Consider the following 57,671-nt stretch of genomic DNA (forward strand, 5'->3'; position numbering starts at 1 on the left):
GTGCCGGCGAAGCTGACCGAACTGCTGGCGGGTGAACCGCATCGCGCCGCGGCGGCGGGGGCGGTCATGCAGACGATGTCCAAGCTGGATATCAAGGTGCTGCAGGACGCCTACGACAAGGCGTGACCCGCCGGGTCCGCTGGCTTCGGCCCATCCGTGGTGTCCGCGCGAGTGGCCACTCGCGTACAACCCACCCACAGGTCGCTGACCTCGTATCGGGGTCGCTCCGTCGAACAGGCACGGAGCGACACCGATTCGGCGCCATCCCGGCTCGGATCGGTAGCCCTGTGATCGCCAGCAACCACGAACCCGCCGTCCACACTGCACCAACTGGACGCTTGATAGCAACCGCGCGATCCGGTGAGCTGCATCGCTCACCGGATCCCGGGTTTCCCGGCGGCCAACGCGCCCCGGTGATCGACACGAGCACCTGACACCCTGGCCGAGTGGCATGACCAGTACGTTTCCGGTGCGTCGCACACAATGGCCCACCACACCGGCCTCCCCATCACCCACACAGGTCGAACGATCAATCGCACCGGCATCGCCCGCGTGCTCAGCGTCACTCCCCTGGCGGCGCGGGATTGCGGATAGCATCGCCTTGCCTTCGGTGGCGGTAGCTGGGCGGTGGAATTCCGTTGTCGGACAACGGTCCCCGATCCGGTATCCCGGCACACGCCGCCGCTGCGCGCTGTCCACAGCGTGGTGGGCGCACCCGTTCTTCCACCGGCACGACGGCGTGCCGCCCCGGGATACTCACCAGCAAGGACCCCAATAGATGAAACATCTATCTGCGGACTACTTTCGGGCGCCCCACGACTTCACCGCCGGCTTGCGGGCCGAGGGGCCGGTGCACCAGGTCACGTTGCCGACGGGAGCGCGAGCATGGCTGGTGGTGGGATACGACGAGGCGCTGGAGGTGCTGCGCCACCCCGATATCCGCAAGAATCCGCCGGGCACGCCGCCGAAACGGGACGACGCCGCGGTGAGCCCGCGGGTCAAGCGGCACCTGCTGAACACCGACCCGCCCGAACACTCCCGGTTGCGCAGACTGGTGACGCCCGCGTTCGCGCCGTCCAAACTCGCCGCGCTCGCGCCGCGCGTCGAAGCCGTCACCGACGAGCTGCTGGAGCGGATCGGGCGGGCGGATCGGGTGGACCTGCTGGAGGAGTTCGCGTTCCCGCTGCCGATCATCGTGATCTGCGAGATGCTCGGGGTCCCGGCACGCGACCGGCCCCGATTCCGGGAGTGGTCGACCGTGATCGTCGACGTCACCAAGGCCGACGCCTCCGAAAAGCGCAGCGCCACCGACGCTTTCGCCGACTACCTCGACGGCCTGATCGATGCCCGTCGTGAAGATCCGCGCGCGGACATGATCTCCGACCTGGTCGCGGCCAGCGACGACGGCGGCAGGCTCACCCGCGACGAGCTGGTCGCCATGGTGTTCCTGATCCTGGTCGCCGGGCACGAGACCACCGTGAACCTCCTCGGCAACGCGATCTACACGCTGCTCGACGACCCCCGCCGCTACCGCGCCCTGCGCGCCGATCCCGGACTGGTCGCGCCGTTCGTCGAGGAGATCCTGCGCTACGACGGCCCGGTCAACTTCACCACCGTCCGCTTCACCGCCACCGAGGTCACGATCGGCGGCGCGACGGTGCCGGAGGGCGAACTGGTGCTGGTCGCGGTGGGCTCGGCCAACCGCGACGAACGAAAGTTCCCGGACGGCAAAAGCTTCGATCCCGGCCGGGGGAACTCCGGACACATCGCGTTCGGCCACGGCATCCACTACTGCCTCGGCGCCGGGCTGGCCCGGCTCGAAACACGCATAGCCCTGGACGGATTGGCGCGGCGCTACCCCGACCTGCGCCTCGCCGCCGGGGACCTGCGGTGGCGTGAGAGTCTGCTCATCCGCGGACTGCACAGCCTGCCGGTGCACCCGCACGGCGCGCCGTCGGCCGCGGTGGCGTGATCCGTCAGTCGGCGACGAACGCCGGCGTCCACGGTCGCGTGCGGACGATGCCCCGGCGCGCCGAGAGGATATCGGCGCCGTAGCGCAGCAGCCAACGCGGCAAGTGGAACTGCACGGCCATGAACGTGTCGAGGATCCGGTAGCTGAACGCCGGATACTGCGACAGGTCGGCGAGGGTCGCGTCGAGCGCGGCGACCGCCTTGTCGATCTCGGCGCGACTCACGGTGAGCGGCGGAAAGATCCGCAGCGCAGGGTGTTTCGCCGCCGAGTTCATCGAGATGCCGGTCAGCACGCCGCGCCGCACCATCTGCAGGAGGATGCCCTGTTCGACGAGTGGGTTGAGCACCTTCATCCCGACCATCAGCCCGCGCCCCTCGACCTCCAGGACGAGGCTCGGATACCTCGCGGCCACCGAGGCGAGTCGGTCGAGGAGGTAGTCCCCGAGCCTGGCGGCATTGCCCGCGAGATCGTCGGCGACGATCTTCTCCATCGCCGCCGCGGCCGCCGCGCACACGAAGGGTGACCAGCCCGCCTCGGTGTCGAAGGGTAGTGCGCCGCCCGAGGTTTCGAGCGCCGCGGCGAACACCTCGTCGCGCACGACGGTCGCCGAGATCGGCACATGACCCCCGGACATCGCCTTGGACACCACGAGGATGTCGGGCGCCACGTTCTCGCGATCGACACCGAAAAGCGTTCCGGTGCGGCCGAATCCGGTCTGCACCTCGTCCGCGATCAGCAGCGCGCCGTGCCACCGGCACAGGCGGGCGACCTCCGTGAGGTAACCGTCGGGCGGCACGGTCACGTAACCGCCACCGACCACCGGTTCCAGGCACACCGCCGCGACACCGTCGTCCAAGGCCGCCGCCATGGCGCGCAGATCACCGTAGGGCACGAAACGCGTGTCGGGATCGGCGTCGAAAAACGGTGCCGTCAGATGGTTTTGGCCCAGTAGTGCCATCGCCCCGAGCGTCTTGCCGTGGTAGCCGGTGGTGGCGGCGACCATCCGGACGCGGCCGGGGCGGGCCAGCCGTGCGAGCCGCCGCGCCACTTCCACCGCTTCGGAACCGCTGCCGCTGAGGATCACGTGCTCGAGATCGCCCGGCGTGATCCGCGCCAGCGTTCGTTTCAACTCCTCCGCGGCGGCCGTGCGCAGTGGGGGCGGGACCATCGCGAGCTCCGCGAGTTGGCGTTGCGCGGCCCGCTGCACGTCCGGATCGAGGTGGCCGAGCCCGAAAACCCCGTATCCGGCGGAGAAGTCGAGGTACTCGCGGCCGCGCTCGTCGACGATGGTGTGCTCGCGGGCGCTCACCTCGATGGGCAGCCGGCCCGCGCGCATCATCAGGGACAGCGAGTGGTTGTAGTGACGCCGGTAGATGTCGAGCACCGCGCGCCGGGATCGGGCGGTCATGCGATTCGCTCCTCCGCGACCGTGCCCACCGCGTCCACGGCGGCGCGGATGCCGTCGAGCGCCCGCTCGAGTTCCGCGCCCGTGCAGATCAGCGGCGGACGGAGGCCGAGGACGCCACGGTCGAGTGCACCCTCCCAGGCCAGCACGCCGTGGGCGCGAGCCTGGGACGCAGCGCCTCTCGCCGACGCCGGGTCGTGGAAGGTGATCGCGGCGAGCTGACCCACGGAGGCGACGGATTTCACCACGTCGGCATGCCGGAGATGAATGTCGTTCAGTGACTGCCGAATTCGTCGCGCGTTGATGCGACTGCGGCCCGGCAGGTCCTCCCGCTCCATCACGTCGAGCACCGACACCGCCGCCACACAGGCCAGCGGATTGCCGCCGGTGGTCGAACCGTGCAACCAGGGCCCGCGCCGTCCGTAGACGCGACGGTTGATCGCCGCCCTGGTCACGTAGGCCCCCACCGGCAGCACCCCGCCGCCCAACGCGCCACCGAGCACGAGGACGTCGGGCACCACGTTCTCGGCGTCCACCGCGAACCGCGCACCGGTGCGCCCGAGTCCCGTGATGGTCTCGTTGACGATCAACAGCGCGCCGGACTCGTCGCAGATCTCCCGCACCGCGCTCAGGTACCCGGCGGGCGGGACCGTCAGCCCCTCCCCGGTGGCGATCGGCTCGAGGACCGCAGCGGCGGGCCGTGCCCTTTCCACCGCCCGGCGCAATTCCGTTGTGTCACCGAATCGGACGAACGCCACGTCGATCGGCGCGCCCGCAACCTCGGCCCTCTCCGGAGATCCGAGGCGCGACACACTCATCGCGCCACCGCTGCCGCCGTGGTCGGAGCCGAGGGTCGCGACGAAACCCCTTCGCCCCGAACGCCGGTGGTAGCCGAGCGCGAGCTTGAGCGCGCCCTCCATCGCCTCGGCGGCCGAGTTGGCCGGATAGGTGACCGCCAGGTCGCCCGGCGTGCTTTCGGCGAGGTGGCGCACCAGATCCGCCAGCGGACGGTTCAGGAACATGCGCGTCGACTGCGGCAGTACGCTCAGCTGCGCCGACACCGCCTCTCGCACAACGGGATACTGATAGCCGAAAGCGGCCGACGCGCAGTCGATCAGCTCGCGGCCGTCGGCGGTGCGCAGGGTCGCGCCGGACGCGCCGACGATCACGGGTTCTGTCACGGGCATGGTCGAGTTCCCCTTCCCTCTCGACGGCGACCGTCAGGTCCACCGTCCGGTGCCGAAGGTTTCCGCGGTGCCGAGCACCTGTTCGCGCAGCGCGTGGCGGCGCACCTTCCACGTGGAGGTGCGCGGCACGTCCTCCCACGGCAGCACCACCGGCGGCCCGAGCGGCGGCAGGTCCCGCGTCGCCCGCGCCCACAGCTCCTCGTCCAAGGCGCCGCCGGCCAGGCACAGCACGGGCGCCGGCAACCGGCCCGGCACGCCGAGCACGACCACCTCGGTGGCGTGCTCGAGGCGGTCGAGCAGCAGGCTCTCCACGTCGATGCCGCTCATGCCGGGGATCATGTCGACCTCCCGGTCCAGCAACCGGAAGCGGCCGAGCAGGTCGCGATAGCCGAGATCGCCCGTGTTCCACCACTTCCCGTCGACCTTCTCGCGATGGCGTTCCGTCTCGCCGAGGTAGTCGACGCAGCGGCCCTTGCCGCGGGCCATCAGCAGCCCGGGCTGTCCGATCCGTTGCCGCGCACCGGTCACCGGGTCGACGACCTTGGCGCGGCTGATGCCGGGAACGGTCCAGCCGATATCGCTGGTGACCGCCGACTTCCCCGAGGCCCACCGCACCCGGGTGCGGTTGTAGAAGCCGCCGGTGATCGGTCCGGTCTCGCTCTGCCCCCACCCCTGCAACCACAGCGGGAAGCGGCGGCGCGTCGCACCCAGGAACGCGCGCACGGTCGACGGGTGGATGAGATCGAAGGTGTTGAAATACAACCGGATCCGCTCGAACAGTTCCGGATGCGTGCGCGTCAGGGGCTGCCAGTGCAGGAAGATGTTCGGGCACGCCTCGAGAATGGTGACGCGATGGTTGCGCAGCACGCTGACGGCGTTGTCCGGCTCATGATTCGAGAGGATCACCAATTTCGCTGGAGCCAATGATAATTGCGCCGTGAAGGTGCCCGCCGCCCTGGCATGCGCGAAGGAGACCGCCGAGGCGTAGACATCGCGGTGGCCGCTGGTGAGGACAGGGAAGGGAATCGTGTCCAAGCGCGTCGCGTGATACAGGGTGGTGGTCGTGTGCACCACGAGTTTGGGCAGTCCGGTGGTGCCCGAGGTGTGGCAGAGGAACGCGGGCTCGTCGTCGGCACGCAGCCGGACGGGCGCCTCCGGCCCGCCGCGCAGCTCCTCGAAGTGGATTACGTCGCCGATCGACTCGGGGTAGGAATCCTCGCCCACCACAACGATCCGGCCCGCCGCCTCCGGCAGTTTCTCACCGCCCTCGGTGAGTGCGCGAATCACGTTGGGCGACAAGATGGTCACCGCCGGTTTGGTCGAGGTGATCAAGTGCCGCAAGGTATCCGCGGGCGCCGCCGACGAAAGCGCCGCGGGTACCGCGCCGATGCGGGCGGCCGCGGCGACCAGGAACTGGATGTCGAAGTGGTTGTCCTTCACGATCGCCACCCGGTCGCCGGGACGAGCGCCCGCCGCGTGGAGCCAACCGGCGGCGTCCCGGACCAGGCCCGCCGCGGCGGCGCCGTCGATCACGGTGCCTTCCCACGGTGCGATGTCGAACGGCCGGTCCAGGTGGAAGGTCGTCTGCTGCGAACGTCCCGCGTGCCAATCCAGCAGTGCCGCCACGTTCTTCGGTTTCCGACTGCCCACTTGACCCCTCCTCGATACCGCGCGGTGCGGCGGGCCACGGCACGACCCGCTGCGAGTGGACCGCCGATGGTCCGGTGTGGAATGGTTCGATCGACAAGGAACGCGTTGTCGCCGAATAAGCCTATCGCCGAGTTGATTTCGGACTCTTATATCGTGACGCAGGCATTGGGTATTCGGCAATACCAGGCGCGTGGTTTCTTTACCTCTCTCGCGACGGCACAGGATAGCGGTTTGGCAGACAGTATCGGCGTCGGTGCTCGTCGCGAATCCGGCGCTTATTCAGGAATATTCGAGTATTCGACCGTCCGGCTGTGACACAATGCCGGACGGCCGGGTCATTCGTCGGCGATCACCTCGGCAGGTGAACTGTTCGCGACGGAACGGCGGGCGATCCACAGGGCGCACGCCACCGCCGCCAAGGTCACCGGCAGGCTGACGCCGATCATGCCGAGCGGCAGGTCGATCCGGGGCGCGAGTCCGCTCATCAGGGACTGCACGCCGAGCATCGCGACGGTCACCAGCAGGCCGGCCGGCACGGCGATCACCCAGGCCAGTCCGGCGATGACGGCCGCCTCCGCCCCCAGCAACCGTTCGCCGGGCCGGGGATCGCCGGACAGGGCGGTCAGCACCAGTCCCCGCCGGCGCTCGAAGATATTGGACGCCAACGTGGTCACCCCGACCACGGCCGCCACACCGAACATCACCCACGCGAGGACGCCGAACGAGCTCATCAAGCGTCCGAGGGTGGAGCTCACACTGGCGCGATAGGCGTCGCGGTCCAGCACGGCGGCGCGCGGATACCGCTGCGCGAGCAGGCTTTCCAGACCGGCGGCGACCTGCGCCTCGGCGCCGTCGGCCACCAGCACGGCGAAGGAGTAGGCGCCCTTGCCTGTGATGTCGCGATAGAGGTCGGCGCTCACGTAGACCAGGCCGCCGTCGGAGGTCGAATCGTCCACGATGGCGACGACCCGGCCGGTGCGGGTGCCGTCGGCGATTGGGAGTTCGACGGTGTCACCGACCCCGACCGACCGCGTGCGGGCGAAGTTCGACGAGGCGACGACATCCGAACCGCTCAGGTGATCGAGTACGTCGGCGGGCCCCTCCAGAATCCGCGCGTCCGAAGCCTGCCCGATATCGCCGGACAGCGACGACACCTGATAGCGATCCTCGCCCAGCACCATCAGCGACATCGAGAAGGCGTACACCCCTTCGACGCCCGGCAACGCCCTGATCTCGTCGGCCAGCGCGGGGGGCAGGGTTTCGTCGGCCAGGTTCTGGCCGATCGGCGCCGCCTGCACGAACACGTCGGCCTGGGTCCAGCGCACCATGGACGCCTCCAGATCGCCGCGGATACTCCCCGACGCGCCGGACACGGCAATGGAGGTGACGAGCGCGATCGCGAAAGTGATGGCCAGGGCGGCGTTGCGCCGCCAATACACTTCGAGCTGCCGCCCGACGAACAGGGTGGTCGCACCGGACCCGAGTCGCCGGATCGCGGTGCCCGCGACCACCGGCAGCACGACGCTGAGCACCACGATCGCGACGACCAGCAACGGCACACCGGCGGCCGAGGTGACCGACGACCACACGGGGGACGCGACACTGCCCGCGCTCGCCACGACCAGCGCGCCCACCGCGAAGCACACCGCACCGGCGGCGAGCGGCCAGCCGACCCCCGTCGCGTGCACGGCCGTCTGATCGCGGCCCGTGACCGCGTCGATGGCGGTGACCTGGCGCAGCCCGAGAATGCCCGACAGCCAGGCGAATCCGAACATCACCACGGCCGTCGCGAAACCACCGGCCAGCGGGATCGCGATGCCGGTGCGCGAATCCAGCGCCTGCTGGGTGAAATTCGCGATCTGCGCGCCGATCGAGTCCAGGCCGCGGCCGGTGGCCAGACCCAGCGCGGCGCCGAGGGCGTAGCTGCACAACAGCATCGGGATCATCACCAGGCCGGAGCCGAGAACCAGGTCCGAGGTGCGCACGCCGATCAGGCGCAGGCGCGCCAGCACCGGACGGGCGTCGGCGAGCGCGAGGCGCCAGGTCAGGAACGTCACCACGGCGCCGGTCAGCAGGCCGACGAGGAGGAACATCCACACCAGCAGCAGCGGGGTGCGGAAGACGCGGGAGTACGGCGCGAAGATCTCGTCCGGCGGCCCGACCAGCGCCGCGCCACCCGCGATCTCTCGCGCGCGGTCCGCGACCTCGGCGTCGCCGCGCAGCAGGAGGATGTCGACGGCGCTGCCTCGGTCGAAAGCGGCGGACAGGTCACCGATGCCCATGATCACGGCCGGTCCGCCGCCCGTAGCTTCGTCGCCGAGCACATCGGCCACCCGCCAGGGGCGTGCACCCGTCGGTGTCACGATCTCGACGCTGTCCCCGGCGGCGATGCCGTGCTCGTCCGCCCACCTCCTCGGCACGTAGACCTGGCCGGGCAGTAGGGGCGCGAAAGCCTCGGAGCGAGCGTCGGATTCGAGCATCGAGGGCAGGCCCGTGTCGACGCCGAGGACGCGCGCGGGGGCGTAGTCGGTGTCGCCGCGAATATTCGTGCTGGCCATGAGGATTCGCGCCGACTGCGCGCCGGTGGCCAGGGTGATGTCGGTGGCCAGCTCGGCCGACAGGCCGACCGGCGCCTTCGCGGACACCGCGACCACCTCGGGATCGATCGCCTCGAGCGGCGCCAAGCGCACCGATTGCAGCACCGGCACCGAGATCGTGAGCACCGCGACCGCGAGCAGAACACCGCCGACGCCCCCACACACGGTGGCGATCAACCGGATCGGCCGCCGCCACCAGCCGCGGGCCAGCGCTCGCGCGACCAGTGCCACCGCCGAGGCGCGGTTCACCGCGCGCCTCCGCTCCGATCGAGCACTCCGTCGGACATGTGCCACACCGCATCCGCGTCCGCCGCGACGTCCGGATCGTGGGTCACCAGCACGCCGGCGGCACCGGATTCGCTGACGAGTTTGCGGAACAGTTCGCGCACGGTGGCACCGTTCTGGCGGTCCAGCGCGCCGGTGGGTTCGTCGGCGAACACCACGGTGGGCCCGGCGATACAGGCGCGCACCACGGCGGCGCGCTGGGCTTCGCCGCCCGAGACGAGCGTCGGCCAGGATCGCGCCCGGTCCGCCAGGCCGACCCGGTCGAGTGCGTCGCGGGCGGCGGCGAGGGCGGCCTTGCGCTTGGTTCCGGCGAACATGAGGGGCGCGGCGACGTTCTCCTCGATCGTCAGCCAGGGCACCAGATTGTCGCGCTGGAGCACGAATCCGAGGTGGCGGGCGCGCAATTCGGCCAGCTCGCGTGTCGAGAGGTCCGCGAGGTCGCGGCCGAGGATGGACACCGAACCTGTGGTGGGGCGGTCGATCCCGGAAAGCAGGTGGCACAGTGTGGATTTGCCGCTGCCGCTCTTGCCGACGATCGCGACCAGCTCCCCCGCCCGCACCTGCGCGTCACAGGGCCGCACCGCCGCGACGGTCGCCTCGCCGATCCGGAACTCACGAGAAACGCCCCGAGCGACGACTACCGCGTCCTCCGTCATCGGCACCCCTCGAATCCGCGGCCGCCGCACGGGCGACCCGGCCGGACTCCCCGATGAGCCGACACGACACTCCGACAACCCGGACCTCGATCGCACCGAGCTCAGGGCGCCCTCACTGTATCCCCGCCCCGAACCCCCGGCCCCGGCTTTGCCGAAACTCGAGCGCTCCCGGAAATACCGAACGCCACCCCCACCGGATCGCGGTTGGGGGCGGCGTCGACCAGCGCGCGCGGCTGTTCACCAGCGCGCCGAACTCACCGCCAGCGCTCGGGCGTCACCGGCGCCTCCCACGCCTTCGCGTACCTGCGCGTATCCGCAGCATTCGACTGCTTATGCCGGTAGACGATGTACGGCCTGGTCAGGTACCCCACCGGTGCGCTGAACATGTGGACCAGCCGGGTGTAGGGCCACACGCCGACCAGCACCAGCACGACCAGTCCGTGCAGTTGGAAGGTCCAGGGTGTGCCGACCATCAGTTCCGGGTGGGGGCTCAGCGAGAACAGGCTGCGGAACCACGGGGAGACGGTGTCGCGGTAGTTGTAGGTGCCCCAGAGCAGGTTGCTGCCCCAGGTGTTGAGCAGGCCGGTGACCAGCGCGGCGGTCAGCAGGATGTACATCGCCTTGTCGTTGGCGGTGGTCGCCTTGCGCACCGCGGGCACCGTGAGGCGGCGGTAGAGCAGGATGCCGACGCCGGCCAGCACCATCGCGCCCGCCACCGAACCGGCCCCGACGGCGATCAGGTGATAGGTGTGCTGGGTGATGCCGACGGCCGCCGTCCACGACTGCGGAATCAGCACGCCGAGCACGTGCCCGAAGAACACGCCGAGCATGCCGAAGTGGAACAGCGGGCTGCCCAGGCGCAGCAACCGGCTCTCGTAGATCTGCGAGGAGCGGGTGGTCCAGCCGAACTGGTCGTTGCGGTAGCGCCAGATGTGGCCGAGCACGAACGAGGTGAACGCGACGTACGGCAGGATCAGCCACAACTCGACGGGGACGGGGATCGATCCGTTCATCGGCGGCCTTCCGAATCGGCGAACATGGTCGGGTCCATGGAGAACGGCTCGAGGCCCACTTCCTCCTCCGGCGGGCCGGCCGCGGCCAGTTCGGCGATGCGTCGCCGGTCGGCGGTGGTGAGCGGCGGCAGCGTCGCCACCACACCGGCGAGCGCGGCGGCGTACGGGGATCCGCTGTCGGACAAGGAGAGTCGCAACAGTTCGATCACCGGGAGGTGTTCGCCGAGGAGGCGTTCCCCGCCGACCGGGTCCACGGTGGCCGCGAATTCGAGCAGGACGGGCAGGTGGTCGGGCAGTTCCTCGTCGCCCAGCTCGACGCCCGCGTGGCGGTAGGCGTGCTTGAAACGCAGCAGTGCCATACCGCGTTTGCGGGTGTCGCCGTAGGCGTAGAAGGTGAGGTGCAGGCTGGCGCGGCGGCGCAGGTCGAAGGTCTGGACGTAGTCGGCGGCCAGGTCGATCGGCGGTGTGCCGCGCTGGTGGGCCAGCAGCGCCTCGAACCCGGGGCGAACTTCGTCGGGCAATTCCGCTGCGGCGGCAGATAATTCGTCCAGCATGCCGAGCAGCTCGCGGCCGGGGTAGTCGAGGACCAGCGCGGTGAGCCGCCAGATCAGGCGACGGTCGCGCTCGGACATCCGCACCGCGGGCTCCGGCCTGCGGCGCAACTTCAGCAGGCTCATCGTGGCGCCCCGCTGGCGGTGGGGGCCGGGGCGGTGCCGTTGCCGGCGGCGCCGTTGCCGCCGGTGCCGGCCCCTCCCGCGGCAGCGCCGTTGCTGCCGTTCGCCTGCGCGCCTTCGGCTTTCGCGGCGCCGTTGCCGTTCGAGGGCAGCAACCCGTCGGTGCTGCGTCCGTCCCAGTTGAGCAGGTTGATGCGGTTCGACTTCTCCTCCGGCGCGGCGCCGTTGGAGTCGGTGAGGTGGAACTTCTCCACCATCTGGTCGAACGCCGTCATCCCCGGCCCGCCGTCGGTGTCGAGACTGCACCCGGTCGCCAGCGAATCCAGTTCGTGCGCTTGCGAAGTCGCGCCCTGCGGGATGACGTAGCGGTGCTCGTACTTGGCGATGGCCAGCAGCCGGTACATCGCCTCGATCTCCTCCGGCTCGAGCCCCACCGACGGCGCGATCGCCGGATCGGGCTCCTGGCCGAGGTTCACCGAGCGCATGAACGAGCGCATGCCGGCGAGCCGTTGCAGCGAGGCCCGCACCGGGCCGACGTCACCGGCGGTGAACAGCTCCGCCAGGTATTCGACGGGGATGCGCAGCGCGTCGATCGCGCCGAACAGGGTGCCGTGGTTCTCGCCGTCGTGCCCCGTCTCGCTCAGCACGTCCACCACCGGCGACAGCGGCGGCACATACCAGACCATCGGCATGGTGCGGTATTCCGGATGCAGCGGCAGCGCCAGCTGGTAATCCACGATCAGCTTGTAGACCGGCGAATCCTGCGCCGCCTGAATCCATTCCGGCGAGATGCCGGCGCGCTCCGCCTCGGCGACCACGCGCGGATCGTGCGGGTTGAGGAACACGCCCAGCTGCGAGGGATACAGATCTTTCGTGTCGGTGACCTGCGCGGCCTCGAGCACCTTGTCGGCGTCGTAGAGCATCACGCCGATGTAGCGCAGCCGCCCGACGCAGGTCTCCGAGCACACGGTCGGGATGCCGACCTCCACGCGCGGGTAGCAGAAGGTGCACTTCTCCGCCTTGCCCGTCTTGTGGTTGAAGTAGATCTTCTTGTACGGGCAGCCGGTGATGCACTGGCGCCAGCCGCGGCACTTGTCCTGGTCGACGAGCACGATGCCGTCCTCGGCGCGCTTGTAGATCGCGCCCGAGGGGCACGACGCCGCGCACGACGGGTTGAGGCAGTGCTCGCAGATGCGCGGCAGGTAGAACATGAAGGTCTCCTCGAACTCGAGTTTGACCTTCTCCGACAACTTGTTCAGCAGCGGGTCCTTGCCGACCTGTTCCGGGCCGGAGCCCAGGTCGTCGTCCCAGTTCGCGCCCCAGGTGACCTTCGTATCCTCGCCGGTGATCACCGATTTCGGACGCGCCACCGGGGTGGTGTCCATGGCCGGGGAGGACAGCAGGTTGTCGTAGTCGTAGCTCCACGGGTCGTAGTAGTCCGACACGGTGGGCAGATCCGGGTTGGCGAAGATGTTGAGCAGCCGCTTCATCCGCGAACCGGACTTCAGCGTGAGCTTGCCGCGCCGGTTGAGCGTCCAGCCGCCCTTCCACTTCTCCTGATCCTGGTACTGGCGTGGATAGCCTTGTCCCGGACGGGTTTCCACGTTGTTGAACCAGACGTACTCGGTGCCACCGCGATTGGTCCACGCCTGCTTGCAGGTGACCGAGCAGGTGTGGCAGCCGATGCACTTGTCCAGGTTCATCACCATGGCCAGCTGTGCCATGACGCGCATGTCAGTCCCGCCTTCCCGGGTCGGTGACGGGCGCCGGGCTGTGGGCGCGCACGTCAGTACTCCACTTCTTGCGAGCGACGGCGAATGGTGGTGACCTCGTCGCGCTGGTTTCCGGTGGGGCCGTGGTAGTTCAGGGCGAAGGACTGCTGGGCGTAGCCGCCGATGAGATGCGAGGGCTTGATCATGATGCGGGTCAGCGCGTTGTGGATGCCGCCGCGTTTGCCGCGCGCGTCGTCCACCTCAGGGGTGCCCTCGATGCGCGGCACGTCCACCGCGCGGTCCTGCGCGTGATACATGAACACGGCGCCCTCGGGCATCCGGTGCGACACGATCGCGCGGGCCACCACGATGCCGTTGCGATTGATCGCCTCGATCCAATCGTTGTCGCGCACACCGATCTTCGCGGCATCCTTGTCCGACATCCAGATCGACTGCCCGCCCCGCGAGAGCGTGAGCATGTGCAGGTTGTCCTGATAGGCGGAGTGGATGGACCACTTGGAGTGCGGCGTCAGGTACCGCACGGTGACTCCCCTCTCGGTCACCGTGCCGACGCCGGGTTCGTGGAACAACGCCGTCATGTCCAGCGGCGGACGGAAGATCGGCAGCTGCTCGCCGAGTTCGATCATCCAGTCGTGGTCCAGGTAGAAGTGCTGGCGGCCGGTGAGCGTATGCCAGGGCTTGAGCCGTTCGGTGTTGATGGTGAACGGCGAGTACCGGCGCCCGCCCGTCTCGCTGCCCGACCATTCGGGCGAGGTGATCACCGGCACCGGGCGGGATTGGGTGTCGGCGAATGTGATTCGCTTGCCCTCGTGCTCGGCGGCCAGGTCGGCCAGTTCGGTGCCGGTGCGGCGTTCCAGCGCCTCGAAGCCCTCCACGGCGAGCCTGCCGTTGGTGGTGCCCGACAGCGCGAGCACGGCCTCGGCGGCGAAGGTGTCCTTGGCCAGCGACGGACGCCCTTGCGCCACACCGGAAACCACGGTGCCGTTCACACCGGCCAGGTACCGCACCTCCGCCTCGGGGTAGGTGGTGATGCCCTTGGTGGTGAGTCCGAGCGATTCCACCAGCGGTCCCAGCGCGGCCATCTTCTCGGCCAGCTTCGGATAGTCGCGTTCGATCACCACCAGCTTCGGCATGGTCTTGCCCGGAATCGGTTCGCACTCACCGGCTTTCCAGTCCAGCACCCGGCCGCCCGCCTGGGCGAGCGCGTCGGGGCTGTCGTGCTGCAAGGGCACCGCGACGATGTCCTTGCGCTTGCCGAGATGCTTCTCCGCCATCCAGGAGAAGCCGCGCGCGATGCGGTGGAACGCGTCGAAATCGGTCTTGGCCTCCCACGGCGGGGAGATGGCGGGCGAGAACGCGTGCACGAAGGGGTGCATATCGGTGGAGGACAGGTCGTGCTTCTCGTACCAGGTGGCGGCGGGCAGCACGATATCGGAGAACAGCGTGGTGCTGGTCATCCGGAAATCCAGGGAGAGCAGCAGATCCAGCTTTCCGGTGGCGGCCTGCTCGCGCCACACCAGTTCCTGCGGGCGCACGCCGGTGGCCTCGCCGGTCTGGAGGTTGGAGTCGGCGCCGAGCAGGTGCCGGTGGAAGTACTCGTTGCCCTTGCCGGAGGAGCCGAGCAGGTTGGCGCGCCACACCGTCAGGCAGCGCGGGAAGTTCTCCGGTGCGTCGGGGTCCTCGCAGGCGAAGCGCAGATCGTTCGACTTCAGGCCCGCGACAACGTGATCCGCCGGGCTCACCCCCGCGGCTTCGGCCTCGTCGACCAGGTCGAGGGGATTGCGGTCGAAGGTCGGGTAGCTGGGCATCCAGCCGAGCCTGCTGGCCAGCGCGATATTGTCGGCGGCGGTGCGGCCCGCGAACTTGCCCTGCGCCAGCGGCGAGGCGAACGATTCGGCGGTGAACGGGTCGTAGCGCCACTGGTCGTTGGTGAGATACCAGAACACCGTGCCCTGCATCTGGCGCGGCGGGCGCTGCCAGTCCAGGCCGAAAGCCAATGTGGCCCAACCGGTGACCGGTCGGCACTTCTCCTGCCCCACGTAATGCGCCCAGCCGCCGCCGTTCACGCCCTGGCAGCCGGTGAGCAGCGTGAGGGTGAAGAAGGCGCGGTAGATCTGGTCGGAGTGGAACCAGTGGTTGGTGCCCGCGCCCATCAGGATCATCGAGCGTCCGCCGGAACGGTCGGCGTTGTCGGCGAATTCGCGCGCGATGCGTTCGGCCTGCGCGGCCGGGACGCCGGTGATGCCCTCCTGCCACGCGGGCGTGTAGGGGGTGGTGGCGTCGTCGTAGCCGGTGGGCCACTCGCCGGGCAGGCCCGCGCGGCCCACGCCGTACTGGGCGAGCAGCAGATCGAAGACGGTGGTGACGCGGTGGCCCGCGACGGTCACGGTCGGGACGCCGCGCAGCAGCACTCCCGCCGAGTCGGAGTCGAAGCGCGGCAGGCGAAGTGCGATGCTCTGCGCGCCGTCGCGCCCGTGCAGGGTGAGCAGCGGGTCCACGCCCTCGAGGTCGAGGTTCCACTTGCCCGCGTCGTCGGCGCCGAAGCGGTGGCCCAGAGAACCGTTGGGCACCACCGGGTTTCCGTCGGCGTCCAGCAGCACCGGCTTGTGGGCGGACCCTTCGGCGGTGTCGCCGAGGTCGGCGGCGGTGAGGAACTTGCCCGCCAGCGCGCCGTCGTGGTGGTAGTCGCCCTCGGCGTCCCAGCCCTTCGGGTCGTCCACGCACACCAGGTACGGCAGGTCGGTGTAGCGCTTGACGTAGTCGAGGAAGCGGGGCGTGTCACGCTCGACGAAGAACTCCTTGAGCACCACGTGACCCATCGACATGGCCAGGGCCGCATCGGTTCCGGGCCGCGCGGGCACCCACTCGTCGGCGAACTTGGTGTTGTCGGCGTAGTCCGGCGACACCACCACGACCTTCTGGCCCCGGTAGCGCGCCTCGGTCATGTAGTGCGCGTCGGGCGTGCGCGTGACGGGCACGTTGGAGCCCCACATGATGAGGTAGCCCGCGTCGAACCAGTCGGCCGACTCCGGCACGTCGGTCTGGTCGCCGAACACCTGCGGCGAGGCCACCGGCAGATCGGCGTACCAGTCGTAGAACGAGAGCATCGACCCGCCGAGCAGCGAGATGAACCGCGCGCCGACCGCGTGGCTGACCATCGACATGGCCGGGATCGGCGAGAAGCCCGCGACCCGGTCGGGGCCGTAGCGCTTGATGGTGTGCACGTGCGCGGCGGCCGCGATCTCGGCGGCCTCCCACCACTCGGCGCGCACGAAACCGCCCTTGCCCCTGGCGGATTTGTAGCGACGGGCCTTCTCCGGGTCCTCGACCACGTCGGCCCAGGCCAGCACCGGATCCTTCAGGCGCTCCTTGGCCTCGCGGTAGAGCTCGAGCAGGGTGCCGCGCACGTACGGGTAGCGCACCCGCGCCGGCGAATAGGTGTACCAGGAGAACGACGCGCCGCGCGGGCAGCCGCGCGGCTCGTACTCCGGCTTGTCCGCGCCGACGGAGGGGTAGTCGGTCTGCTGCGACTCCCAGGTGATCACGCCGTCCTTGACGTAGATCTTCCACGAGCAGGAGCCGGTGCAGTTCACGCCGTGTGTGGAGCGCACCACCTTGTCGTGCGCCCAGCGGTCGCGGTAGAACTCGTCCGCGCCGCGGCCGCCGACCTTGTGCAGCACCCGCTGGTCCTCGGAGACCTCGCCGCGCCGGAAATACTTGCCGAGCCGGAGCAGGACATCGCCGGCATCGGGAGAACCGCCTGCCGGATCATGAGTGCGCGAGGTGACCACGACGCCCCCTTCGAGCTGTGGAATCGGGCTGATGTTTCGACTGTAGGGAGGTCGTTTCGCGCGGCAAAACGATTCTTTCACAGCGCTCGAAAGGCCACGGTGAGTTGTGAGGTCGAGGCAATATGCCGGTCACGGTACGGCGCGCGCGAATATCCGGCGACGACACGGCGACCAGGGGCGATGGGCGCTGAACTCGGGTTTTGCGGGGTGGAGGGGTCGTCAGGGGGACTTGCCGGTGATGCTTTGGAAACAGCTGGTTCTCGCGCGGTTTACAATCGTTAACACGTTTTCGGGAGAGGGAAAGCCTCGAATTGTGGTTTCGCACACGGAGATTTGCGCACCCGCTGTCCGCCTCCTTGTCCGCCTCTCCGCGTTCAAGGCGGCTGCGTCAGGGGCGGGGATCGTTGGGTGGCCGTCTGCCGTCGTTTGATGGGGCTGAGTTAGCCGGTACCCGGCGAGTTACCCATGTGCGAGCGAGATCAGTTGTCACCTCGAGCAGATTGATGAATGGCCATGTAATGGGCCACGAAGGCGGCCACGGATCCACCCGATCACGCGGATGCGGCGAGACGGTTGTGGACAGCCAGTGGGCGGAAATGCGCGGCGGCCGTGCCGAACGTCAGTGCGGCACGGGTGTGGGCGGTGGCAGCGATGCCGCAGGTGCCCGGAGGCTTCAGCGGAGGTGTGTTGCCGATTCGGTGAGCCTGGCAAATCCGTGGCATGCAGCGATGGACAGGGCCGGGAGGACCGCATCATCCGTGGACGCCTCGGCAAGCGGTGGTATTCAGCGAGAGATCCGGCCGACAACCAGTCTCGACCGCAACGACGTGTTTGCAGGCGTTCGGCGAGTTACCCAAGGCAACAACTGGTTTCGCCAGCACATGGGTAACTCGCCGGGTACCGGCTGACTCCGCCCAGCAGAATTCCGGAGACGGCAGCGAACCGACGTCCGCGCCTGACGCAGCCGCCGCCTTATACGCGGAGAGGCGGGTGGGCTGCCGCGCGGTAGCGGTCGGCAATAAGGCGCACCACCGCCGGGTGGACGCCGATCGGCTCGGCTACCCCGTCGGCGCCCGCCTCGTGCAAGCGCTGCTGGAACAACCCGTGCGCGAGCAGATACGAGGCGATGAACACGCGGCGCGCACCGGACTCACGCAATTCCGCGACAACCTCGGGCACACGTGGCGCACCCGTCGCCACGTAACCGATGCGCACCGGCGCGCCGAGGCGCTCGGCCAGCATCGCGGCCGCGCGCCGGACATCTTGGCGCGCACGGGAGTCCGATGAGCCGGCGGCGGCGAACACCACGGCGTCACCGCGACGCCACCCGGCCGCGCGCAGGCGCATGGCCATGATCGCGGCCAGCGCCGGATCGGGGCCCATCGCCGGGGTGACGGTCGCGGCCGGATGAGCGCTCTCGGTCACCTCGCGCGGCACATCCTGGTAGACGTGGTAGCCCGAGGCGAGGAACGCCGGAACCACCACGGCGGGAACGGTTTCCGCGCTGGCGTCCAGATCCCGCAACACCTCGGCGGGCGACGGGCCGAGCACGTCGACGAACGCCGTGCGCACCGCCGGGACGCGGGCGCCGCGCCCCGAAATCGCGGCGCCCGCGGGCGCGCCGAGCTCACGGGCGACCGCCTCGGCGAGCGCGGCGATCATCTCGACGCCTTTGGTGCTGCGCGTGCCGTGCGCGACCAGCACCAGCGCGGGGGCGTTCACCACGACCCCATCGGCTGGGGCGCGTAGCGCGGCGAACGGACCGGGTTGCCGATGCCGGGCGCGGCCGGGCGGGTGTGCGCGGGCGGCTGCGCGTGCGGGGACGTCAGGTCGCGCGGCACCGGATCGCAGTCGGCGGCGTCCAGCGCCAGCCGGTAGCCGCGCTTGACCACGGTCTGGATCGCCTTCGGCGTGCCCAGGCCCGCGCGCAGGCGGGCGATGGCGGTTTCCACGGCGTGCGTGTCGTCACCGCCGCCGGGCAGGGCGGCGAGCAGGTCCTCGCGGGACACCACGCGGCCGGGCTGGCGGGCCAGCGAGCGCATCAGCGCCATCGGCGCGGGCGCGAGCTGGCGCACCTCACCGTCGACCACCACGCACGCGCCGCGCACACTGATGATGTGCCCGGCGGCGTGAATCCGGCTGGCGCGCCGGGGCAGTTCCTCGGCGACGTGGCGAGCCAGCGCACCGAGCCGCGCGCGGCCCGGCATCGAGGTCGGCACGCCGAGCTCTTCGAGCGGGGCGGCGGTGATGGGGCCCACGCAGGCCGCCAGCACCCGGCCGCGCAGGGCGTGCAGCACACCCTCGAGCAGACCGGTTTCCTTGGCGCGCATCAACATCGAGGCCACGGCGGGCGCGCTGGTGAACGTCACGCAGTCCAGTCCGGCGGTGACGATCAGCTCGATCAGCTGATCCATCGGGCCCTGATCCTCGGGCGGGATCCAGCGATACACCGGCACCGGCACGACATCCGCACCGGCACAACGCAATACCTCACAGAAGTCGGGCACCGGCTCCCACTCGGTGGTGGCGCCGTGCAACTGCACCGCGATCCGTACGCCCTCCACGCCCTCGGCGAGCAGGTGGTCGAGCACTTCGGCCGAGGACTCCGACGCGGGCGACCACTCCTCGCGCAGTTCGGCGGCGCGGATGGCGCCCTTGGCTTTCGGGCCGCGGGCCAGCATCCGGGTGGCGCCCAGGGTGGCGCGCAGATCCTCGGCCAGGCCCCAGCCCTCGGCGGCCTCCATCCAGCCGCGGAAGCCGATACCGGTGGTGGCCACCGTGATCTGCGGCGGCTGGGCCACCAGGGTGCGGGTGACCCGCTCCAGTTCGGTGTCGTCGGCCAGCGGAATGATCCGGATGGCCGGAGCCGACACGATGGACGCGCCCCGCCTGGTGAGCAGCGTGGCGAACTCCTCGGCTCGCCGGGCCGCCGTGACACCGACGGTGAAGCCGGCCAGGGACGCGCCGGCGTCGATTGTCGTCATATGTTCATCCGTCCGAGGCGTCGAGCGCGGCGGGCTCGTTGGAAATCGAAACGATGCCGTCGTCCACACGCACCGCGTACACCGGCAGCGCCGCCGATGCGTCGTCCAGGCAGCGTCCGTCGAGCAACGAGAACGCCTGCTTCAGCAGCGGCGAGGCCACGATGGGCACGCCGCCGCGGTCGCCGACGATCCCGCGCGACATGACCGCCGCCCGGCCGAACGGATCGATGTTCCCGACCGCGTAGAGGGCGCCGTCGCCCAGCAGGAAGAGCGCGGCCTGCTGGCCACCTCTCAGCAACACCGCGACCCCGCGGCCGGGGATCAGGTAGTCGAGTCGGCACGCCTGCGTCCAACCGGTGGCCGTAGCCGGGGAAATGCTGGGTGTATCGATCACGGTCATCGGGTTCCTCCTCCGAACGCCTTACCCATTGGTACCGGCGTCCTGTTTCCACACGGTTAAGCGGCTATTTCCCGTGCGTCGCGGTGTTGTCTCCCACCCGCGCCGCCCCGACGGCGATCTGTGGCACGCCCAACAGCACGGGCACCTTCCGCTCGCCGCTGTCGTCGAACGCGATGGTCGGGTCGGCCTCGGCGGGCGCGTTGACGAACGACACGAAGCGCGACAGCTTGTTCTCGTCCTCGAGCACCGCCGCCCACTCGTCCTTGTAGCCCTCGACGTGCTTGGCCATGGCCGACTCCAGCTCCTCGGCGAGGCCGAGGCTGTCCTCGCAGATGACCTGCCGCAGGTACTCGATGCCGCCCTCCAGCGCCTCCTGCCACGGCGCGGTGCGCTGCAACCGGTCGGCGGTACGGATGTAGAACATCAGGTACCGGTCGATGTATTTGATCAGCGTCTCGTCGTCGAGTTCGCCGGCCAGCAGCACCGCGTGCTTCGGGGTGAGACCGCCGTTGCCGCCGACGTAGAGGTTCCAGCCGTTCTCGGTGGCGATGACGCCGACGTCCTTGCCGCGCGCCTCCGCGCACTCGCGGGCGCAGCCCGACACCGCCAGCTTCAGCTTGTGCGGGGAACGCAGTCCGCGGTAACGCTTTTCGAGCAGCACGGCCATGCCGACCGAGTCCTGCTGGCCGTAGCGGCACCAGGTGGACCCGACGCAGCTCTTGACCGTGCGCAGCGATTTGCCGTAGGCGTGGCCGGACTCCATGCCCGCGTCCACCAGGCGCTTCCAGATCAGCGGCAGCTGCTCGACGCGCGCGCCGAACAGGTCGATGCGCTGGCCGCCGGTGACCTTGACGTAGAGGTCGAACTCCTTGGCCACCTCGCCGATGGTGATCAGCTGCTCGGCGGTGACCTCGCCGCCGGGCATCCGCGGCACCACCGAGTAGGTGCCGTTCTTCTGCATGTTGGCCAGGAAGTGGTCGTTGGTGTCCTGCAGCGCGGCCTGCTCGCCGTCGAGGATGTGATCGCTGGAGGTGGACGCCAGGATCGAGGCGACGGTCGGCTTGCAGATATCGCAGCCCGAGCCCTTGCCGTGCTTGGCGATCAGGCCCGAGAAGGTGCGGATGCCGGTGACCTGCACGATCTGGAACAGCTCGGCGCGCGACTGGCTGAAGTGCTCGCACAGCGACTTGGAGACCTCGACGCCGGACTGCTCGAGCAGCTTCTTCAGCATCGGCACGCAGCCGCCGCAGGAGGTGCCCGCGTTGGTGCAGCTCTTGATGGCGGGCACATCGCACGCGCCGTCGGCGATCGCGCCGCAGATGGAGCCCTTGCTGACGTTGTTGCAGGAGCAGATCTGCGCCTCGTCGGGCAGGGCGTCGGCGCCCAGCTCCGCGCCGGCCGGGGAGATGAGCGAAGCCGGGTCGGCGGGCAGCGGACGGCCGACCAGCGGGCGCAGCGCCGAGTAGGCCGACGCGTCGCCCACCAGGATGCCGCCGAGCAGGATCTTCGCGTCGTCGGAGACGACCAGCTTGGCGTAGGTGCCCTTGGCCGCGTCGTGCAGCACCACCGACAGCGCGCCCTCGGTGGTGGCGTGCGCGTCACCGAAGCTGGCCACGTCCACGCCGAGCAGCTTGAGCTTGGTGGACATGTCCGCGCCGGGGAACTCGCCCTGCCCGCCGAGCAGGCGGTCGGCGACCACCTCGGCGGTGGAGTAGCCGGGGGCCACCAGGCCGTAGCAGACACCCTCGACCGCGGCGCATTCGCCGACGGCCCAGATGTTCGGGTCCGAGGTCTGCAACCCCAGGTCGGTGATGATGCCGCCGCGCGGGCCCACCTCGAGGCCGGCGTCGCGGGCGATCTGATCGCGGGGGCGCACGCCCGCGGAGAACACCACCATCGCGGCGTCGATCACGGTCTCGTCGGAGAGGGTGACCCGCAGGCCGCCCTCGGTCTCCTCGATCGAGGAGGTGCCGACGCCGGTGTGCACGTTCAGGCCGAGATCGGTGACCAGGCGTTCCAGGATCGCGCCGCCGCCCTCGTCGACCTGGGCGGGCATCAGCCGGTTGTTGTACTCGACCACGTGCGGGGTCATGCCGAGCAGGCGCAGCGCGTTGGCCGCCTCCAGGCCGAGCAGACCGCCGCCGACCACCACGCCGCGCGCGCCGGGACCGGCCGCCTCGGCGGTGGCGCGGATGCCGTCGAGATCCTCGATGGTGCGGTAGACGTAGCAGCCCGGCAGGTCGTGGCCGGGGACCGGCGGCACGAACGCGTAGGAGCCGGTGGCCAGGATCAGCGCGTCGTAGGCGAGGGTGTCACCGGCGGAGGTGAGCACCTTGCGCGCCTCGCGGTCGATGCTCTCGGCCCGGTGGCCCAGCCGCAGCTCCACCAGCTCGTCACCGGCGTACTCGTTGCCGGGCAGCGCCAGCGCGCTGGGGTCCCAGGCGCCCACGTAGGACGACAGGCCGACGCGGTCGTAGGCGGGCAGCTGCTCCTCGCTGAGGACCACGATCTGCCAGGTGGCGTCCTCGTCGCGGGACCGCAGGGCCTCGACGAAGCGGTGTCCGACCATGCCGTGGCCGACGACCACCGCGGTCTTGCGCCGAGTGGGATCGACGGTGGGGTTCATAGTGACCTCCCTGGGATGGTTCGGCGTCAGGCGCGAGCCGACGGGCTGGACGACGCGGCGGCCTCGGCTTCGAGGACGAGCGCCTCGGCTTCGACGACCACGTCGGAGTCGGTGGCGGCGGGGCGGCGCAGGAACACCAGGTAGGTGACCGCGGCGCACACCACGTAGAAGGCGGTGAAGACCCAGAACGCGGTGGTCGCGGAGCTGGTCGAGGCGTAGGACGAGCGCAGCACCAGGTTGATGCCGACCCCGCCCAGCGCGCCGATGGCGCCGACGAAACCGATGAGCGCGCCGGCGGTGTTCTGCGACCAGGCCGACTGTTCGGCCGGACGCACGGGCAGCGACTTGGACCTGGCCTCGAACACCGACGGGATGATCTTGGTGACCGAGCCGTTGCCGATGCCGGAGATGACGAACAGGGCGATGAAGCCGGCCACCATGGCCACCATCACCACACCGGTCGGGCGACCCGCGCCGTCACCGAGGGCGCTCGCCAGCCCGACCAGCACAGCCGCACCGATCATGACGGCGAAGGTGAACAGCGTGACCTTCGCACCGCCCAACCGGTCGGCCCAGCGGCCGCCGTAGGGGCGGGCCAGCGAACCGAGCAGCGGGCCGATGAACGCGATGGACGCGGCGTGCACGGCGGCCTGGGCGGCGGTGTCACCACCGGCGACGAAGTTGAGCTGCAGCACCTGGCCGAACGCGAAGCTGTAGCCGATGAACGACCCGAAGGTGCCGATGTAGAGGAAGGCGATGGCCCAGGACTGCGGCACCCGCAGCGCGTCGACCATGGACGAGAGGTTGGCCTTCTGGCTCGGCAGGTTGTCCATGTAGAGCGCGGCGCCGAAGCCGGCGACGGCGATCAGGGCCAGGTAGATCAGGCAGATCACCGATGCGTACTCGGCACCCAGGGTGGCCAGCACCAGCAGGCCGAGCAGCTGGATGACGGGGACGCCGATATTGCCGCCGCCCGCGTTCAGGCCCAGCGCCCAGCCCTTGAGCCGCTGGGGGTAGAAGGCGTTGATATTGGTCATCGAGGAGGCGAAGTTGCCGCCGCCGAAGCCCGCGAAGGCCGCGATGACCAGGAACGTGGTGTACGAGGTGCCCGGCTGGTTGATGAAGTACAGCGTCAGCAGCGTCGGGATCAGCAGCGCCAGGACGCTGAAGATGGTCCAGTTGCGGCCGCCGAATCGCGCGGTGGCGACCGTGTACGGGATGCGCAGCACCGCACCGACCAGCGTAGGCACCGCGACCAGGAAGAACTTGCCCGCGGGATCGATGCCGAACTGGTCGGCGGGCATGAACAGCACCATCACCGACCAGATGGACCACACGGAGAATCCGATGTGCTCGGCGACCACCGACCAGATCAGGTTGCGCTTGGCGACGTCCTTGCCGCCCGCCTCCCAGGCGGCGACATCTTCGGCGTCCCACTGCTCAATGTTGCGATTACGCGTCAGCGTGCTCAACAAGGGCCTCCCAAATTCCGGTTGGCCCAACGGTAGGAAACAGGTATTGCCGTAATGCTGCGGTAGATGACCGTCAAATCAACGGTTACTCACCTCGCTCCGGTCAGCGAGGTGAGCCCCTTCGAATGTTTCGGGCATGTGACACAACGGTTTCCGCGAGTGACAAACAGCCGACCCCGCCGGAAAACCGCGTGAGATGTGACGTGCACAGCATGCGCCCGGGGCGGCGACACCGCAACAGCTACGTCCCGATCGCCGCGGCTAGCGGGCGTGGGCGACGTCCACCGCGCGGTCGAACTCGTCGTCCATTCCGGTGTCCGGGGTGTAGGTGGCCAGGCTGACGGCGATCGAGACGACCACGTTGACGAGGAAGCCGGGGACGATCTCGTAGAGGGCGACGCCGTAGATGTCGGGGCCGTAGGCGGACCAGAGGATGACGGTCAGCGCACCGGCGACCATACCGGCGAGCGCGCCCCAGTTGGTGAGCTTGCGCCAGTAGAGGCACAGCAGCACGGCCGGGCCGAAGGACGCGCCGAAACCGGCCCACGCGAACGCGACGAGTTCGAGGATGGTGCCGCTCGGCGAGATCGCGAGCAGCCCGGCGATGACCGCGACCACCAGCACGCACACCCTGCCCAGCGTCAGCAGCGTGCGCTGGGAACTCTCCCGGCCGAAGACGTGGTACAGATCCTCGACGAATGCCGAGGAACAGACGATCAGCTGGCTCGACACCGTGCTCATGATCGCCGCCAGCACCGCCGCGAACACGAAACCGACGATCAGCGGATGCAGCAGCAGCTGCGAGAGCGCCAGCACCACATGCTCGGGATTGTCCAGGGATTCGCCGCTGGTCGAGAAGTACGCGATCCCGACCAGGCCGCAGGCGACCGCGCCGGCCAGCGACACGATCATCCACGTCATGCCGATGCGCCGGGCCGGTCCCGCCGACTCGGCGCTGCGCATCGCCATGAAGCGCACGATGATGTGCGGTTGCCCGAAGTACCCGAGGCCCCACGCGGCCGCAGAGAGGATGCCCACCACGGTGGCCGCCGTCAACGAGCCGCCGCCCAGCCAGGACAACCGGGCGGGGTCCACCTCCCGGATCGCGTCGACCGTCGCGCCGGGCCCGCCCACCGCGACCATCGCCACGACGGGCACCACGAGCAGCGCCAGCAGCATCATGGTGCCCTGCACCACGTCGGTCAGCGACGCGCCGAGGAAGCCGCCGATGAGCGTGTAGGCCAAGGTCACGGCGGCGACGATCAGCATGCCGCTCAGATACGAGGTGCCGAACGCGAGCCGGAAGAACTCACCGCCCGCGACCAGCATCGAGGACACGTAGAAGGTGAAGAAGACCAGGACGATGGTCCCCGCGGCCACGCGCAGCAGCCGGGTGTCGTCGTGCAGCCGGTTCTCGAAGAAGCTGGGGATGGTGATGGAGTTGCGCGCGACCTCGGTGTAGGCGCGCAGCCGCGGCGCGACGAACCGCCAGTTGAGGTAGGCGCCGATGGTGAGGCCGATGGCGATCCACGCCTCGATCAGGCCCGCGGCGTAGATGGCGCCCGGCAGGCCCATCATGAGCCAGCCCGACATATCGGAGGCGCCCGCGCTGAGGGCGGCGGTCCACGGCGGCAGCTGCCTGCCCGCCAGCATGTAGCCCTCGTGGTCGACCGTCTTGCGGTAGGCGTAGACACCGATGGCGACCATCGCCCCGAAGTACACGACCAGCGCGATGATCTGCAGGGTCCGGTCGGACACGCTGCCCCCTTTACCCCGGTGGCCGCGCGGGCTCCGGCGAGATCGGCGGGAGGTTTGTCCGGTTACGGTATCCCAGCCCGGGGTTCTTCCACGGCGCATCGCCGGTTAGCGACTCGGACGTGTCCTGGGGAACCTACGCCGCGACGACCGGCTCCCGTTTGCCCCAGGTGTCCTCCAGCAGGCGCGGTTTGCAGGCTTGCCAGGCGCCGAGGAGCAGGACCAGCACCGCGACGCTCAGCATGGCGAAGGGGGCGAGCCAGCCGCCGGTGGCGGTATGCAGCATGCCGAACAGCAGCGGGCCCAGGCAGGCCACGGCGTAGCCGACGCCCTGGGTGAAGCCGGACAGCGCGGCCGAACCGCGCGGGGTGCGGGTGCGCAGGTTGATCAGGGTGAGCGCCATCGGGAAAGTGCTCGGGCCCAAGCCCAGCAGCACCACCCACAGCACGGGCGCGGCCATCGGCGCGATCAGCAGGCCCGCGAAGGCGGCGAAGAAGAAGACCGCGCAGCCCAGCACGATGGGGAACGGGTTGCGGTACCGCGCGACCAGGGTGGGCGCGGTGAACGCGGCGACGAGTCCGACCAGGGCGAACAGGCCGACCATGGTGCCGCCGAAGGCGTCGCTCGCGCCGGCGTCGCCCAGGATGCGCGGCAGCCAGGCGAACATGGCGTAGGTGGTCAGCGAGGTCATGCCGAACATGCCCGCCATGCCCCAGGCCAGCGGCGAGCGCCACACCCGGCCCGCCGCCGCGCCCGGCTCGGTGGGCAGCGCAGTGACGTCGTCGCGGTCACGGCCCTCGCGGCTGCGCAGCACCGCGATCCACGGCACCGCCGCGGCGAAGCCGAGCAACGCCCACATGCCGACGGACACGCGCCAGCCGAAGTGGTCGGCCGCGGGCACCGCGACCAGCGCCGGGAAGACGGTGCCCAGCTGCACCATGGTGATGTAAAGGGAGCTGATCACCGCGAGCCGGTCGGGGAAGTACCGCTTGACCAGCGGCGGGATCACCACGTTGCCGATACCCATGCCGCCGAGGGCCAGCGCCGAGAACACCAGCAGCTCGCCGGTGCCGTGCATGAGCGAACGGATGAGCATGCCCGCGCCCGCCATGAGCATCGCGGCCAGCGCGGTGCGCTCCAGGCCGAGGCGGCGCACCATCAGCGGGGTCAGCAGGCCCGAGACCGCGAACATCGCGGTGGGAATCATGCCGAAGACGCCGACGACGGCGGTGGAATAGCCGATGTCGGCGCCGATGCGTTCGGCCAGCGGGCTGTAGGCGGTGACGGCGACGCGCAGCACGAGCGCGGACATGACGATCGCGGTGAGGACGAGTAGTCGCCCCTCCAGCAGCGCGCGACGGCGCGCGGCGATATCGACGGTGTCCTGGCTCGGGGCATCGGGGAGGGTCGCTGTCACCGAGAAATCATAGGATGACCCCATGATCGGAGGCAACCGTTTGTGACGGGCGGTACCCTATTGCCGTGCAACCAGTCCGGCGCACCAGCCTCATCGCCCAGGTAACCGAACAGCTGCGTGCCGAAATACGTTCCGGCCGTTGGCCCATCGGCTCCCGCATCCCCACCGAACCGGAGCTCACCGAGCTCACCGGGACGGGCCGCAACACCGTGCGCGAGGCGGTGCAGGCGCTCGTGCACGCGGGTGTGCTGGAACGCCGCCAGGGCTCGGGCACCTATGTGATCGCGGCCTCGGAGGTCGGCGGCACGCTCGGCAAGTTCTTCGCCGACGCCGAGGAGCGCGATGTGCTCGAGTTGCGCCTGGCGCTCGACACCACCGCCGCGGCGCTGGCGGCCCAGCGCCGCGACGAGTCCGATATCGCCACCCTGCGCCGCCTGCTCGCCGAGCGCAGCAACCACTGGGACGACGACATTCCCACGGCCATCGCCGCTGACGTGGAGTTGCACCGCGCCATCGTGGTCGCCAGCCACAACGCCGTGTACCTCGAGTTCTACGATTCGCTGCTGCCCACCATCGAACAGGTGATCCGTTCGCGCACCTCGAAGTCCGACGACTCCTACGACGCCGAGCACAACGAGCTCGTGCAGGCCGTCATCGACGGCGACGGCGAGCGCGCCTCGCAGGCCGCGAGCTGCTTCCTCGGCTCGCTCATCGCCGAATATCCCGACGCGCGCTGAATTCCGACCGGTCGGGCACGCAGGAAAACCCTCTCCGCGGCCGATCCCACGATGTGAGTCGGATTTGCCGGGAACGTCACCGAAGGCCACGGGGACGCAACAACGGGCTTCTACTTTTGTCTCGACCGTACTAAGGCAACTCGACGGCTCCACCCGATTCCGGGGCGAGGGGCGAATCCCGAGACGAACAACGTCGCAACGGCGCGACGGTGCCGCGATGAGGGTCGGTCGAGATCGAATCGAGAGGAAGCCGATGACCGCCACAGTCGCTGCCACCGGCCAGACGCCGGACACCGCGTTCACCCACGAGAAGCGCGGCCGCTGGCTGGATCACTGGGAACCGGACAACGAGAAATTCTGGGAATCGGGTGGCAAACTCACCGCGCGCAAGAATCTCATCTTCTCGGTGTTCGCCGAGAATCTCGGATTCAGCGTGTGGGTCATCTGGGGCACCGTCGTCACCAGCATGGGCGCGGCCGGATTCCCCTTCCTCGCCGGTCTCGGCCAGGGCAACCCGACCGCCGTCAGCAACGCGCTGCTGCTGACCTCCACGCCCACGCTCGTCGGTGCGGCACTGCGCATTCCGTACACCTTCGCCATCCCGCGCTTCGGCGGGCGCGCGTTCACCGCGTTCAGCGCCGCCATGCTGCTCATCCCGACGCTCGGCCTGGCCTGGTTCGTCAACCAGCCCGGGACGCCGATGTGGGTGTTCATGGTGCTGGCCGCGCTCGCCGGTTTCGGTGGCGGCAACTTCTCCTCGTCGATGGCGAACATCTCGTTCTTCTTCCCCGAGGGCAAAAAGGGTGCGGCACTGGGCATCAACGCCGCGGGCGGCAACCTCGGCGTCGCGCAGACCCAGCTGGTGCTGCCGCTGCTGATCACGCTCGGCACGCACATCATGGCCAAGGACGCCGCGGGCTACCGGTTCGGCATCACGCTCTCGGTGCTGGTCTGGGTGCCGTTCATCCTGGTCGCCACGTTCGGCGCACTGCGCTACATGGACAGCATCAGCACGGCCAAGTCCGACGGCAAGTCCTACAAGCTGGCGCTCACCAACCGGCACACCTGGATCATGTCGTTCCTCTACATCGGCACTTTCGGCTCGTTCATCGGTTTCTCGTTCGCGTTCCCGACGCTGATCAAGGCGAACTTCCCGAGCCTGGCCAATATCGGCTGGATCACCACCCTGGGCAACCTGGCCTTCCTCGGCGCGCTGGTGGGCTCGTTCAGCCGTCCGTTCGGCGGCTGGATCTCCGACAAGGTGGGCGGCGCGAAGATCACCGTGATGGTGTTCGGCGGCATGGCCGTGGCGGCGGTCGCCATCCTGGCGGCGCTGGAGCTGAAGAGCTTCCCGCTCTACCTGACCGCGTTCCTGGCGCTGTTCATCCTGACCGGCATCGGCAACGGCTCCACCTACCGGATGATCCCGTCGATCTTCAGCGCGGAGGCCAAGAAGTACGCCTCCGAGCACGGCACGGACATCGCCGAGGCCGCGGCGTCGGCGCGGCGGCAGGCGGGTGCGGCGATCGGCGTCATCGGCGCGATCGGCGCCTCGGGCGGCTACCTGCTGCAGCAGGCGCTGCGCCTGTCGAACATCAACTTCGGCAGCATGTCGCCCGCGTTCTGGGCCTACGCGGCCACGTTCGTGGTGATGGCGGGCGTGACCTGGTTCTTCTACCTGCGGTCCTCGTTCGCGGTGGGCCGGATCTCCTCGCTCGCCTACGCGAACGTGTAAGTCGCACCGGGCATCCGGGACCGAACCCCTCGGATGATCGCGACGCCGGCGGCCGGCGGCGCGCCCGGTGAGACCCGAATGCCGCCGGGAAGTCTTCCTTCCCGGCGGCATTCGGTGTGTTCGTATGCAAGTTGTTGCCCGGCAACGGTTTTCACTACAGCAGGAACCGCACCATATCGGCGGTGCGCGCGAGTCCGGGCAGCGCCTCCGGGGTGGAACGCGGATGCAGCGCGTGCACCGCGAGCCGGAACATGACCGCGCGCAATAACATCTGCGGCCACTCCGGCAGATCCGCCCAGCGGTCGACCAAACCGTCGTCGGCCCCGCCCCACGACAGCGCGTCCACCACGATCACCCCCGCCGCCCAGCCCGCGGGCCGCCAGTACGGGGTGATGTCGGTGAGCCCTGGCGTGTACTGCCCGGCGAACAGGACCGTGCCGAACAGGTCGCCGTGCACCAGTTGCGCCGGTGTGTGGACCGGTTTGCGCAGGGTGGCCAACTGGCCGATGAGCTCCATGCTGCGCTGCCCGTCGGGCGAGGTGGGCAGCACCGCGCCGCCCGCGCGCAGACTGCGCAGCGGCACCGATTCCCAGGCCGCGCGATCGGCGGCCACGAAGATGTCCACGTCGACCCACGGCGCGACGGGCGGCTGCACCAGGAAGCGTGGGCGCTCCAGCCGCGAGGTGGCCTGGTGCAGGCGCAGCGAGATGGAGACCACCTCGTCGTGGCGGGGTTCCGGGCTGCCCTCCAGGTACGTATCGGCCCGCCAACCCGAGACGACGTAGCGGCCGTCGGTCGCGCGCACCGGCCGCGCCAGCCGCAATCCGTCCACCTTCAGCGTCTCGCGGACCTTCGCCGACCACGCCGCGCGCGCGTGATCGGCCACCGGGCTCAGCACCACGTCACCGCACCGCCAGCCACCGTCCCAGTCATTGAGCGGGACGGGTGTCACTTCGCGCAGACCGAACGTGGCGCGCACGTGCTCGGGAGGTTCCACAGAAGTCACGGCCGTACGGTACCGCCGGTCAACGGCGGAATTCGGACGCCGCGCCGGTACCGAGTCGCGCCGGTGACCGTCCTCGCCGGCCATCCGCTCACCGATCTCGCACTCCCGGCGGCCCGCGCCGGCGCCGTGTTCGGCGTCCACCATCTCAGTCGGTACTGGCCTGTTCCCGGTGGGCGGATCGGCCGCCGACCGGATCGGGACCGCCACGAGGGTGACGTTTTCCAGACCGTCCACCTCGACTGCAACGCGGGGTGGACGGTCGCGGCGGCCCGGCGCGCGGGCCACCGCGGCGGTGTCAGTAGACGGGCAGGCTGGTGTCGACCTGGCGGGCCCAGGCCACGATGCCGCCCTGCACGTGCGTGGCGTCGGCGAAGCCCGCGCTCTTGAGCACCGCCAGCGCCTCGGCCGAGCGGATGCCGGTCTTGCAGTGCAGCACGATCGGGCGGTTCTGCGGCAGTTCGGCCAGCGCCTCACCGGACAGGATGCGGTCCTTCGGGATCAGCTTCGCGCCCTCGATGTGCACGATGTCCCACTCCACCGGCTCGCGCACGTCGATCAGCTCGATCTCCTTGCCCGCGTCCAGCAACTCCTTGAGCTCGGTCGCCGTGATGGTGGATCCCGCCGCGGCCGCCTGGCCCTCCTCGGACACCACACCGCAGAACGCCTCGTAGTCGATCAGCTCGGTGATCGGCTGACGCTCCGGGTCACGGCGCAGCTTGATGGTGCGGTAGGTCATGTCGAGTGCGTCGTAGACCATGAGCCGGCCCAGCAGCGGGTCGCCGATGCCGGTGATCAGCTTGATGGCCTCGGTCACCATGATCGAGCCGATGGAGGCGCACAGCACGCCGAGCACGCCGCCCTCGGCGCAGGAGGGCACCATGCCGGGCGGCGGGGCCTCGGGGTACAGATCGCGGTAGTTGATGCCGCGGCCGTCGGGCGCGTCCTCCCAGAACACCGACGCCTGGCCCTCGAACCGGTAGATCGAACCCCACACGTACGGCTTGCCGGCCAGCACGGCGGCGTCGTTCACCAGATAGCGGGTGGCGAAATTGTCGGTGCCGTCCAGGATCAGGTCGTACTCGCGGAACAATTCGACCGCGTTCTCGGGTTCGAGGCGGAACTTGTGCAGCCGCACGTCGATGCCGGAATTGATCTCCAGAATGGAATCGCGCGCGCTGTCGGCCTTGGAACGACCGATATCGGACTGGCCGTGGATCACCTGCCGTTGCAGATTCGAGGCGTCCACCTCGTCGAATTCCACGATGCCGAGCGTGCCCACGCCGGCGGCGGCCAGGTACAGCAGGGCGGGCGAGCCGAGGCCGCCCGCGCCGATCACGAGCACTTTCGCGTTCTTCAGACGTTTCTGCCCGTCCACACCCACATCCGGGATGATCAGATGCCTGCTGTAGCGAGCGATCTCGTCCTTGCTCAGCTCGGCGGCCGGTTCGACCAGCGGCGGCAGGGACTTCGGTGATGACACGTCCAGGACTCCTCGAATCGAATTGGCCGATCGCGTGGTGCAACGCGCGCGAGCGGGCCGTTCTTCCCGATTATCGCGCCGTGCCGCGCCGCGTCAGCCGCGGGGGTAGGGCCAGGGGTTGAAACGACAGCGCTTGCCGTCCATCGGGACCACACCGTGCGGATCGAGTTCGGCGATGTCGTTGTTCTTGGTGCCGAACGTCTGCTGCATCATGATCGGCGCCAGGCCGCCGTCGGTCTCGCACGGCTGATGCTGGTGGTAGCCGATGGCGTGGCCGACCTCGTGATTGATCTGGTACTGCCGGTAGGAGCCGATATCGCCCTCGAAGGCCAGCGCGCCACGCACCCAGCGCACCTCCGAGAGCACCACGCGGTCCAGGTCGGCGTGGTAGCAGGACGAATCGATGGGGATCTCGAACCCGCACACCTCGCGGGTGGTCTGGCGCGAGGTGAGCGAGATCCGGAAATCGGGCTCGCCCTGGTCGATCCGCTGGAACGCGAACTTCGGGTCGTGCGACCAGCTTTTGGGGTTGGCGAGGGTGCTGTCGATCATCTTCGCCACCGACTCGTCCCCGCCGAAGCCGGAGGTGTCGATGCCGTCCTCGATCTCGACGGTGTAGCGGAAGCTGTACTCCCGGCCCTCGCCGACCTTCGCGGTCGTGCCGGGCACGACACGCCAGGTGCCCGTGCCGTCCTCCACGAACGGCCCGCCCTCCGGCAGTGCGCCGGTGGGCAGATCGGCGGGGAACTGCCCGTCACCGGGCGGTGCGCCGATCACGCCCGCCGACGCGGCGCGCGGACTGAATCGGCCGAAACTCGGATCGGTGTTCGCGCCCGCCCCCTCGGCGCCGCCCCCGCGCACCGCGTCCACCACCACGAGGACCGTGACGATGAACAGGATGGGCAGCGCGTAGGCGCGCCATCCGTAGGTGGAGACGAATCGGCCGATCGCGCTCTGCTTCTTGGTGCCGCGTTCGGGGCGCGGCCGGCTGCGGCTCTCGTCGGGAGCGGTGGGGTCCCAGCGCGCTCGCAGCGGCTGATGGGAACGGTCGGCCCCCTGGTAGAGCCCGAGGGGGTCGTAGATCTCGACGCCGTCGCGGGTGCGGGCCGGTGGCGCCGCGTCGCGATCGGAGGGGGTGTCGCCCGCGCGCGGCCACGGTTCGCTGATGCGAGGGACCGCGCGCTCGGGTCTGGATCGGCGGCCCGGCGCACCGGAACGCCGCGCGGTGCCCGATCGGGCAGCCGCGCCCGAACGCGCCTCGGGACCGGACCTCGCCACGGGGTCCGACACTACGGAACCGGGCGTCGCCGAGCCAGTGGGGCGGAGCGCGTCACGCCCGCCGCCGGACGGTCTTTCCGGTCGGTCGGTCACACCCATCAGGTTCTCACAGGGCGCAAGCTCCCCGCCGGACGTCCCATCGGGTGAACTTCGTCGCAGGGCCGGGTCCGCATGCGACGGGTTAGCGGGTATCGTTCTTTGGATACCCGGTGCACAACCCCATTCAGCCGGGGAACCGACTGGGAGAGCCGAAATGACCGACCTCGTGGACCGGATGACGTCCCGCAGAACGTCGTCCGAGGCCATGGCACCGACCAAACGCGGTACCCGCCTGCCGCGCGACGAGCGCAGGCTGCAACTGCTCCAGGCCGCGAGCGAGGTGTTCGTACTGCGCGGCTACCACGCCGCGGGCATGGACGAGATCTCCCAGGTCGCCGGCGTGAGCAAGCCGGTGCTGTACCAGCACTTCACCAGCAAGCTGGAGCTGTACCTGGCGGTGCTGCAGAACTACGTCGACATGCTGGTCTCCAGCGTGCGCCAGGCGCTGCGCTCCACCACCGACAACCGCCAGCGCGTGCGCGCCGCCGTGCAGGCGTACTTCGATTTCGTGGACAACGAGATGCAGGGCTTCCGCCTGGTCTTCGAGTCCGACCTCACCAGCGAGCCGCAGGTGCAGCGCCGCGTCGAACAGGCCACCGAGGCCTGCGTGGACGCCGTCTTCGACCTGGTCGCCCACGACTCCGGCCTGGACCCTTACCGGGCCCGCATCCTGGCCGTCGGCTTGGTGGGCACCAGCCAGTTCACGGCGCGGTACTGGCTGGAAGCCGATCGCCCGATCCCCAAGGACGAGGCCGTGGATACGACGGTGGCGCTGGCATGGGGCGGCCTGTCCCACGTCCCTTTGCATCCGATCGGTTAGCCCCAACCATCAGATCGAACAAGAAAGGTCCCTGGCTTCCGAGAAGCCAGGGACCTTTTCGTTCTTCACCCACGCAACACCTGATCTCGCACCTACATGGGTAACTCACCGGGAACGCCCAGAACTCACCCTGCACAGAACAGGCGGCCCGGCACGAAACCGAACCACGCACTCACGACCGGCGAAAAGACGCGGAGAGGCGGGTAAGCCCAGATCAAACAGCGGCGAAACCTACGCGGCCGCCCGTGGCGGTGCCGATCTCGACGTACGCCACCTTGGACGCCTGGATCAGGAACTTGCGGCCCTTCTCGTCGGTGAGGGCGACGACGCCCGAGGTGCCGCTCAGCGCGTCGGAGACCAGCGCTTCGACCTCGTCGGGGGTCTGTCCGCTGACGATGACGAGTTCGCGCGGGCTATCCGCAATACCGATCTTGACCTCCACGGCCAACCTCCGAACCTAGAGTCCTGTGCGGCACCGGGCGTCGCGGCGCCCGAGCGCTCTTGCTGTCGGTCCAAGGCTAATGCAGGGCCGCGGCCGTCCGGCACGGCCCTGCCTGCGCTGTCAGCGAACAGCGGGCCGGGTGGGCTATTTCGGTTCGACGAGCTGGATCTCGAGTTCGATGGCCACCGCGTCGCCGAGGAAGCCCGGCGCCGACGGGCCGACACCGAAGTCGGATCGCTTGATGGTCCCGGTGGCGGAGAATCCGGCGTGGCGTTCGCCGGTCTCGCCGAAGGCCTGCACACCGCCCCATTCGACGTCCAGGCGCACCGGCTTGGTGATCGCGCCGAGGGTGACCTCACCGTCGACGGTGAAGGTCTCCGCGACACGGACCGGGCCGAGCGCGCGGAAGGTGAGCGTGGGGCGGTTCTCGACGTCGAGGAAGTCGGCGGTGCGGACGTGGGCGTCGCGGTCGGGGTTGCCGCTGTCGAAGGAGTCCAGGTGGATGGTCGCGCCGAGGGTGGCCTCGCCGTTCTCGTCGACGACGAATTCGGTGTCGAAGCGGGTGAAGCCGCCGCGCACCTTGGCGATGCCGAGGTGGCGGATGGCGAACGAGACCGACGAGTGCGCGGTGTCCAGCGCCCAGGAGCCGGCTTTGAGCTGCGTGGTCGAAGTGGTCATGGCTACGACGATGTGCGCGCGGGCGGCGGGCAGCCAGACCGCCGTTATCCTCGCCCTCGCAGGGCGCGGCTACCGGTACCCGGATAGGGCATGGTGGAACCATGGCACGCAACGCCTTCGCCGAGTTCCTGGTGGCCCGCCGCGGTGAGCTGCGGCCCGCCGACGTCGGCCTGCCCGAGGGCGGCAGGCGGCGCACGCCGGGCCTGCGCCGCGAGGAGGTCGCGGTGCTGGCCGGGGTGAGCGCGGACTACCTGGCCCGGCTCGAGCAGGGCCGCGACACGAACCCGTCGCTGGCCGTGGTGGACGCGCTCGCCGACGCGTTGCGCCTGGACGGCACGCAACGGCAGCACTTCGGTCTGCTGGCGCTCATCTCCGGCAACGAATCCCGCTGCCCGGGAGCCGAATCCCCGCACGAGCAGATCAGCGACACGGTGCGCGCGGTGCTCGACGCCCTGGACCCCACGCCCGCTTTCGTTGTCGGCAGGCGCTGGAGCATCCTGGGCTGGAACCACACGTGGGCCGAGTTCGCCGCGCCGCTGGGCCTGATCGACCGCGCCGAGGAGGCCAACCTCGCCGGGTACGTGTTCACCGATCCGCGGGCGCGCCACATCCTGCGCGACTGGCCCGCGGCCGCCGACTCCTTCGCCACCGCGCTGCTGCGCGCGAAACTGCGCTGGCCCGGGGACAGCAAACTGCTCGCGATGATCGACGCACTGCGCCGCGAACCCGAATTCGACCGTCGCTGGCAGCCGCAGCGCGTCGGCGCGGGGCCGATGTCGAGCCTTCTGCGGTTCGACCATCCCACCCACGGCGCTATCGACGTGCCCGTCGAAACAATGGAAACCGACAGCGATCAAAGCGTGGTCGTCTGGCTGGTCGACCGCGCCGCCACCCACTCCCCCGGCCTGCGCCTGGTCCACAACCGCGCGGCCAACGAATAGGCATCGGTATATCCAGCCCGTAATTCGGCGGTGACGAGCGGGAGAAGGCGCGGAAACCTGGGTCGAAAACGATGGGGGCCATGGCTTCCCGCAACACGAAGGCTCCGCGCCCGGTCGACGAGATCCCGCCGCTGAAACGGCTGTTCCCTTTGGCCGCGCAGCACGTCCTGGCGATGTACGCGGGCGCGGTCGCGGTGCCGCTGATCGTCGGCGGCGCGATGGTGAGCGCGGGACGGTTGCAGCAGTCCGACATCGTGCACCTGATCATGGCGGACCTGTTCGTCGCCGGCCTCGCGACCGTGCTGCAAGCCGTCGGATTCTGGCGGTTCGGCGTCCGGCTGCCGCTCATGCAGGGCGTCACCTTCGCCGCCGTGGGCCCGATGATCACAATCGGCGTGAACCACGGCGTCACCACCATCTACGGGTCGGTCATCGCCTGCGGGCTCTTCATGATCCTGCTGGCGCCGGTGTTCGGCAGGCTGATCCGGTTCTTCCCACCGCTGGTCACCGGCACCATCATCCTCATCATCGGGGTCTCGCTGATGCGGGTGGCGTCGGGATGGTTCGGCGGCGGCACCGGACCCGAGTTCGGCGATCCCGCCGCGATCGGCATGGGATTCTTCACCCTCGCGGTGATCATCCTCATCGAACGGTTCGCCCCCGAGGGCCTGCGCCGGATCTCGATCCTGCTCGGACTGATCATCGGCACGGTGGTGTCGATCCCGCTGGGGCTGACCGACTGGAGTCACCTCGGCGACTACGACTGGGTCGGTGTCGTGACACCGTTCCAGTTCGGCCTGCCCACCTTCGAGATCGGCTCGGTTCTCGCGCTGCTCATCGTCGCGATCGTCGTCATGACCGAGACGACCGGCGACATCGTGGCGGTCGGCGAGATCGTCGACGAGAAGATCACCCCGCGCCGGTTGGCCGACGGTCTGCGCGCCGACGGGCTCGGCACGGTGCTCGGCGGGGTCTTCAACACGTTCCCCTACACCGCGTTCGCCCAGAACGTGGGGCTGGTCGCCCTCACCGGCGTGCGCAGCAGGCATGTGGCCACGGCGGCCGGAGCATTGCTCGTGGTGCTGGGTCTGCTGCCGAAACTGGCGGCCGTGGTGGAAGGGATTCCGCTGCCGGTGCTCGGCGGCGCGGGTGTGGCGCTGTTCGGCATGGTCGCGGCCTCCGGGGTGCGCACGCTGTCGAAGGTCGCGTTCGACAACACCAACATCCTCGTTGTCGCGATCTCGCTGGGGGTGGCCATGCTGACCGAGGCCAAGCTCTACTACACCGACCGGTCGGGCGAGGCGCCGGTGAACGTGGCGCTGGACCTCTACAGCCAGTTCCCGGACTGGTTCCAAACGGTCTTCCACTCGGGGATCTCGGCGGGCGCTATCACGGCGATACTGCTCAACCTGCTGCTCAACCGAAACCGCACCGCCGACCCCGGCGAGCCCGACGCCCACGACGCCCCGCGCGCGGCGCGCCCCGATCCCGGCGACCTGGCGCGCGCCGCGGAACCGTCGCGGGCGGAGCGGGGAGCGGAACCGGCCTAGAGGCCCAGGACCGCCATGCGCTGGGCGTGGCTGTCCTGCATGCGCTCGAAGAGCGCGGCGATGCCGTTGAGATCGCCGGTGGCGGTGAGCACGAGTTCGGCCAGTTCGTCGCGCTGGGCCATCACGTACTGGGCCTGGGTGATGGCCTCACCCAGCAGCCTGCGGCCCCACAGGGTGAGGCGGTCGCGTTCGGAACGGCTGGTGGTGACCGCGCGGCGCACCTCCTCGACCACGAACTCCGAATGGCTGGTCTCGGCGAGCACATCGCGCACGACGGTGGCCACGGCCGGGTCCAGCGCGCCCGCGATCTCGGTGTAGAAATCGGCGGCGATGCCGTCGCCCACGTAGAACTTCACCATCGACTCGAGCCAGGTGGAGGGGTCGGTGGACGCGTGGTAGGCGTCCAGGGCCCGCACGAACGGCGCCATCGCGTCGAACACGTCGACACCACACTCGGCCAGCGCCGTCTCCAGCGTCTGGAAGTGCGCCATCTCGGCGGTCGCCATCTTCGCGACGGCCACCTTCCCCCGCAGCGTCGGCGACAGCTTCGCCTCCTCCGCCAACCGGTAGAACGCGGAGATCTCGCCGTAGGCGAGCACCGCGAAAAGGTCGATCACACCGGGGTTGTCCGCGGCGATGGGCGAGGTCGAGACACCGGACGTTGCAGGGGACTGTGCTGCCATGCAGCCAGCCTAATAGGCACCGATGGGCGCAGCCCATTCGAAACACTGCGCACGGCCGAAGCGCAGTCCGTCCATGCCCGGCAGACGCCCGACGAGCGGAGGCCATCACTGCCCTGCGCGCGGCCAGAGCGGGACGAGACGCTGCACACGCCCCAGGAGAAACCGCGGCTTGCCCGAACTCCCGCGCCGCGAATGAGGCGGAACGCGAACGGGATTCGCCGGTCAGCTCGCGTCGCGTTCGGTGAGGAACTTCTCCAGGTACACCCAGGTGGTGTCGCGGGCGGTCTCGCCGGTGAGGATGCCGAGGTGGCTGCCGGGGGCGGTTTCGTAGCGCACGGTTTCGGCGCCGGTCAGGGTGCGGGTGCCGGCCTGCACGGCGGCGGCCGCGGTGATCACGTCGGAGGGGCCGCCGACCAGCAGCACGGCGGCGGTCACATCGGCCAGCCGGATGCGCCGCTCCCCCAGGCGCACCACGCCGCGTCCGATGTCGTTGCCGAGGATGAGCCTGCCCCACAGCTGCCCGTAGAACCGGCCGGGGTAGCCGGGCATCTCGGCCATGAAACGGTCGATCGATTCCATCTTGGCCAGCGTCTCGGTGCGGGCCAGGTTGGTCGCGACGAACCACGGCCGCTTGAGCTCGCGCTCCCACGCGGTGACGCGATAGGCCAGCCGGGTGAGCGGTGCGGGGATGCCGCCCGCCGCCCGCACCGCCGTGGTGGTGGCGATGCCGCCGGTGAGCTTGGCGACCGCGCGCAGTTGCGGGATGCCGGTCATCTTGTCGTAGTTCAGCGGCGAGCCGACGGCGGTGATCGAGCGGATCGGCAGTTCCGGATGGGCGGCCGCGGTGAGCAGCGCCAGCGTGCCGCCGATCGACCAGCACACCAGGTCCACGGGCGCGCCGCCGCGATCGGCGGAGGTGCGCAGCACGGCGTCCGGGATGATCTCGTCGATCCAGTCCTCGAAGCCCATGGCGCGGTCGGCGAAGGTGATCTCGCCGTAGTCGATCACGTAGGTCGCGCGGCCGCTGTCGCGCAGGTGGCGGGCCAGGCTCTGGTCGGGCCGCAGGTCGAAACAGGTGGCCGGCGCGGCGAGCGGGGGCACCAGCAGGACGGCGGCGTCCGCGACCGGGGTGGGTCCGCCCTCGAACCGGCGCAGCTGCCGGTGCGGTTCGTCCCACAGGATCGTCGACGGGGTGGGTTCCGGCGACTCGACGCCGGAGCCGAAGGTCAGCGCCCACGCGTTGCGGGCGGCGGTGGTGACCGTGTCTGCGATGCTCACCCCAAGAATGTCTCACATCCCAGTACCGCCGGTAACAGGCAAGTCCGCTTCCCGACGGTTTGCCGCCACCGCGACACTCGGGCGCCGGGCGAGCCCGCCGCTGCTACCGCCCCGCGCGCGAAGCATTCCGGCGACCATGAATTGTCAAGTCCCGCACCATACATCGGGTAAACCGGACGGGCGCCCGCGGAGTTTCGCCCGCGAATAACCCGGGCGCCATTTCGGGCGCAGCACAATATCACGCTACAATCACCACGGACAACGGAAAATATCGTTCCCCACGCATGCGCCACGGCGCCGCCACGGGGCTTCCGAGGTCCAGGAAAATGTGCGCGCACCAGATCCGCATCCCGCGTTGCGCCGATGTTCCCGGGTAGTTGCCGTCCCACGATGGCACCCTGACGACATCCGGCCGCGACCCGGAGCACCCGCCGGATCAGTGGTCGTCGCGGACCGGCCGGTCCGCCCCACACCTCGTGCGCGCGTGACGCGATATCGAGGAAGGCACGAACCTGAGCAAGATCACTGTCGAGCAGGAGCCCGGCCTGGCGGACACGCTGTTGACGGCCGAACTGGACGAGACACACACCGCCCCGACATTCACCGAATTGGGGGTGCGCGACGAAATCGTCCGCGCGCTCGCCGAGATCGGTATCGAACGCACCTTCGCGATTCAGGAACTCACCCTCCCGCTGGCGCTGGCCGGCGAGGATCTCATCGGTCAGGCCCGCACCGGTATGGGCAAGACCTTCGGTTTCGGCGTGCCGCTGCTGCACCGCATCGCGACCGGTGATTCCACCACCCCGCTGGACGGCACGCCGCGCGCGCTGGTGATCGTCCCGACCCGCGAACTGTGCATCCAGGTCACCCAGGATCTGGAGAACGCGAGCAAATACCTGCGCAACGAGCGCGGCAGGCTCGCGGTGGCCTCCATCTACGGCGGCCGCCCCTACGAGTCGCAGATCGCGGCGCTGCGCGAAGGCGTGGACGTGGTGGTCGGCACGCCGGGCCGACTATTGGACCTGGCCAAGCAGAACCATCTGATCCTCGGCAAGGTCGGCGTGCTGGTGCTCGACGAAGCCGACGAAATGCTCGACCTGGGCTTCCTGCCCGATATCGAGCGCATTCTCACCATGGTCCCGGACAAGCGCCAGACCATGCTGTTCTCGGCCACCATGCCGGGCCCGATCATCACCCTGGCCCGCACGTTCCTCACCCGCCCGACCCACATCCGGGCCGAGGAGCCCAGCGATTCGGCCGTGCACGACCGCACCGCGCAGTTCGTCTACCGCGCGCACGCGCTGGACAAGAGCGAACTGATCGCGCGCGTGTTGCAGGCGGAGACCCGCGGCGCCACCATGATCTTCACCCGCACCAAGCGCACCGCGCAGAAGGTGGCCGACGACCTGGCCGACCGCGGCTTCGCCGTGGGCGCGGTGCACGGCGACCTCGGGCAGATCGCGCGCGAGAAGGCGCTGTCGAAGTTCCGCAAGGGCGCGATCGACGTGCTGGTCGCCACCGACGTGGCCGCGCGCGGCATCGACATCGACGACGTCACCCACGTCATCAACTACCAGTGCCCCGAGGACGAGAAGACCTACGTGCACCGCATCGGCCGCACCGGCCGCGCGGGCCGCACCGGCGTCGCGGTCACGCTGATCGACTGGGACGAGCTCAACCGCTGGGCCGGCATCGACAAGGCGCTGGGCCTCGGGATCCCCGAGCCGGTGGAGACGTACTCGCGCTCGCCGCACCTGTACTCCGATCTCGGGATTCCCGAGGGCGTCGGCGGCACCGTGCGCAAGGCGCGTCCCGCGAGCGAAGAGGACGACGCGGTCGTGGTGGAGCGCGAGGCGCGCAGCCCGCGCAAGCGCAACCGCAGGCGGACCCGCGGCGGGCAGCCGGTGGACGGCGTGGAATCGGGCGCCGCCGAGGCCGCCGGTGAACAGGGCGAGGACGCGCAGCTGGGTCGGCGCAGGCGCAGGCGGCGCCGGTCGGGCGGCGGCGAGAACGGCGCCGACGCGCAGGTGACCGAGACGGGTGGCCAGGTCGCCGAGCCGGGTGCCGACGCGGCGGACGCCGAGCCGGGTGCGGCGCAGGGCGAGGCGCCCGCGCGGCGCAGGCGTCGGCGGCGCAAGCCGGCCGAGTCGGGTGCGGGTGACGTGACCGACGTGCAGTCGGATGCCTCGGCGAACGGCGTTTCGTCGGTGGGCGCCGAGTCGGCTCCGGTGGCTGACGCGGCGGCGGTTCAGGCCGAGGAGCAGGTCTCCAACACTGCGGCAGTTCAGTCCGCTTCGGCACCGGTCTCGGTCGAACAGGCCGCGACCGATCAGCTGTCGGCCGTGGCGAACACGGCGCAGCCGGTCGCTGCTCCCGTCGAGCAGCCCGCTGTTGTCGAGCCCGGCACCGCGACGGCCGAGCAGTCCGCGACCGTGGCCGAAGCCGCGACCCCGGCGACGGCCGGGGAGAAGCCCGCGCGACGTCGGCGCACCCGCGCCACCGCGAACGCCGAAACCGCTGATCAGGCCACCGAAGCCGGTGCCGAGAAGCCGAAGCGCACGCGGAAGAAGGCGGACGCACCTGCCGAGGCCGCGGTGGCCGACGGCGCCGAGGAGAAGCCGGCCCGCCGCACGCGCAAGGCCGCGGTGAGCGCCGAGGGCGAGTCCGCGGAAGTCTCCGCCGAGGAGAAGCCCGCGCGACGTACCCGCGCCCGCAAGGCCGACGCCGACACCGCGAACGGGGAGGAGGCGGCGCCGCGCCGCCGCACCCGCAAGATCGAGGCGAACGGCGAGGAGACGGCGGAGGCCGAGAAGCCGGTGCGCCGCAGGCGCGCCAAGGCGGAGGCGACCGCCGAGGCCGAGGGTGACCCGGTGTCGGTGGGCGCGGCAGGGACAACCGCTTCGGCCTAGCACCTGGCTCGGAGCACAGTCGCAGCGATCGCCGTCCGGCGACGCGGAGGAGGAGCCGACACCGGGGTCGTCCCGGCGGCGCCGACAACGCGGCCGGGCAGCGGTCCGCATCGCGGAGACGCCGGTGGGGACACCGATACGGAGCCCGCCCCCGCGGATCGGCTAGTCTCGCTCACGTGCTCGCACCCGAGCGGCGGACGCGCGCCGATATCATCTCCGCAGTCGCGATCGTCGTGCTCGTCGTGGTCGCGGCGCTGGTCGTCTGGGCGCGCGGCGACGCCACCGGCACCGAGTCGGTGACGGCGCCGAGCCCCCCGCCCACACCGCCGACGGCGGGCACGCTCCCGGTCTCCCTGCGCGAACTGTGGCACGCGCCCGACGGCGCGAGCACGCGCGCGCTGGCCTCCGGTGGCGCGGTGATCACGGCCGAGGACGGCACCGTCACCGGTCGTGATCCGGCCACCGGCGCCGAACTGTGGCGCTACCGGCGCGACATGCCGCTGTGCGGTGTGGAGTCTCAGTACGGTTCAGTGGTGGCGGTCTACCGCGACCAGCGCGGGTGCAGCCAGGCCACACTGCTCGACGGCGACACCGGCGAACGGCGCACGGCGCGTAGCAGTTACATGGACGAGAACGTGCGCCTCTCGGTCGACGGCACCTATGTGCTGGCCAAAGGTGAACGGCGACTGGAGATGTGGCGTTCGGACCTGGTGCGCACCATCGAGTACGGATACGTCGACGCGGCGATCAACGTGAAAACCCAACCGCGCAAAGGCTGTACGTTGCTCTCGGCCGGGTCCAGCGCGTCGCGCCTGGCGGTGCTGGAGCGCTGCCCCGACGACCAGTCCGACCGGTTGACGCTGCTCAATCCCGCGCCGAAGGACAACACCGTGCCCGAGGAGTACGGCTCGCGCGTGCTCACCGGGCCGGGCGCGGGTTCCCCCGGGGCGCGGGTGATCGCGGTATCGGAGAACCGCGTCGTGGTGTATCTGCCCGGCGGAAGCGGTTCCGGCGCAGAGGAATCCGCGCCGCCCCGCCTGGCAGTGTTCGACGCCACCGGCAATCCGGTTGTCACACACCATCTTTCCGCGCCACTGGACGACGTGATCGATGTGTCGCGGGTCGGTTCGGCCTACTTCCTGTTCACCGGCAACAGCGTGATCGCGTTGAACGCCAGCACCTTCGACCCGATGTGGACCGCCGCCGACGCACTCGGCGCGCCCGCGTTGATGGCGGGCCGTTTGCTGCTGCCCGTCACCGACGGGATGGTCGCGCTGGACCCGGCCAACGGGCAGGAGGTGGCGCGCATTCCCGTGCAGCGCTCCACCGCGCCCGAGGGGCCCATCTCGGTGGCGGTGCTCGGCAGCACGGTGCTCGAACGCCGCGACGGCGAGCTGTACGCGCTCGGCTGAGCCGGACCGGGCGAACTTGTCGGTGCCTCGAGGCAGACTGTGGCCATGTCTGAAAGCCATTCGCCCGCCGCCGAATCCACCATCACCGACTACGACGATCCCAACGCCCCGTGGAACAAGCTGGCCGAGGACGGTGACGTCGCCGGCTGGAACAACGACGTCATCAGCGAGTTCCGCGAGCAGGGCGGCAAGGTCGGCGGCGACTACGAGGGCGGCGATCTGGTGCTGCTCACCACCACCGGCGCGAAGAGCGGCAAGCAGCACGTGGTGCCGCTCGGGCTGTGCTACCGGGGCGAGATCCCGTACGTGAGTTCGTTCGTCGAGGACCGGTACCCGGCCTGGTACCACAACGTGAAGGCCGACGGGCGCGTCGTCATCGAGCACGGCCCGCACACCTACGACGGGTTCGCGCGCGTGCTCACCGGCGCCGCGTACGACGAGTTCGCGGCGTTCGCGTTCGCCGACAACCCGATGCTGGCCCAGTGCCAGGAGCGGGCCGGCCACCCGCTGCCGCTGGTGGTGCTGGAGTTCGGCGAGCCGAGGAAGTAGTCGCCCGCCCCGGTGCGGGCGGCACCGGTCCCCCGTCGCCATGATGGAGGGCATGCCCGAAAGAGACGACGCCAAGCTGGTTCTGCTCCGGCACGGGGAGACCGACTGGTCGCGCACCCGCCGCCACACCGGCCGCACCGATGTGCCGCTCACCGAGACCGGGGAGCGCCAGGCCGCGGCGGCGGGCTCGCTGATCGCCGGGCTGGACTTGCTTGACCCGCTGGTGCTCACCAGTCCGCGGCAGCGCGCGACGCGCACCGCCGAACTCGCCGGCCTGGGTGGCGCGGTGCCCGACGACGACCTCGTGGAGTGGGACTACGGCGACTACGAGGGCCTGACCTCGCGGCAGATCCGGGAGTCCGCGCCGGGCTGGACGATCTGGACCGGCGCGGTGCCGGGCGGCGAAACCGCCGAGCAGGTGCGGGCCCGCGCCGACCGGGTGCTGGCCGCCGCCGCGACGGCGCTGCCCGACCGCGATGTGGTGCTGGTGGGCCACGGGCACTTCTCCCGGGCGCTGATCGCCCGCTGGGCCGAATTCGCGCTGGTGGAGGGCCGCCGCTTCACCATGACCACCGGCGCGGTCAGCGTGCTCGGCTTCGAGCACGGCAATCGAACCATCCACGCGCACAACCTCGTTCCGACCTCAGGAGGGTTCCGATGACCATCCGCCGCGCCGCCCCGGCCGACGTGCCCGCCCTGGTCGAACTCGTCTACGACCTGGCCGAATACGAGAAGGCGCGCGACGAGTGCACGCTCACGGCCGAGCAGTTGCACGCCGCGCTGTTCGGGCCGGCGCCCGCCCTGTTCGCGCACGTGGCCGAGGACGAGACGGGCATCGCTGGGTGCGCGATCTGGTTCCTGAACTTCTCCACCTGGGACGGCGTGCACGGCATCTACCTGGAGGATCTGTACGTCCGGCCGGACACCCGCGGCAAGGGGTACGGCAAGGCGCTGCTGGCCGCCCTGGCGCGCGAGGCCGTCGACCGCGGCTACAGCCGGGTGAGCTGGTCGGTGCTCACCTGGAACAGCCCGTCCATCGACTTCTACCGCTCGCTCGGCGCCGCCGAACAGGACGAGTGGGTCGGCTACCGCCTCGCCGGCGCGGAACTCACCGCGCTCGCGGAAACCGCAGGCTGAGAGCCGCCGCACCATGCGGATCACCCAGCCGGACCGCTGGCCGCGCACCGCTGACGAGGCACGGGCCATCCAGGACGAGTTGCGTCCGCTGGTGGTGGCAACCGATCCGGAACCGCCCCGGTTCGGCACGGTGGCCGGGCTCGACTCGGCCTACGACGACGAGGCCGGGGTGGTCGCGGCGGCCGCCGTGGTGCTGGACGCCGACACCCTGGGGACGGTCGAATCGGAGGTCGCGCACGGCACGGTCGAGTTCCCGTACGTGCCGGGACTGCTGGCGTTCCGCGAGGTGCCCACCGCGCTGCGCGTGCTGGAACGCCTCGACACCGAGCCCGATCTGCTGGTCTGCGACGGCCAGGGCCTGGCCCATCCGCGCCGTTTCGGGCTGGCCTGCCACCTCGGGGTGCTCGCCGGCCTCCCCACGATCGGCGTCGCCAAGAACGCGTGGGGCGAGTACACCGCACCGGGCCCCGAACGCGGCGACAGCAGCAACCTGGTGCTCGAGGGCGAGGTGGTGGGCCGCGCCCTGCGCACCCGCGCGGGCGTCAAACCGGTCTTCGTCTCGGTGGGCCACCTGATCTCCCTGGACACCGCCTGCGCCCAGGTGCTCGCCCTCACCCCGCACTACCGCCAGCCGGAAACGACCCGCCGCGCCGACGCCCTCTGCCGCAGCGCGCTGCGCGCCGCTCTCGACTGAGACCCGGCAGGCTCAGTCTCCGCCGTACTCCGCGGCTATCCAGCGGGTCGAGGCGGGGACGAACAGCAGGACCAGGGCGCTCACCACCACGACGCCCAGGACGGTGCCGTAGACGGGCTGGTGGGAGTCGGTGAGCAGGGCCCACACGACGGGGAGCAGCAGGATCTGGGCGATGACGGCGATCGCGCGGCCCCAGCGCTGACCGAGCAGCAGGCCGATGCCCGCGGCCAGCACCGCGCCGCCCAGGATCGCGAACCACGCGGCGGTGCCGTACCCGCTGGCCTGGGACTGATCGTGGCCGAGCAGCCCGCGGACCACGAGCACGATCGCGACACCCACCGCGACCGCGCCCTCCAGCGCGACCAGCGCCCCCGCGCCCCGCACCGTGGGCGGGGTCGCGCCCGCCGAAACTTCTCCCTTGCCGCTGTCAACCACGGGCCCAAGCCTACGACGCGCGCCGCGGTGCGGCCGGTGCCGCCCGACCCGCGCGGAATCGGCCCGCGCCCGGCCGCCCATTAGGCTGCGAACGTGCGGACGCTGCTGATCGTGAACCCGAATGCCACCTCCACCACACCGGCAACCCGGGATCTGCTGGCCCACGCGCTGGAGAGCCGGACCCAGCTGACCGTCGCGCACACCCAGCACCGCGGCCACGCCGCCGAGCTCGCCCAGTGGGCCGCCACCAGCGAGATGGATCTGATCGTGGTGCACGGCGGTGACGGCACCGTCAACGAGACCATCAACGGTTTCCTGCCGCTGCCGCAGATCGACGACGGCCAGGCCTGGCTGCCGCGCCTGGGCGTGATCCCGGGGGGCTCGGCCAACGTCTTCGCCAGGGCGCTGGGCATCTCCCCCGATCCGGTCACCGCGACGAACCAGCTCATCGACCTGCTCACCGTGCGCGGGGACCGCCGCATCGGACTCGGCCTCGCCGACGACAGGTGGTTCACCTTCAGCGCGGGCGTCGGATTGGACGCCGATGTGTGCGAGGCCATCGACGCCAGCCGCGCCAAGGGCCACACCGCCACTCCGGCCCGATATCTTCGAACAACTGTGCGACAATTCTTCCGGGCGAAGCGTCGTGAACCAAGCGTCCGAATCGAAATCCCGGGTTTCGAACCCGTCGAGAGTGTCCATTACGCGTTCGTGACGAACTCGAGTCCTTGGACCTATCTGGACGCCACCCCGGTGCACACCAACCCGGGCACCAGCTTCGAGACCGGCCTCGGCGTCTTCGCCGTGCGGTCCATGGCGGTGCTGCCCACCCTGCGACTCGCCGGGCAATTGCTGTCGAAGAACGGAAATCCCAAGTCCCGCATATTGTTTCGCGAGGACGACGTGCCGTCGGTGCATATCGAGACCAAGGAGCCGATCGGCCTGCAAATCGATGGCGACTTCATCGGGAAGCGGAACGTGGTGGATTTCACGGCCGTGCCCGATGTGCTGGAAGTGATCGCCCCGCGGCCGTCGCGCTGACGAAACGCCGCGAAAAACTGGCGGTTGTGCTGCGAAAACCGTCCGGAGCGAGTACAAAGGACCGGGCAGGCTCCCCATGCGGGGTCCTCGATTGCGTGAGCTTCCCCACGGTGCACCGGATACCTATTGACATCTACGGTGTTCGTGAAAGCATTCACAAGCAACCGTGCGGAAACATTCGAGTCGCACAAGTGAACGATCCACTAACGACAGGCGCCCCTTGTGGCGCCCAGCAAAGGAGCAGAGGAATGGACTGGCGCCACAAGGCCATCTGTCGCGACGAGGACCCCGAACTGTTCTTCCCGGTGGGTAACAGTGGGCCCGCGCTCGCGCAGATCGCCGATGCCAAGCTGGTCTGCGCCCGCTGCCCCGTCACGGCCGACTGCCTGTCCTGGGCCCTGAAGTCCGGACAAGACGCCGGCGTGTGGGGTGGTATGAGCGAAGACGAGCGTAGGGCGCTGAAGCGTCGCAACGCGCGCACCCGCACCCGCACCGTCGTCTAGAAGAGTAAAGACGACCGGCCTTACCGGGCCATCCCAGCCCGGCCCGGTAAGCGCATGAAGCCCGGCACCGAGAGCGGTGCCGGGCTCAGTTGTTTTCGGGGAGTTCTCAGCGCCCTGAGCGGCGACCCAAAGGCACCCGCAGCACCGCGTCCGTTCCCACGTCCGCGCCCGGGTGCAGGCCGATGGAGCCGCCGAGTTCGGCCGTCACCAGGGTTCGGACGATCTGCAGGCCCAGGCGGTCGGAGGCCTCCAGGCTGAAGCCGGGGGGCAGGCCGCGGCCGTCGTCGCTGATGATGACGTCGAGCCAGCGGGCCGAGCGCTCCGAGCGGATGGTGACGGTGCCGGTCTGGCCGGAGTCGAAGGCGTGCTCGATGGCGTTCTGCACGAGTTCGGTCAGCACCATCACCAGCGGCGTCGCGCGCTCGGCGGAGAACACGCCGAGTGAACCGGCGCGGCGCACCTTGATGCGGGTGGTGTGGACGGTCGCGACGTCGGCCATGATCGGCAGCAGCCGGTCCACCACCTCGTCCAGATCCACTTCCTCGTCCACCGACATGGACAGCATCTCGTGCACCGAGGCGATCGAGGTGACGCGGCGCACCGATTCGGTGAGCGCGACCTGCGCCTCCTCGTTCTCGGTGCGGCGGGCCTGTAGGCGCAGCAGCGCCGCGACGGTCTGCAGGTTGTTCTTCACCCGGTGGTGGATCTCGCGGATGGTGGCGTCCTTGGACAGCAGCGCGCGGTCGCGCCGCTTCACCTCAGTCACGTCGCGCACCAGCACCGCCGCGCCGGCGAGCTTCCCGTGCGGGCGCAGCACCAGCGTGCGCAGCAGCACGGTCGCGCCGCGCGCCTCCACCTCCATCCGGCGTCCGGTGCGCCCGGCCAGCGCGGCCTGAATGTCGCCGACCACCTCCTGCGCGTCGAACGGGTCGGTGATCAGCGACCGGGTGGTGACCGCCAGATCCTGCCCCTCCAGATCGGCCTGCAACCCCATCCGGTGATAGGCCGACAGCGCGTTCGGACTGGCGTAGACGACGATGCCTTCGGTGTCGAGGCGGATGAAACCGTCACCGGCGCGCGGACTGGAATGCGTGGCCGCGCGGTCCTCCGGGGTGGGGAAGGTGCCGTCGGCGATCATCTGGCACAGGTCGTCGGCGCAGGCGACGTAGGCGGTCTCGAGCGCGCTGCGCATCCGGGAACGCTGCAGGTCGGTGTCGCGGGAGAGCACCGCGATCACGTCGTCGCCGCAGCGCACCGGGATGGCCTCGCGCACCGCGTGCACCGGATGCGGATGGTAGACGCCCTCGGCCTCCACGTCGCGGTCGGCGCGCACGATGTCGCCGGTCCGCAGCGCCTGGAAGACCTGGGCGTGCTCGTCCTTGCTCGCCGCGGCGCCCACCTTGTCCTCCAAGTGCACGGTGGCCGCCGTGGTGGGCCTGCACTGCGCGACGCAGACGAGGTCGGCGCCCTCGTCGACGGGGCCCGCGCCGACCCACAGCAGCAGATCGGCGAAGGAGAGATCCGCCAGCAATTGCCAGTCGCCCACCACGCGCTGCAGGTGGTCGACGGCGCTGCCGGGTAGGTCGGTGTGTTCGGCGAGAAGTTCGCTCAGTGTGGCCACGGTGGGTCTACCCGCTCCGCCCTAGGAGATGACGGCGATGAGATCGCCCTGCTGGAGGACCTGGCCCGGCCGCACCTCGAGAGCGGTGACCTCGCCACCGACCTCGGCGATCACCGGGATCTCCATCTTCATCGACTCCAGCAGGATCAGCGTCTGGTCGACCGCCACCTTGTCACCCACCGCCACCTCGACGGTCAGCACGGTGGACACCATCTCCGCGCGCACTTCCTCGGCCATGACACCCCAATCACTCGTCGGTCGGACCGGCCCCGCGGGGGGCTGTTCGGCGCGGCGCCGGGTCGCGACCGTATCCGCTGAAAGTACAGCCAACCACACATGAAACAATGACCGACGACCAGATGTGTTCCCCGCCGGATCGCGGGGATGAGCCGCCGGAGGAATTCGATGGGTAAGCGAGGACGGAAGAAGCGCAGCCGCAAGGGGAACGCGGCCAACCACGGCAAGCGTCCCAACGCCTGAGCCGTCACAGCGCGAAAACAGAGCGGCACGCTCTTCCGTGATCGGAAGGCGTGCCGCTCTTTTCGTGGGATGTCGGACCCAGCGTTGTCGGACCCGCGCGGGTCAGGACTCGGTGGCCTCCAGCGGACCGGAGGTCTCGATCCGCGTCACCGTCACGGATCTGCGGATCTCCAGGGTGAGCCGGTCGCGCAGCGAATCCGGCGCCCGGTCCCCGCCGCACTTGCGGCTGAGCAGGCTCTTGATCTTCTCCTCGATCCCGTACGCCTCGATGCACGGGGAGCAGTGGTCCATGTGATGCTGCAGGCGGGCGCGGGTCGCGTCATCGCACTCGCCGTCGAGCATCAACCAGACATCGGCCAGTACCGCCGTGCAGTCGAGCTCCATATCGGGGTCCCGCTCCACACTCACTGCTTGACCTCCTGGCGCTCACCACGATTGAACCCGCGTTCGCGCGCCACATCGGCGAGCAAACCCTTCAGCTGCTTGCGGCCGCGGTGCAGCCGCGACATGACCGTGCCGATGGGGGTGCCCATGATCTCGGCGATCTCCTTGTACGGGAAACCCTCGACATCGGCGTAGTACACCGCCATGCGGAACTCCTCGGGCAGTTCCTGCAGCGCGGCCTTGATGTCGTCGTCGGGCAGGGCGTCCAGTGCCTCGACCTCGGCCGAGCGCAGTCCCGTCGAGGTGTGCTCGGCGGTGGCGGCCAGCTGCCAGTCGGTGATCTCGTCGGTCGGGTACTGCGCGGGTTGGCGCTGCTTCTTGCGGTAGGAGTTGATGTAGGTGTTGGTGAGGATGCGGTAGAGCCAGGCCCGCAGGTTCGTGCCCTCTTTGAACGATTTGAACCCTTGGAACGCCTTGACGTAGGTCTCCTGCACCAGGTCCTCGGCGTCGGCGGGGTTGCGGGTCATGCGCAGCGCGGCGCCGTAGAGCTGGTCGAGCAACGGGAGCGCGTCCCGCTCGAACCGCTGCGCCAGCTCGGCATCGTCGACCGCGGCACCGACCTCACCGTCGTCGGGCACCACGTCTTCGTCGCTCGTCACACCTGTCCCTTCGGTCGCCGTACCTGCCAAATCTACCGGCAGGAAGGAAACCGGGGCGAACCCGGCCGCCGACGGCGAGGTGTCGACCGCGACCGGACGTTCGTCGAGCAGTACGGACACCGACATCTCCTCCATGTGTTCCAACGTGCGATGGGCCCGGTGTGGTGACCGAGCGTCCCGCCCACCGGTATCGCGTGCAACATGTCCCGCGGGCGGTGTGTTCCCGAGTGGTGGGAAATCCGGTTGCGGGAAGGCTGCCGGGCACGATTACAGTGGCGCGCATGGCAGGCGCGTCCACCCCCGCTGTCCGCACGCTGAGCGCCGCGAAGATCGCGCATCGCGTGCATTCCTACGTCCACGATCCGCGCGCCGAGTCGTTCGGCGCCGAGGCGGTGTCCGCGCTCGCCGCCGGACTCGGTGTCGAGGCGGCGCAGATCTTCAAGACCCTGGTCGTCGAATTGTCCACGGGCGCGCTGGCCGTCGCGATACTGCCGGTGCCGGAGACGCTGTCGCTGAAGGCGGCGGCCGCGGCCCTCGGCGCGCCGAAGGCGGGGATGGCCGACAAGACGAAGGCCGAACGCGCCACCGGCTACGTGCTGGGCGGCATCTCCCCGCTGGGGCAGCGCAAGAAACTGCCGACGGTGGTGGACGCCTCGGCGCTGCGCTGGGACCGGATCCTGTGCAGCGCGGGGCGGCGCGGACTGGAGATCGAGGTGGCGCCCGCGGACCTGATCCGGGTCGCCGACGCGGTGACGGCGCCGATCACCGCCTGACCGGGTCAGGCCCGGAGGAAGTAGCGCAGCGTCACCACGCAGGACCCCCGGTGCGCGCGACACGTCCGCAGGTGCGGGACTTTCGCCCGCGGCCGGGCGCGGTGTGCGTTACTGGTCTGTGCGTTTCCGAGCCCGCGGGCTCATGTTCTCGAGTGCAAGGTCCGATCGGCCCGACCCAGAGGATGTGATGCGTGATGTCTCGTCAGCGGTTCTTCCCCCGGCGGCGCGGTGCGGTCGCCGCTCTTTTCGCCGCGATCGTGCTCGGCCTGGCGACACCCGTGCTGCCCGCCGCCACCGCCGCGCCGGGTCCCGCGCAGAGCGACCCCTTCGCGGGGCTCTCCGGTGACACGCCGTCGGTGTCCCCCGAGCGGCAGGAACAGGACGAGAAGGCGGAGAAGGCCGAGAAACTGGGCGGCGGGGTGACCACGAAAGTGATCGATCTGTTCACCGACGTCATCAAGTGCGGGTTGAATATCGCGACACCCGCTGTGAAATGCAAAATGTGAAATCCTCGCGCACGAACCGGGCCGATCGTTATGACCGATCAGCCCGGTTCGTGCGTTAATACACCGTTTTCGCCGGTAACGTCCCCCGGACTCAGTCAAGCCTATACTTTGTGAATGTCAGCACAGCACTGGTTGTAGGAGTGATAGGTGAGCGGGCTTTCCCCGTCTCCCGTCGGCGATATCGCGCGGCGGTCCTGGCTGGACGTCCTGCCCTGGCTCGGTGCGCACCGCCAGGGTCCCCCGCTGCTCGGCGAGGGCGAACTCATGGCGAACGCCTGGATGTCGACGGCGCCGGGTGACTCGGCCTCCGACGAGCATCTGGCCGAGATCTGCCGGCGGCTGGCCACCGTCTTCACCGAGCACCACCGTGGGCTGGCGCTGGCCGAGGCGTTCCCGTTCGCCTTCCCCACCGACGACGCGGACCTGTCGTGGCTGGGCCTGCGCGAGCGCACCGCCGCGACGCTCACCGCCGCCGGTGTCACCGATTCGGGCGCGCTCGGCGCGCTGACGGTGGACGGGCTGGCCGGATTGCGGCGGGTCGGCGCGGCGGTCGTCGCCGAGGTCGTCACCGCGCTGGTGCGGCGCAGCGTCTCCGCCGACACGGCCACCTCGGCCGCGGTCGACGAGGTCGAGCGGTTCGTCGCACCCCTCGGCGAGCGCGATCGCTTCCTGCTCACCGCGCGCATCCTCGGCGACCGGCGCGTGACGCTCGCGGAATGCGGTGCGGCGCTGGGTATTTCACGGGAGCGGGTGAACCAGCTGGACAACCGGCTGCGCGAGCGGGTGCACGCGGCGTTCCACTCCTCCGCGCCGCTGCGCGCCGCGGCCGACGCGCTGGCCGCCGCCGCGCAACCGGTCGCCGCGCTGGACCGATTGACCGCGGCCACACCGGAACTCGGCGCCGTGGCGCCGTCGGCGGGCGTGCCGCTGTGGTTCGTGCTGACGCGGCTGGATCAGCGCGTCGACGCGGTGGACGGCTGGGTGGTCGCCGAGACCATCGATGCCGCGCGCTCGCGGGTCAAGGCCGCGCTGGCCCAGCTGGCGGGCGACGAGGGCCTGGTCGCGCTCACCGAGATCGCCGCGCACCTGGGCATCCCGGAGGCCGAAACCGCCACGTGGCTGGCGTATTCGGGCTACCGGATCGCGGACGGCCACGTGCTCACCCGCTCGGGTTCGGTGCACGACAGCGTCGCCGCGATCCTGGCGCTGGCCGGGGAACCCATGACGCTCAACGAGATTCACGCGGCCGTGGTGCCGGCGCGGTCGCTGTCGAGTGTGCGCAACGCGATGGTCTCCGACGAGCGGTTCGTCAAGACCGATCGCGCGCGCTGGGGCCTGGCCCGCTGGGGCACGTCACGCTACGTGCCGATCCACCGGCAGATCGGCGAGATCCTGGACGCGCGCGGCGGCAGCATCCCGGTGGACGAACTGGTCGAGCGGCTCACCACCGAGTTCGGGGTGAAGGAGTTCAGCGTCCGCACCTACGCCGCGTCGGGCGGTTACACGACGGTCGACGGCGTGGTCACCCGCCGCAAGCAGACCTACAAGCCGCGCAAGTCCCCCACCAAGACGCGCCACCTGTACCGCGAGGGTGAGGTGCTGCGCTGGCGCACCACGGTGGCCGCGCCGCACGCGAAGGGTTCGGCGTTCAACCTGCCGACGGCGCTGGCCGGACTGGTCGGCGCCGGCCCCGATCGCTCGGTGGAGCTCACCAGCAGGCTGGGCCCGCAGTCCATCCTGTGGGTGGCGGTGCAGGCGCGGTCGGGCACGATCAAACGCTTCCTGGACGATCTCGGGCTGGTCCCGGGCGACGACATCTTCCTGGAGTTCGTCCCCGACGCCACGGACCGGCCGCAGTTCGACGTGCTTCCCGCGCAGCCGGTCCCCGATTCGGGCAGCCCCGCGCACCGGGCGCTCGCGGCGACCGGCCACGCGAACGCCGCGGGCCTGTCCGAGCCCGCGGCGCTGGCGGCGCTCGCGGAATCGCTGTGGCTGCCGTCCACGTCGGATCAGGCCGCGATCGCGGCCGCGTTGCGCGGGCGCAAGGAGGACGAACTCGCCGAGATCCTCACCAGCGCCCGCTGAGCCGGCGGTGCGCACGCGCCGTCGCGGCACGCGAATCCTGCCGCCTCCCGGCCACACGGTGCGGCCGCCGACGGACTCGGGCGTCGGCGGGGGCGCCTCGGAGCAACACTTCTGCGCCACGCGCCGAATCCGCGGGCGCTCAGTCACGCCCGCGGCATGCGCAAGGCGCGGCAGCGGTGCGGTCGGCCGACTTGCCGAACCGCCCGCGCCCGCCGCCGAGGCCGAGGAGGGCGCGGCAGCGCACGAGATCGAAGTCGGCGGCACGACCGCGAGGCAGCGCCAGCACCCGCAGGCCGGGTGCGCGCACGCCCGCAGCGCGCAGTTCGACAAGGTCGGCCAGGGAACAGACCAGGACCGAGACGGCGTCCTCGCGCAACTGGCGATCCACCCGGGCCGCGACGGGCCCGCGGTGCCCCCGCAGCGAGAGACAAGCGCCGCGCGATAGGGCCGCCAGCACCACGGTTACGACCGCGCGTCCGGTCAGTGTCCCCGAGACGGCGACCACGTCGTCGGCCGTGATGGACACGGCGGCGCCCAGTTCCTCGGCAGCCGCGGTCAGCGCGGCACCGTCCACGGTGATCGCGCCGACGCCACCGGAGAGTCCGAAGACGAATCCGCCTCGGCCGCCGGGACGCGCGCTCGCCCGCCGACGCCGCACGAGCGTGTAATCACCCGCCACCGCGAGCACGGACACGCCGGTCGCGCTGATGTCGCCGACCAGTTCTTCGACCAAGTGGCCGTCGCCGATGTGCCCGATGATGTGGTCGGCCCCCGCTTGCGCGAGGGCGCGCTCGGTGTCCTCCGGCGAGTCGTAAATGTCGAGGGGCATCGCGGTGGCGCCGAGGTATTCGACGGACAGCAGGGCGAGCAGAGCCTCGAAACCCGAGCCTACATACACGGCGGCCCGCTGCCCCGGGAACACACCCGCCTCCGCGAGTTCGGCGGCGAACAGCTGCACCGCCTCCCACAGCGACGCGTAATCGTGCATGCAGTCACCGTCGACCACCGCGAGACGATCGGCGAAGGACGCCGTCGCGGCCTCCATCGCGTGGGCCACACACATCACCGGCACGACACACCTCCCGCCACAACCTCTACCCGATCCCCGCGATGCGAATATCCTGCCATATAGGGAAGGCAAACCTAAGTTCGCTAAAGGACTGTGCAGCAGCTCACACCAACGCCGGCCTGCGGCATCCGGCCCACAGCGAAGCGGTGTCCGCGCCTATCGGCGTAACCATCAAGTCATTCCGCGCCGAGTCGGTTCGTCCGCCCGGCCATGGCTCACTTGCGCCAGGTGTCGATGACCACGGGGCGAGCGTATGTCTCCCCCGCTTCAGACGGCACCATAGCTCTCGCCCCTCCGAGGCATGGCTCGGAGGGGCAGGCCACCCGGAGGAGCCCGCGGCCGCCCGTCAACCCCACCGAATCACCTTTCGGCCGAGACATTTTCCTCACTGCCCAACTGACGCAGCGGACCGAGCGCACCCCACAGCACGAGCGTGAGCACACCCCCCAGCGCCCCGTACACCAGGAACACCTCGCGCGCCGGAACCAGTTCCGAAACTACGCCTGCCACCACCGCGCCGACCGCCGCAGCGACGGTCACCTGCGCGGTCCATACTCCAGACACGCGCCCACGGAACTCGTCAGGCGTATTCTGCTGCACCACAGCGAATTTCGCGATATCGCCGACCACGCGGCCCACTCCATAAGCGAACAGCCCGACAAACGCGCACACGGTCGTCCCAACCATCCCGGCGCCTGCCAAACCCGCCGCCGAAACCAGGGCCGCCCCGAAGATCACGATGCCCCCGCGTCGCAACCCACCGGTCCAGCCAGAGGTCAGCGACCCGGCCACCGCGCCGATAGCCGGTGCGGCGAAAAGCAATCCGGCGACGGCCGATCCACCGTGCAGCACCTCGCCGACATAGGCGGGAATGAGCACGCTCCATCCGGCGAGCACCATCGTTACCACGCCGGCGAGCAGCGTGCTGCCGATGATGCGATGCCCGAACGCGAACCGGAATCCGGAAACCATGGCGCGCACCGATGATTCAGCGTACGCCCGGTGCGGTGGCATGGCGTCCAGGCGCGCGATCAGCACGGTCGTGACCAGGCTCGCGACGGCTGCCAGCC

The 57,671-nt window shown here is 69.9% G+C and carries 49 protein-coding genes and 1 pseudogene (2 of these 50 cut by a window edge); 20 read left to right on the plus strand and 30 right to left on the minus strand.

The features are described from left to right. Both DFR74_RS10435 and DFR74_RS10440 read left to right on the plus strand, forming a co-directional pair. On the plus strand, window positions 1–126 hold the end of the coding sequence (locus DFR74_RS10435) for a VOC family protein (RefSeq protein WP_067510029.1). Its footprint begins 324 nt before the window's first position; the window shows 126 of its 450 coding nt (coding positions 325–450); the start codon falls outside the window, past its left edge; the stop codon is at window positions 124–126. 652 nt (window positions 127–778) lie between these two features. Beyond that, complete coding sequence (locus tag DFR74_RS10440) at window positions 779–1,972, plus strand: cytochrome P450 family protein (RefSeq protein WP_067510031.1); 1,194 nt, start codon at window positions 779–781, stop codon at window positions 1,970–1,972. A gap of 4 nt (window positions 1,973–1,976) precedes the next feature. On the opposite strand, the gene DFR74_RS10445 is transcribed toward DFR74_RS10440, so the two are convergent. From DFR74_RS10445 to DFR74_RS10455, 3 genes are read right to left on the minus strand one after another with little or no spacing between them, the layout of a single operon-like run. Then, complete coding sequence (locus DFR74_RS10445) at window positions 1,977–3,380, minus strand: aspartate aminotransferase family protein (RefSeq protein WP_067510033.1); 1,404 nt, start codon at window positions 3,378–3,380, stop codon at window positions 1,977–1,979. Next, window positions 3,377–4,564, minus strand: coding sequence for an aminotransferase class III-fold pyridoxal phosphate-dependent enzyme (locus tag DFR74_RS10450; RefSeq protein WP_067510035.1), 1,188 nt, complete (start codon window positions 4,562–4,564; stop codon window positions 3,377–3,379). The genes DFR74_RS10445 and DFR74_RS10450 overlap by 4 nt, the downstream gene beginning before the upstream one ends. A 33-nt stretch (window positions 4,565–4,597) precedes the next feature. Further along, the gene (locus tag DFR74_RS10455; RefSeq protein ID WP_170160730.1) at window positions 4,598–6,214 is read right to left on the minus strand and encodes an AMP-binding protein; all 1,617 of its coding nucleotides are present in this window, start codon (window positions 6,212–6,214) and stop codon (window positions 4,598–4,600) included. 153 nt (window positions 6,215–6,367) lie between these two features. Between DFR74_RS10455 and DFR74_RS35880 the strand changes: the two genes are divergently transcribed. Then, entirely contained in the window at window positions 6,368–6,529 is a 162-nt protein-coding gene (locus DFR74_RS35880; protein WP_170160731.1) for a hypothetical protein, read from the plus strand. Between the two features lie 20 nt (window positions 6,530–6,549). On the opposite strand, the gene DFR74_RS10460 is transcribed toward DFR74_RS35880, so the two are convergent. The 13 genes from DFR74_RS10460 to DFR74_RS10520 form a co-directional block, all read right to left on the minus strand. Beyond that, complete coding sequence (locus tag DFR74_RS10460; RefSeq protein WP_067510037.1) at window positions 6,550–9,060, minus strand: ABC transporter permease; 2,511 nt, start codon at window positions 9,058–9,060, stop codon at window positions 6,550–6,552. Then, window positions 9,057–9,752 carry an ABC transporter ATP-binding protein gene (locus DFR74_RS10465; RefSeq protein ID WP_067510039.1) on the minus strand — a complete coding sequence of 232 codons (696 nt, stop codon included), beginning with the start codon at window positions 9,750–9,752 and terminating at the stop codon, window positions 9,057–9,059. The genes DFR74_RS10460 and DFR74_RS10465 overlap by 4 nt, the downstream gene beginning before the upstream one ends. 254 nt (window positions 9,753–10,006) lie before the next feature. Continuing rightward, complete coding sequence (gene narI, locus DFR74_RS10470) at window positions 10,007–10,765, minus strand: respiratory nitrate reductase subunit gamma (RefSeq protein WP_067510041.1); 759 nt, start codon at window positions 10,763–10,765, stop codon at window positions 10,007–10,009. After that, complete coding sequence (narJ, locus tag DFR74_RS10475) at window positions 10,762–11,442, minus strand: nitrate reductase molybdenum cofactor assembly chaperone (protein ID WP_067510042.1); 681 nt, start codon at window positions 11,440–11,442, stop codon at window positions 10,762–10,764. Before narJ ends, narI begins: the two co-directional genes overlap by 4 nt. Next, a complete protein-coding gene (narH, locus tag DFR74_RS10480; protein ID WP_067510175.1) occupies window positions 11,439–13,163 on the minus strand; it encodes a nitrate reductase subunit beta in 1,725 nt (574 codons plus the stop codon). Before narH ends, narJ begins: the two co-directional genes overlap by 4 nt. Before the next feature lie 62 nt (window positions 13,164–13,225). Next, entirely contained in the window at window positions 13,226–16,963 is a 3,738-nt protein-coding gene (locus tag DFR74_RS10485) for a nitrate reductase subunit alpha (RefSeq protein ID WP_067510043.1), read from the minus strand. Between the two features lie 972 nt (window positions 16,964–17,935). After that, window positions 17,936–18,685 carry a sirohydrochlorin chelatase gene (locus DFR74_RS10490; RefSeq protein WP_067510177.1) on the minus strand — a complete coding sequence of 250 codons (750 nt, stop codon included), beginning with the start codon at window positions 18,683–18,685 and terminating at the stop codon, window positions 17,936–17,938. Beyond that, window positions 18,682–19,947 carry a uroporphyrinogen-III synthase gene (locus tag DFR74_RS10495; RefSeq protein WP_067510044.1) on the minus strand — a complete coding sequence of 422 codons (1,266 nt, stop codon included), beginning with the start codon at window positions 19,945–19,947 and terminating at the stop codon, window positions 18,682–18,684. The genes DFR74_RS10490 and DFR74_RS10495 overlap by 4 nt, the downstream gene beginning before the upstream one ends. Window positions 19,948–19,951: 4 nt before the next feature. Next, entirely contained in the window at window positions 19,952–20,347 is a 396-nt protein-coding gene (nirD, locus tag DFR74_RS10500; protein WP_067510045.1) for a nitrite reductase small subunit NirD, read from the minus strand. A 64-nt stretch (window positions 20,348–20,411) separates the two neighbouring features. Continuing rightward, complete coding sequence (nirB, locus tag DFR74_RS10505; RefSeq protein WP_067510046.1) at window positions 20,412–22,973, minus strand: nitrite reductase large subunit NirB; 2,562 nt, start codon at window positions 22,971–22,973, stop codon at window positions 20,412–20,414. Window positions 22,974–22,999: 26 nt separating this feature from the next. Next, on the minus strand, window positions 23,000–24,448 hold the full coding sequence (locus DFR74_RS10510) for a nitrate/nitrite transporter (RefSeq protein ID WP_084537763.1): 1,449 nt from the start codon (window positions 24,446–24,448) through the stop codon (window positions 23,000–23,002). Window positions 24,449–24,706: 258 nt separating this feature from the next. Beyond that, complete coding sequence (putP, locus tag DFR74_RS10515) at window positions 24,707–26,203, minus strand: sodium/proline symporter PutP (protein WP_067510049.1); 1,497 nt, start codon at window positions 26,201–26,203, stop codon at window positions 24,707–24,709. Between the two features lie 133 nt (window positions 26,204–26,336). Then, window positions 26,337–27,617, minus strand: a complete 1,281-nt coding sequence (locus DFR74_RS10520) for an MFS transporter (RefSeq protein ID WP_067510179.1) — start codon at window positions 27,615–27,617, stop codon at window positions 26,337–26,339. Between the two features lie 65 nt (window positions 27,618–27,682). On the opposite strand from DFR74_RS10520, the gene DFR74_RS10525 reads away from it, so the two are divergent. After that, a complete protein-coding gene (locus tag DFR74_RS10525) occupies window positions 27,683–28,354 on the plus strand; it encodes a FadR/GntR family transcriptional regulator (protein WP_067510051.1) in 672 nt (223 codons plus the stop codon). Window positions 28,355–28,607: 253 nt separating this feature from the next. After that, window positions 28,608–30,089: an MFS transporter gene (locus DFR74_RS10530; RefSeq protein ID WP_067510054.1), complete on the plus strand. Its 1,482-nt coding sequence runs from the start codon at window positions 28,608–28,610 to the stop codon at window positions 30,087–30,089. Between the two features lie 154 nt (window positions 30,090–30,243). Here the strand turns inward: DFR74_RS10530 and DFR74_RS10535 are convergent, their stop codons facing one another. The 3 genes from DFR74_RS10535 to DFR74_RS10545 all read right to left on the minus strand — a co-directional run bounded on the left by DFR74_RS10535 (window position 30,244) and on the right by DFR74_RS10545 (window position 33,853). After that, window positions 30,244–31,095 (minus strand): TIGR02569 family protein, encoded by an 852-nt coding sequence (locus tag DFR74_RS10535; protein WP_067510181.1) that lies wholly within the window; start codon window positions 31,093–31,095, stop codon window positions 30,244–30,246. Between the two features lie 295 nt (window positions 31,096–31,390). Continuing rightward, complete coding sequence (gene moeZ, locus DFR74_RS10540) at window positions 31,391–32,575, minus strand: adenylyltransferase/sulfurtransferase MoeZ (RefSeq protein ID WP_067510056.1); 1,185 nt, start codon at window positions 32,573–32,575, stop codon at window positions 31,391–31,393. A 93-nt stretch (window positions 32,576–32,668) separates the two neighbouring features. Continuing rightward, complete coding sequence (locus tag DFR74_RS10545; protein WP_407675219.1) at window positions 32,669–33,853, minus strand: DUF3152 domain-containing protein; 1,185 nt, start codon at window positions 33,851–33,853, stop codon at window positions 32,669–32,671. 253 nt (window positions 33,854–34,106) lie between these two features. Between DFR74_RS10545 and DFR74_RS10550 the strand changes: the two genes are divergently transcribed. Further along, on the plus strand, window positions 34,107–34,772 hold the full coding sequence (locus DFR74_RS10550) for a TetR/AcrR family transcriptional regulator (RefSeq protein WP_067510060.1): 666 nt from the start codon (window positions 34,107–34,109) through the stop codon (window positions 34,770–34,772). Window positions 34,773–34,986: 214 nt separating this feature from the next. On the opposite strand, the gene DFR74_RS10555 is transcribed toward DFR74_RS10550, so the two are convergent. Both DFR74_RS10555 and DFR74_RS10560 read right to left on the minus strand, forming a co-directional pair. Continuing rightward, complete coding sequence (locus DFR74_RS10555; RefSeq protein ID WP_067510062.1) at window positions 34,987–35,214, minus strand: DUF3107 domain-containing protein; 228 nt, start codon at window positions 35,212–35,214, stop codon at window positions 34,987–34,989. Between the two features lie 144 nt (window positions 35,215–35,358). Beyond that, the gene (locus DFR74_RS10560) at window positions 35,359–35,892 is read right to left on the minus strand and encodes a YceI family protein (RefSeq protein WP_067510063.1); all 534 of its coding nucleotides are present in this window, start codon (window positions 35,890–35,892) and stop codon (window positions 35,359–35,361) included. A 101-nt stretch (window positions 35,893–35,993) separates the two neighbouring features. On the opposite strand from DFR74_RS10560, the gene DFR74_RS10565 reads away from it, so the two are divergent. Both DFR74_RS10565 and DFR74_RS10570 read left to right on the plus strand, forming a co-directional pair. Next, a complete protein-coding gene (locus tag DFR74_RS10565; protein ID WP_067510065.1) occupies window positions 35,994–36,833 on the plus strand; it encodes a helix-turn-helix transcriptional regulator in 840 nt (279 codons plus the stop codon). Window positions 36,834–36,913: 80 nt separating this feature from the next. Beyond that, window positions 36,914–38,383 (plus strand): nucleobase:cation symporter-2 family protein, encoded by a 1,470-nt coding sequence (locus DFR74_RS10570; protein WP_407675218.1) that lies wholly within the window; start codon window positions 36,914–36,916, stop codon window positions 38,381–38,383. Here the strand turns inward: DFR74_RS10570 and DFR74_RS10575 are convergent. Both DFR74_RS10575 and DFR74_RS10580 read right to left on the minus strand, forming a co-directional pair. Beyond that, a complete protein-coding gene (locus tag DFR74_RS10575; protein WP_067510067.1) occupies window positions 38,380–39,066 on the minus strand; it encodes a ferritin-like fold-containing protein in 687 nt (228 codons plus the stop codon). The genes DFR74_RS10570 and DFR74_RS10575 overlap by 4 nt on opposite strands. Before the next feature lie 222 nt (window positions 39,067–39,288). Further along, window positions 39,289–40,344: an alpha/beta fold hydrolase gene (locus DFR74_RS10580; protein ID WP_084537765.1), complete on the minus strand. Its 1,056-nt coding sequence runs from the start codon at window positions 40,342–40,344 to the stop codon at window positions 39,289–39,291. 545 nt (window positions 40,345–40,889) lie between these two features. On the opposite strand from DFR74_RS10580, the pseudogene DFR74_RS35885 reads away from it, so the two are divergent. From DFR74_RS35885 to DFR74_RS10610, 6 genes and pseudogenes are all read left to right on the plus strand, one after another. After that, window positions 40,890–42,383, plus strand: a pseudogene (locus tag DFR74_RS35885) (DEAD/DEAH box helicase); the annotation flags it as partial. Window positions 42,384–43,429: 1,046 nt separating this feature from the next. After that, entirely contained in the window at window positions 43,430–44,665 is a 1,236-nt protein-coding gene (locus DFR74_RS10590; RefSeq protein WP_067510072.1) for an Rv3212 family protein, read from the plus strand. A gap of 45 nt (window positions 44,666–44,710) precedes the next feature. Then, window positions 44,711–45,214 carry a nitroreductase/quinone reductase family protein gene (locus tag DFR74_RS10595; RefSeq protein WP_067510074.1) on the plus strand — a complete coding sequence of 168 codons (504 nt, stop codon included), beginning with the start codon at window positions 44,711–44,713 and terminating at the stop codon, window positions 45,212–45,214. 52 nt (window positions 45,215–45,266) lie between these two features. Next, a complete protein-coding gene (locus tag DFR74_RS10600) occupies window positions 45,267–45,875 on the plus strand; it encodes an acid phosphatase (protein ID WP_067510183.1) in 609 nt (202 codons plus the stop codon). Next, window positions 45,872–46,351, plus strand: a complete 480-nt coding sequence (locus tag DFR74_RS10605; protein ID WP_067510076.1) for a GNAT family N-acetyltransferase — start codon at window positions 45,872–45,874, stop codon at window positions 46,349–46,351. The genes DFR74_RS10600 and DFR74_RS10605 overlap by 4 nt, the downstream gene beginning before the upstream one ends. Before the next feature lie 13 nt (window positions 46,352–46,364). Next, window positions 46,365–47,045 (plus strand): endonuclease V, encoded by a 681-nt coding sequence (locus DFR74_RS10610; protein WP_067510078.1) that lies wholly within the window; start codon window positions 46,365–46,367, stop codon window positions 47,043–47,045. 12 nt (window positions 47,046–47,057) lie between these two features. Here the strand turns inward: DFR74_RS10610 and DFR74_RS10615 are convergent, their stop codons facing one another. After that, the gene (locus DFR74_RS10615; protein ID WP_067510080.1) at window positions 47,058–47,480 is read right to left on the minus strand and encodes a hypothetical protein; all 423 of its coding nucleotides are present in this window, start codon (window positions 47,478–47,480) and stop codon (window positions 47,058–47,060) included. A gap of 93 nt (window positions 47,481–47,573) precedes the next feature. Here DFR74_RS10615 and DFR74_RS10620 point away from each other — a divergent pair, with 93 nt between their 5' ends. Then, window positions 47,574–48,521: a diacylglycerol/lipid kinase family protein gene (locus tag DFR74_RS10620; protein ID WP_067510082.1), complete on the plus strand. Its 948-nt coding sequence runs from the start codon at window positions 47,574–47,576 to the stop codon at window positions 48,519–48,521. A 248-nt stretch (window positions 48,522–48,769) separates the two neighbouring features. Further along, window positions 48,770–49,024 (plus strand): WhiB family transcriptional regulator, encoded by a 255-nt coding sequence (locus DFR74_RS10625; RefSeq protein ID WP_011211115.1) that lies wholly within the window; start codon window positions 48,770–48,772, stop codon window positions 49,022–49,024. A gap of 106 nt (window positions 49,025–49,130) precedes the next feature. Here DFR74_RS10625 and DFR74_RS10630 read toward each other — a convergent pair whose 3' ends face one another. Both DFR74_RS10630 and DFR74_RS10635 read right to left on the minus strand, forming a co-directional pair. Continuing rightward, window positions 49,131–50,645 carry a sensor histidine kinase gene (locus DFR74_RS10630; protein ID WP_067510084.1) on the minus strand — a complete coding sequence of 505 codons (1,515 nt, stop codon included), beginning with the start codon at window positions 50,643–50,645 and terminating at the stop codon, window positions 49,131–49,133. A 21-nt stretch (window positions 50,646–50,666) separates the two neighbouring features. Then, window positions 50,667–50,882, minus strand: coding sequence for a biotin/lipoyl-binding carrier protein (locus DFR74_RS10635; RefSeq protein ID WP_067510085.1), 216 nt, complete (start codon window positions 50,880–50,882; stop codon window positions 50,667–50,669). Window positions 50,883–51,050: 168 nt separating this feature from the next. Here DFR74_RS10635 and DFR74_RS37960 point away from each other — a divergent pair, with 168 nt between their 5' ends. Then, window positions 51,051–51,125, plus strand: coding sequence for a 50S ribosomal protein bL37 (locus DFR74_RS37960; protein WP_022597109.1), 75 nt, complete (start codon window positions 51,051–51,053; stop codon window positions 51,123–51,125). A 102-nt stretch (window positions 51,126–51,227) separates the two neighbouring features. On the opposite strand, the gene rsrA is transcribed toward DFR74_RS37960, so the two are convergent. Then, window positions 51,228–51,509, minus strand: coding sequence for a mycothiol system anti-sigma-R factor (gene rsrA, locus DFR74_RS10640; RefSeq protein ID WP_067510185.1), 282 nt, complete (start codon window positions 51,507–51,509; stop codon window positions 51,228–51,230). A gap of 20 nt (window positions 51,510–51,529) precedes the next feature. Continuing rightward, window positions 51,530–52,294, minus strand: coding sequence for a sigma-70 family RNA polymerase sigma factor (locus DFR74_RS10645; RefSeq protein ID WP_228789659.1), 765 nt, complete (start codon window positions 52,292–52,294; stop codon window positions 51,530–51,532). Window positions 52,295–52,449: 155 nt separating this feature from the next. Here DFR74_RS10645 and ybaK point away from each other — a divergent pair, with 155 nt between their 5' ends. From ybaK to DFR74_RS10660, 3 genes are all read left to right on the plus strand, one after another. Beyond that, window positions 52,450–52,941, plus strand: coding sequence for a Cys-tRNA(Pro) deacylase (gene ybaK / locus DFR74_RS10650; RefSeq protein WP_067510087.1), 492 nt, complete (start codon window positions 52,450–52,452; stop codon window positions 52,939–52,941). 194 nt (window positions 52,942–53,135) lie between these two features. Continuing rightward, the gene (locus tag DFR74_RS10655; RefSeq protein WP_067510089.1) at window positions 53,136–53,447 is read left to right on the plus strand and encodes a hypothetical protein; all 312 of its coding nucleotides are present in this window, start codon (window positions 53,136–53,138) and stop codon (window positions 53,445–53,447) included. 147 nt (window positions 53,448–53,594) lie between these two features. Then, the gene (locus tag DFR74_RS10660; protein WP_067510091.1) at window positions 53,595–55,532 is read left to right on the plus strand and encodes a sigma factor-like helix-turn-helix DNA-binding protein; all 1,938 of its coding nucleotides are present in this window, start codon (window positions 53,595–53,597) and stop codon (window positions 55,530–55,532) included. Window positions 55,533–55,671: 139 nt separating this feature from the next. Here DFR74_RS10660 and DFR74_RS10665 read toward each other — a convergent pair whose 3' ends face one another. Together DFR74_RS10665 and entS are read right to left on the minus strand one after the other, a co-directional pair. Beyond that, window positions 55,672–56,595 (minus strand): AMP-binding protein, encoded by a 924-nt coding sequence (locus tag DFR74_RS10665; protein WP_228789652.1) that lies wholly within the window; start codon window positions 56,593–56,595, stop codon window positions 55,672–55,674. A 366-nt stretch (window positions 56,596–56,961) separates the two neighbouring features. Further along, a protein-coding gene (entS, locus tag DFR74_RS10670) for an enterobactin transporter EntS (protein WP_067510189.1) crosses the window boundary here: on the minus strand, window positions 56,962–57,671 show its 3' portion. The gene runs 547 nt beyond the window's last position; 710 of the gene's 1,257 nt are visible here — the last part of the coding sequence; its start codon lies off the right edge, out of view; its stop codon occupies window positions 56,962–56,964.

This window comes from Nocardia puris, from assembly GCF_003315035.1.
Lineage (GTDB): Bacteria > Actinomycetota > Actinomycetes > Mycobacteriales > Mycobacteriaceae > Nocardia > Nocardia puris.

What these genes read in the sequence shown, in the direction of transcription:
- DFR74_RS10440 (WP_067510031.1), top strand. Translation starts at nt 779, where the DNA reads ATGAAACATCTATCTGCGGACTACTTTCGGGCGCCCCACGACTTCACC.
- DFR74_RS10445 (WP_067510033.1), bottom strand. Translation starts at nt 3,380, where the DNA reads ATGACCGCCCGATCCCGGCGCGCGGTGCTCGACATCTACCGGCGTCAC.
- DFR74_RS10450 (WP_067510035.1), bottom strand. Translation starts at nt 4,564, where the DNA reads ATGCCCGTGACAGAACCCGTGATCGTCGGCGCGTCCGGCGCGACCCTG.
- DFR74_RS10465 (WP_067510039.1), bottom strand. Translation starts at nt 9,752, where the DNA reads ATGACGGAGGACGCGGTAGTCGTCGCTCGGGGCGTTTCTCGTGAGTTC.
- narI (WP_067510041.1), bottom strand. Translation starts at nt 10,765, where the DNA reads ATGAACGGATCGATCCCCGTCCCCGTCGAGTTGTGGCTGATCCTGCCG.
- narJ (WP_067510042.1), bottom strand. Translation starts at nt 11,442, where the DNA reads ATGAGCCTGCTGAAGTTGCGCCGCAGGCCGGAGCCCGCGGTGCGGATG.
- narH (WP_067510175.1), bottom strand. Translation starts at nt 13,163, where the DNA reads ATGGCACAGCTGGCCATGGTGATGAACCTGGACAAGTGCATCGGCTGC.
- DFR74_RS10495 (WP_067510044.1), bottom strand. Translation starts at nt 19,947, where the DNA reads ATGACGACAATCGACGCCGGCGCGTCCCTGGCCGGCTTCACCGTCGGT.
- nirD (WP_067510045.1), bottom strand. Translation starts at nt 20,347, where the DNA reads ATGACCGTGATCGATACACCCAGCATTTCCCCGGCTACGGCCACCGGT.
- nirB (WP_067510046.1), bottom strand. Translation starts at nt 22,973, where the DNA reads ATGAACCCCACCGTCGATCCCACTCGGCGCAAGACCGCGGTGGTCGTC.
- DFR74_RS10530 (WP_067510054.1), top strand. Translation starts at nt 28,608, where the DNA reads ATGACCGCCACAGTCGCTGCCACCGGCCAGACGCCGGACACCGCGTTC.
- DFR74_RS10550 (WP_067510060.1), top strand. Translation starts at nt 34,107, where the DNA reads ATGACCGACCTCGTGGACCGGATGACGTCCCGCAGAACGTCGTCCGAG.
- DFR74_RS10560 (WP_067510063.1), bottom strand. Translation starts at nt 35,892, where the DNA reads ATGACCACTTCGACCACGCAGCTCAAAGCCGGCTCCTGGGCGCTGGAC.
- DFR74_RS10565 (WP_067510065.1), top strand. Translation starts at nt 35,994, where the DNA reads ATGGCACGCAACGCCTTCGCCGAGTTCCTGGTGGCCCGCCGCGGTGAG.
- DFR74_RS10570 (WP_407675218.1), top strand. Translation starts at nt 36,914, where the DNA reads ATGGCTTCCCGCAACACGAAGGCTCCGCGCCCGGTCGACGAGATCCCG.
- DFR74_RS10575 (WP_067510067.1), bottom strand. Translation starts at nt 39,066, where the DNA reads ATGGCAGCACAGTCCCCTGCAACGTCCGGTGTCTCGACCTCGCCCATC.
- DFR74_RS10595 (WP_067510074.1), top strand. Translation starts at nt 44,711, where the DNA reads ATGTCTGAAAGCCATTCGCCCGCCGCCGAATCCACCATCACCGACTAC.
- DFR74_RS10600 (WP_067510183.1), top strand. Translation starts at nt 45,267, where the DNA reads ATGCCCGAAAGAGACGACGCCAAGCTGGTTCTGCTCCGGCACGGGGAG.
- DFR74_RS10605 (WP_067510076.1), top strand. Translation starts at nt 45,872, where the DNA reads ATGACCATCCGCCGCGCCGCCCCGGCCGACGTGCCCGCCCTGGTCGAA.
- DFR74_RS10610 (WP_067510078.1), top strand. Translation starts at nt 46,365, where the DNA reads ATGCGGATCACCCAGCCGGACCGCTGGCCGCGCACCGCTGACGAGGCA.
- DFR74_RS10625 (WP_011211115.1), top strand. Translation starts at nt 48,770, where the DNA reads ATGGACTGGCGCCACAAGGCCATCTGTCGCGACGAGGACCCCGAACTG.
- DFR74_RS10635 (WP_067510085.1), bottom strand. Translation starts at nt 50,882, where the DNA reads ATGGCCGAGGAAGTGCGCGCGGAGATGGTGTCCACCGTGCTGACCGTC.
- rsrA (WP_067510185.1), bottom strand. Translation starts at nt 51,509, where the DNA reads ATGGAGCTCGACTGCACGGCGGTACTGGCCGATGTCTGGTTGATGCTC.
- DFR74_RS10645 (WP_228789659.1), bottom strand. Translation starts at nt 52,294, where the DNA reads ATGTCGGTGTCCGTACTGCTCGACGAACGTCCGGTCGCGGTCGACACC.
- ybaK (WP_067510087.1), top strand. Translation starts at nt 52,450, where the DNA reads ATGGCAGGCGCGTCCACCCCCGCTGTCCGCACGCTGAGCGCCGCGAAG.
- DFR74_RS10655 (WP_067510089.1), top strand. Translation starts at nt 53,136, where the DNA reads ATGTCTCGTCAGCGGTTCTTCCCCCGGCGGCGCGGTGCGGTCGCCGCT.
- DFR74_RS10665 (WP_228789652.1), bottom strand. Translation starts at nt 56,595, where the DNA reads ATGTGTGTGGCCCACGCGATGGAGGCCGCGACGGCGTCCTTCGCCGAT.